Below are 57,671 nucleotides of genomic sequence, written 5' to 3'. Positions count from 1 at the left end.
TATTGTATAAAAAATGCGGTCGAATCTGAAATTGCAGCGCTGCGAGTTCGGCTGACCGCTTCTTTTCCTGTTCATCCTCAACCTGGACGAGCAGCTGTTTAATCCGCTGCAGCATATCCCGCATACCGCGGTTCAGCACACCAATCTCATTGTTCGGGTATTCTTTGAATTCGATATCGAGATGACCCTCTTCAATTGTATTGATTTTGCGGGTCAGTTGAATGATCGGCTTCGTAATAAAGTTGGCCATGACGTTGGAAAAGAGGATCACGATCACGAATAAAACCGACATGACTGCCAGACTGAGGTACTTGATATAGCTGACCTTGTTCAGCAATTCTTCCTTAGGTATGACCGCGGCGATTTTCCATCTGTTGATTCGAAGGGTATCGTAGACGACCAGCATTTCTTTACCGTATTCGTTCGTAATCGTCATTTGTCCGGACGTTTGCTTCGATTGCAGGATTTGGGCCTGAAGCTCGGCGTCCTTGATATCGTATTTATCCGCGATTTTCTTGTAAGAGATCAAACCGTCCTCGCTCACGAGACAGAGGTAGCCATTATTGCTGATGGTCGGCGTAGTCAGGATCGTCTTGAAAAAGGAGTCTTTGATATTAAAAAGAATAATGCCTTTGCTGTTGTCCACGTCTTTGCCAAGAAGCTTATATAAGCTGACGACTTTTCCGTTATAGTTATTATTCAGTGATTTGGCAACCGGATCGGTATGCAGGGTCAGCCAATGGATGACGGAGGTTGGGTCAGTTGCCTGCCGAAGCTTGTAAGGCTCAAGGGAAATTCGCACTTGTACAGTCAGATCATCTTTTCTATAAAACGCGGGACGGTCATAATTGTAGTAAAGCAGTGTGGAGTCGATTAAGGCACCACGGTCGGGGAACGCGCGGTTTAGCGCTTTGTTCAACAATAAATAATCATCCGTATGCAGCTGGTACTCAGGGTTTTGTGTACGTGTCGTAATATCAGACAAATCGGAATCGCTGTCAAGAATAGTCAGACTGGTGACCACATCGGTTAATTTATCATTAAAAAAGCTTTGGGTTTGCGATACCGTATCGGAAATACTCGTAAATGCATTTTGCTGCAGCTGATCGGAAGCAAGCAGGTAGGAAAACAATCCGGTAATAAAGACGAACAGCGTCATAATCGGAATAAATAATCGCAAAATGGATGATTTCAGTGAACGGTTGCGAATAAACGACAAGGTCAATCCCCCCATGGTTTCATGATAGCATAAGGCCTGACTAAAGAGAGGGTTTAAATGGAAAAAAGAACCAAGCTTTGCAACCGCGTTGACATCTACCCGTTCAAGGGGAGTTGCAGCGCGGTCCCAAAAGATGGCTTGGCAGCATTCAGATTATTATAGTGTTATGCATCACATTGACTGCGAAGGATTAACGGGAGAGAAGCAGGCTATTTTTTTATACTCTTATCATATTCCACCTTGGCCTTCTCCATCGCGCTAGCCCATCCATCGAGGAACGCCTCAGCTGTCATAGCCCCAGACATGACCTTTTGGAAGTTAGGCTCCAGTGTCTGAGCCAGGATGCTGCTGTAATCCGGTAAGTAGATTGGCACGTCTAGTACGACAGTATCTTTATCGGACATAACCTTGGCTCCGTCTTGAATGTGCTGCGATTTCTTTACATAGTCGCTTTGCAGCGCGTCAGCGTTGATAGGCATTTGACCGATTTTCTCATTCCAATAGGCTTGGGATTCACTGGAAAGGATAAATTTGAAGAACTCCCATGTTTCCTGTGGATGCTTGCTGTTTTTGAAAATTCCGTAGCCGTTGGCGCTTGGGGCTACAATTGTTTTGCCGGTACTCGATTTCGGCAGGATCGTTGCTGCGAATTTACCCTCACCGATGGACTGCACATGATTGTTGTAAGAACCAAAATTGTGCTGAACGATAGCGGCTGTTCCGGTATCAAACGTAGCGACCATTTCCTTGTAGGCGTTAGTGATATCGCTGGTAGGTGTATACTTTTTATACATGCCGACATATTTTTTGAGGAATTCCAAGTTCTTTGGATCGTTGACCGTTGCTTTACCTTTATCGTTAAAGTAACGCTCTACACCGGAATAGGCGTACATCGCAGTTGTCAGCTGGTTAATACTGCCCACACCGCCGCGAATCGTATAGCCGAATCGGTTTTTGCTAGGATCGGTCAGCTTTTCGACATCCTTGAAGTAGTCATCCCAGGTCGTAGGCGGATTCAATCCGGCTTCTTTGATCCAATCGGTACGGTACCAGAACACATCCATATACATCGTGCCGGGAATTTGATACAGCTTCTTGTCCGGTACCAGCGTACGGTTATAGTCGATCAGGCTCTTGGTGATCTTGTCCTTGTCACTCCATTTATCGAAGTAAGGGTCAAGAGCAAGCAGCACACCTTTGGCAGCAAAATCGGAAATCCAGATGTTATTGATTCCGGCGATATCCGGCGTATCGTTGGAGGCGATGGCTACATCATACTTCTGCTTGGCCGAGGTGCTTGGAATTCCGACATATTCGACAGTAATGTTTGGGTTTTTAGCTTGAAAGCGCTTAATAATTTCCTGCAAATAAGGTGTACGGTCCGGACCGGCGTTCTCATCCCAGAAAGTGATTTTCACATTTTCAGCGGGCTTAGCTGGATCGGCTGGTTTAGCTGTGTCCGCAGGCTTGGTGCTGGCTGGAGTAGTGGCAGTTGCGCCACCCGCCGCAGTGTCACCGCTCCCACAACCTGTCAATACGGAGAAACCAAGCGCTCCTAAAGTAAGCAACGAAGTCATTTTTTTTAACATGCTTTCCACATCTCCCTTTCAATCTCCTACATGTATGCTAATCCCCGAGGGAAATTAGTTCAAGCTTAACCTTTGACGGCACCAGAACCCATGCCCTGAACCAGATATTTTTGTACAAAAGCGAATAAGATGACGGCAGGCAGTAAAGAAATCAAGCTTCCGGCAGCAAGCGCACCGTAATGAATATCGAATTCTCCCTGCATATACCGTAAGCCAACAGGCAACGTGAACAATGCGGGCTTACTGATAAACATAAGCGCAAACAGAAATTCGTTCCAGGCACTGATGAAGGTGAATACCGTCGTTGCCACGATACCTGGCAGTAGGATCGGGAAGATCACGAGGAAAATCGCCTTTAATCGGCTGCAGCCATCGACCATGGCCGCTTCCTCCAGTGCCTCAGGAATATTACTGATAAACCCGCTCATAAGCAGCGAATTGAACGGAAGCTGGAACGTACTGTACGTAATAATGAGGGCAAGCAGGTTGCTCGTCAGACCAAGCTGCTTGAAGATCATGAATAATGGAATCAGGAGCATCGCGCCCGGTACAAACTGTGTACAGAGCAGCATGATCATAAACGCGGCTTTGCCCTTGAACGTAAAGCGGCTGATTGCGTAGCCTACCAGTACCGAGCAGATCAATACGATGATGACGGTCATGGCTGAGACGAACACACTGTTTTTGAAAAAGGTCGAGAAGCCGACATTGTTCCAAGCGACGAAATAATTTTCAAAGGTGATAAGCTCTGGCCAATATCGGATAGGTAAGCGGGTGATTTCACCTTCCTGCTTCAGTGAGGTAACTACGGCCCAATAGAGAGGAAACAAGGTGAATGCCATCGCCAGCAGCAGCGGCAGCCTTAATACGAATAAACGGTCCAAGCTTTTTAACATCTGTCTAGCCCTCCTTGCCGAAACGACTCAATTTCAGATAACCCATGGCAAACACAAGCAAAATGAGAAAGCTAATGACGGTCAGCGCAGAGCCGTATCCAAAGTTTTGCGCAACAATCGCCTGATTAGCCACATACATCGTCAGTGTTGTTGTTGCATTGGCGGGACCTCCGCCGGTCATGGTGAAGATCAAATCAACATTGTTAAATTCCCAGACCGCTCGAAGTAGTGTAGAAAGGATAATTGAATTTTTGAGAAAAGGAATCGTAATGTGGATGAACGACTTCCATCTCCCCGCACCATCGACGGTTGCAGACTCGTACAAATCCTGCGGAATCGTCTGCAGCGCGGCAAGCATCGTAATCGTGAAAAAGGGAATTCCCCGCCACAGCTCGGTAATAATAATCGCTGGGAACACGGTATTCATATCAGCCAGCCAGGCAAAGTTCTTTTCAATGAAGCCAAGCTTAATGAACAGACTGTTGATCAACCCCATATGCTCGTTGAACAGCAGCGACCACATGGTAGAGGTTATGACCCCGGAGACTGCCCATGGCATGATCGCAATGGAACGAAACAGTCCGCGCATGGCGAATGTTTGCGTGAGCAGCAGGGCGATCAATAGTCCGAACAGGAGCTGGAATACGACTTCGATGGTCACCCATTTGAAAGAGATGAGCAGACTCGAAGCAAACAGCTCATCGGTACTGAAGATGGCCTTGAAATTGTCCAAGCCGATGAATCCGTTATAATAAGGCTTGGCAGGATTAAAGTTCTGAAAGCTGTAATAGAATACATTAGCCATCGGGTAAAATAGGAAGCCCATAATGAGCAGTACAGCAGGGGCTATCAGCAAATAGGGCATCCAATAGGAGCGAGGCCGCTTTTTTCGTTGCCGCAAGCGCTGGTTTGCCTTAGTGGTCGGCAGCTTGTCGGTATAGGTGGAATCGGTACTCATCGGTTTCCTCTCTTTCAGGTAAGCTTCAAAGTGCCGTAAATCGGGATAGCTTGCGCAGACGTCACGTTCTTCCGGATAGTTGTTGCTTAAGCTAATAAGGCTAATGCTAACGCTTCTACAGAACATAACGGCTGCACGGCTTGCTAGTTCACCGCACTTTGTTTGGGTATATATGTACTATAAAGGTCATTCCCTTTATCTGGAATCCAAAATCTTTTTCGCTTTGTTAAATATCTTTTCATCTTTATAATAAATGTTAAGCAGAAGGACTTATATTAAAGCCTCACGAAAGGAGGACAATTTCATATGAACACGACCATATACTGGGTACGGCACGCGAAGTCGCCCTTTTCAAAGGAGAATGAGCGGCTGCGTGGGTTGTCGCCCGATGGCATCGCGGATGCGGAGCGTGTGACTGAAATCTTGGCGCAGGAGCAGCTGGAGGCTGTGGTGTCCAGTCCGTATACCCGTGCCATACAGACCGTGCAGGGTGCAGCGGCAGAGCTTGGCTTGGAGATGGAGCTTGAAGAGAACTTACGGGAGCGGCTGCTGGCAGGACTGGATCATGTGATCGAGGGAGAGGGTTTTATGGCTGCGATAGAGCGGGTCTTCACCGATCAAGATTATGCGCTGCCTGGCGGGGAGTCGAATCATGCAGCGCAGCAGCGGGGGATGGAAGCATTGCAGCGTGTACTGAATCGACATCAGGGAAAACGGTTTGCCATCGGTACCCACGGTAATATCATGACGATCCTAATGAGTAATTGGGACAGCGAAGCTTACGGACTGGCATTTTGGAAGCAGATCTCGAGTCCTGATATTTACAAAATGACGCTTGATGCCGAGCAGAAACTTGTGTCAGTAAGCCGCATATGGCCTGCAAATCAACAGATTTCCCCAATAAATTCATAGTTTCATAGATTCAGCCATTATATTTCGTGGCATTATTGTGTATGATAGGGTATAAAACTAAACTACTGCATGAGAAAGGTTGATTGTATTGGAGAATCCGTCTGTTTCATCCCATTTTATTAAAAACATTGTCATTGACGACTTACAATCCGGTAAAGTCAACCATGTCGTGACACGTTTTCCACCGGAGCCGAACGGTTATTTGCACATCGGACATGCCAAATCGATTTGTCTTAATTTTGAGTTGGCCGACGATTTCAAAGGTCGCACGAACCTTCGTTTTGACGATACGAATCCTCTTAAGGAGGATACTGAATATGTGGAAGCGATCAAGGAGGATGTCCGCTGGCTTGGCTTCGAGTGGGACGGGTTGTTTTTTGCTTCCGATTATTTTGAACAAATGTATGAGCGGGCGGTTCTGCTGATCCGTAAAGGCAAGGCGTATATTGACGACCAATCGGCCGAGGAAATCCGCTTAACCCGCGGAAGCTTGACTCAACCGGGTCAAAACAGTCCGCATCGTGACCGTAGTGTGGAAGAGAACCTGGATCTATTTGCGCGTATGCGGAGTGGCGAATTCAAGGATGGCGATAAAATCTTGCGGGCCAAAATCGATATGAGCTCGCCCAACATCAATTTGCGAGACCCGGCACTGTACCGGATTTCACATACAACCCATCACAATACTGGGGATGCCTGGTGTATTTACCCGATGTATGCCTTTGCCCATCCGATTGAGGATGCGATTGAGGGTATAACCCATTCGATCTGTACGCTGGAATTTGAGGATCAACGTCCGTTCTACGATTGGGTCATTGAGGAATGCGAGATGGAGCATCAACCGAAGCAGTATGAATTCGCGCGGCTCAACATTACGAATACCGTCATGAGCAAAAGATTCCTGAAGCAACTGGTCGATGAGTCGATTGTAGATGGCTGGGATGATCCGCGTATGCCTACGATCAGCGGACTGCGGCGCAAAGGTTATACATCGGAGGCGATTCGCAACTTTGTGCGCGAAGCGGGTGTAGCCAAAAGCAACAGCACGGTTGATGAGCGGATGCTGGAGCATTTTATCCGCGAGGATCTTAAGCTTAAATCGCCAAGAACGATGGCTGTGCTGCGGCCGCTTAAGGTGATTATCACGAACTATCCGGAAGGACAGGTCGAGATGCTTGAAGCGGAAAACAATTCGGAGAATCCGGAGATGGGCAATCGTGAGATTCCGTTTTCACGTGAGATTTATATCGAGCAGGACGATTTTATGGAGACGCCGCCGAACAAATATTTCCGGCTGTTTCCCGGTAATGAAGTGCGCTTGAAAAATGCTTATTTTATCAAGTGCCACGATTTTGTTAAGGATGAGCAAGGCAATGTGACGGAAATTCATTGCACCTATGATGTTGAGACGAAAAGCGGCAGCGGGTTTACTGGACGTAAGGTAAAGGGGACGATCCATTGGGTTGAAGCCAGCCAGGCGATTCCTACCGAGTTCCGTCTATATGAGCCGCTCATTCTGGATGAGGAAAAAGGCGACAGTGATTCGTTCATGGATTATATCAATCCGAACTCCCTGGAAGTGCTCCAAGGTTTTGTAGAGCCGAATATGAGCTCGGCGCAGCCGCAGGACAAATTCCAATTTTTCCGTCATGGTTACTTTAATGTCGATACCAAACGCTCGGAGCCAGGCAAGCCTGTGTTTAACCGGATTGTATCGCTTAAAAGCTCGTTCGTTGTTTAGGATGGGTGAAACCAGAGCCGGAACAAGCTTAAGAATGATCTGAGACTAGTACCGGCGGTCCCGTTTGGTAGGGGAGCAAACACAACTTTGTGTTTGCTCCCCTATTGTTGTCTGAAGGCTGTTAGGGATTACATGGATGAGGAGGAGAGAAATTGATCGAAAAATGGGGAAATGCATTAGAAGATCGGCTATTAATCATTAATGCGGACGACTTTGGACTTACAAAAGGGACCAACGACGCCATCATTCATTTGTTTGAGCAAGGTGCGATAACATCTGCCTCTATTATGATGCCGTGTTCGGCTGCTAGAGAAGCCGCGATGTATAGTGTTCGGAAAGGCTATAGCCATATAAGGATTCATCTTACTTTGACAAGCCAAAACACGAATCCGCTTAAGCCTGTATTTCAAGAGAGCGCCATGAAAAGTTTAACCACTCAGGAAGGATGCTTTCACCACGAAGCCTCATACCTAGAACAAAATGCTGATCCTGAGGAGGTTAGCATCGAATTGGATGCTCAAATTCAAAAGGCAATTTCATTAGGGATCGATCCCACTCATCTGGATAGCCACGCAGGAAGCATTATGGGAATCTCCGGCGGTCGTGATTTCCTGGAATTAACTTTGATTTGTGCGAAAAATATCGGCTCCCGTTTAACTTGCCATTAAGAATCTTAGAGCAACCGTATTTCAATAGCGAGCAGAAAGACATGTTTAAGAAAAGAATAGATTCTGCGAAAAGTCGTGGCATTTTGTTGATTGATGATCTGATAAGTCTTCCGTATTGCCTTAACCCATTAGAGGAATATGCAGATATGAAAAGGCAGCTTATCGCAATGATTACAAAGGTCAAACGGGGAATAACCCAGTTAACCACACATCCCTCCATGACCACAGATGAACTCCAGGCTATAACGCCGCATTATCGTGAAAGAGAAATGGAATATCGTTTATTTAACGATCCTGAAATTAAACAGCTGCTGCAAAGAGAGGGCATAAAGCTAGTATCTTGGTCAAACATTCGAGACTTGCAGAGAAGCATTTCATAAGTATTGTTTATAAACAGGAACCTAACAGTGAAGGAAAGCATGATACAACTTTGCGGTGCTTCACGAATATGTCCGCTATGGTTAATAAAAGACCTTGGTGTGAAGAAGATCGAGTGCCTGCTCGATTTCTCCCAGCTCTTCTTCGGAAATATCTCGAAGGCGCTCGACGAATCGAGATTCAATTTGCTCAAAAACTTCATTCATCATGGCGTCCCCTCTTGCCGATAGTCGAATGAATTGCTTGCGCCGATCGTCGGCATCGGTAATTTTTTCGCATAATCCTTTTTCGCTTAACTTTCGTAGCTCACGGCTCGTATTCGGCATGGACATATGCATGCATTCACTGATGTCACTTAGTGTAGAAGGCTGACTTACTGCAATGTATTCTAGAATCTTATATTGAACAGTCGTGATCGTTTCGGATTTCACATCTTTGGTCATTTCATTCGATATTTGATGAACGGCGGCTGTAAAGGCCACAAATTTTTGGAATACTGCATTCTTGTCCACACAATCACCTCTATTGACAACATAGCAAATTAATTATCAAATAACAATTATCATTTGACAACTAAATTTTATGTGTGTTACCCTTTTGTTATCAAATGATAAGTAAAGGGGCAGTAAAATGAAATTACTCATTATTTATACACATCCAAATCATCAAAGCTTAAGTTATGCATTTTTACAGGAGGTCATCAGGGGCAGCCAAGAGAATGTTAAAATTGAAGAAATACAGATATCGGATTTATATAAGGATAGCTTTAACCCGGTTTTGGTTTTTAATGAGAACAAGCGAAGGAGAGACATGCATAACGACCCAGAGCTTGCTCTATACAGGGATCAGCTTCAATGGGCCGACACCATTGTTTTCGTATATCCGATTTGGTGGGGGCGTCCGCCGGCTATGCTTTTGGGATATATAGATCAGATGTTTGCTTCGGGATTTGCGTATAAGGATACGGGCGGACTTTTGCCGGAGGGACTTTTAAAGGGGAAGTCGGTTGTTTGTATCTCCACTATGAAAGGACCTGCCCATTACCCGTTCATATGGCTGAATAACGCCCATAAAATCTTAATGCGAAAAGCGTTGTTTCACTACGTAGGTATTAAAAAAGTAAAGTTCTTTGAATTCGGCAGCATGGAGAGTCCGCGGGGACGGCATAAGGAGAAGCTAAACAAGATATATCGATATTTCAAAACGGCAGAACGTTGACGGACGAATCGTGTCAACAGCAAGCAGCATCAAATAGACAGTCGGTTCTCAGAAATAATCAACAAGGTTATTCCTTGATTTGCATCGGATCGTAGATCCATATAGCCATTTGCAGTGCTGTGGCGTCCTGAAAGCTCTGAGGATCGTATCCGGTCAGCTCCTTGATCCGCTTAAGCCGGTAGATCAAGGTATTTCTGTGCACGAATAATGCCTGGGCGGCTTCTTGGATATTCAGATTGCAGTCAAAAAAAACTTGCAGCGTTCGAACCGATTGCTCGGATATGTCCGGGAAAATCCGGTTCACAAACCGCTGTTTCGTGGCATCATCTGAGGCATGAACAATGGTTTGCGGCTCCAGACCCGCATAGCTATTCCATGGAGCGGCAGGACTGCCATACCGCAGAGCCGCTTCGGCTTCTTGATAAGCAATGTGAACCGAAGCGAGCTCTGTTACCTGCAAAGAGCAGCCAATTTGATAAGGGAGTCCGGACTGCTGCAATTCGGCAGCGATACGCTCCAGTTTGGCAATCCTGCGCGATTCTTCACACTTGGAGAGCAGAATAAACAGCCGATGCGTGTCGAATACGCCGACCAGTGCTTGTGTGCCACCAAGCCGATCCTCGATGGCTGCGGCTAACGGATCATTATAGGACAAAGTAAGCTCCGTTCGAATGATCATTACATAAAAGGGTGGCTCCAACTGCAGGCGCAGGAGCTGTAAACGCTCGTCCACTTTACGGGAATCGAAATCTGCTTGAATTAACGCCTCAATGACGATTTCTTTCGTGCGATTGCGCCATTCCTTCTCCGATAGCAAGAAAGCTTGATTCAGCATTAATTCTGTCGTCATTGTGACCAGTGCACCAAGCTCGGACACCTCCTCAGGTTGTCCTGTAATGCCAATAACCCCAACGATTTGCTGGTGAAACAGCACAGGTATATTGATTCCGCACTGGCTGCCTTTCCACAGATCCTTATTTGCCTCATTAATCAATAACGGTTTCCCGGAACGGATGGCCTCGATGGCTCCAGCATGTCGCTCCCCAAGTCGTGAACGGTCGCCGGAAGCGATAATTCGCCCATCTGTATCCATCATATTAATGTTCCGATGCAGCCTCTCCATCGTCTCGCGGACTATATGCTCAGCCATTTCCCGAGTTAGCAATGTCCCAACCTCCCTTTGCACAAAAAACAGCCTGGAATTGAAGCTATTTTTATCCTTTATAACTGAATAATTCTAGTTTCTGATCCCTTATAATGAGATAAAGAGCAAGCAGTTGAAACTCAAGTCTTAGTATCTGATACATGTATTATAAACGAATACACATATAGGAAGGTGGATTATTCATTGAAAATTATTATTGCCCCTGATTCGTTCAAAGGCAGCATTAGCGCGAGTAACGCTGCCCAAGCGATAGAACGCGGCATAAAACGATTTATGCCGCAAGCACAAACTGTCCTCGTACCGGTAGCTGATGGAGGGGAGGGGACGCTTGATTGCCTTATAGCCGCTGTAGGTGGTGTAAAGTTGTCGGCTTCTGTAACCGGTCCGCTCGGAGCTCCTGTGACTGCCGAGTATGGATTATTGGAGCCTGATCAAACGGCTGTAATCGAAATGGCTACAGCCTCGGGACTTTATTTGATCCCTTCAGCGGAGAGGAATCCGCTGCTGGCGACAACCTATGGTACCGGTGAGCTGATTCGTCATGCACTTGATGCCGGATGCCGCAGCTTTCTGCTGGCACTTGGCGGCAGCGCTACGAATGATGGCGGTGCCGGTATGCTGCAAGCTTTGGGCATGCGGCTGCTGGACTCTGCAGGCAATTCTGTAGGCTTTGGCGGTGGTGCTCTGGATCGGATCGCTATGATCGATGATAGTGGCTGGGACCCGAGAATTGCGGAATCCCGTTTTTTGATTGCGTCCGATGTGCAGAATCCGTTTATCGGTCCTAACGGTGCTTCCCGCGTATTTGGTCCACAAAAAGGCGCCACACCCGAAATGGTTGAACAGTTGGAGCTTAATCTGAGCGCATGGGCCGACTTGATTGCAGTTAAAACCGGCAAGCGTGTACATGAGCTGCCAGGGGCTGGAGCTGCTGGCGGTATTAGCGGCGCGTTCCTTGCATTTTTTCCTGCCTCGATCAAAAGGGGTATCGACATCGTTATCGAGTATTCGCATCTGAACGATCATTTACAAGCAGCCGATTTGGTCATTACCGGTGAGGGCCAAATTGATTTCCAAACCGCTTCCGGCAAAACGCCGATGGGCATCGCGCAGGAAGCGCAAAAATTCGGCGTTCCGACCATTTGTTTGGCAGGCTCGGTAGGCAAAGGGATTGAGGCCTTATATGAGGTCGGTATAACGAGCGTACACAGCATCGTCACTGGACCCATGAGCCTGCAGGAAGCGATGAGTCGTGCATCTGAATTATTGGAGCTAACCGCAGAGCAAGTCATTCGTTCCTTCCATGCGTCTGCATCACGGCAATAGCAGCAACTTCCCTAAGGATCAACTAGCAGCGATAGGCTGCATGCTTTCATTCAAACAAAGGGAGCTTAAGGACGCAAGTCCTTAAGCTCCCTTTTTGTTAACCGTTGATCTGCAGGAAGACCCTATCATTCCCAAAATCGGCCGCCTTTCGTTTTCCAACAACAGGTATGGTATCTTTAGAAGAGTATAGTCGCTTAAGACTTATGATGGGGGTGCGCTGGTTGCCATTTATAGAAGATTGGGTCGTTCCTGTATGGAAATTTATAAATAACTGGATCCCTGTTATTAACCTATTATTTGCTGCAGTCATTATTTTTCTGGAAAGACGCAATGTGGGCGTTACCTGGGCGTGGCTCATGCTGCTGCTGCTGTTGCCGTTGGTTGGCTGTATTATTTATATTTTTATTGGTCAAAACCTCGCGCGCCAAAAGGTATACAGAATGAAACCGAGAATGGAGCGCAGGGTTCGAGAGGAACTGGAGGACCAGAAAGTAGCCATTGAGAATGGAACGTACCTGTACCATGATCCTGTGGTGCCGAACTTCCGTCATTTAATCTATATGAATCTGCTCAGCAGCGTTTCCCCCTTGACCCAAAACAATGAGGTCACCCTGCTGACCGATGGTAAACGCAAGTTTGAGATGCTGCTGGACAAAATTGATCAGGCCCAGCAGCATATCCACCTGCTTTATTATAAAGTCGGGAATGACGATACCGGACGGCGGCTAATTGAAGCGTTGACGCGCAAAGCAAAAGAAGGTGTCGAGGTGCGGCTGTTGTATGACGATATCGGATCGCTCGACATCAGTCGCAAGCTGCTGTTTCCTCTACGTGAAGCGGGGGGGATGGTGTATTCTTTTTTTCCTTCCAAAATTCCTTACCTGAACTTTCGGTTCAACTACCGGAATCATCGTAAAATCGTGATCGTGGATGGAAAGATCGGTTTTATCGGCGGTTTTAACATTGGAGATGAGTATTTGGGTTTGAATAAAAAGATTGGTTACTGGCGGGACACCCATTTGATGATTTACGGAGATGCGGTGCATCGGCTGCAAATTCAATTTATGCGTGACTGGGAAGTTGCTTCTAACGAGTCTCTAACCTTCGAGCCTGTGCTTTTCCCGGAGATGAAAGACGTGGCACGCACTGCGGTTCAGGTTGTATCCAGTGGTCCCAATTCAGATAAGCAGCAGATCAAGAATGGCTATATCAAGATGATCTTTCAGGCGCAAAAACGTATTTATGTGCAAACGCCTTATTTTGTTCCTGATGAGGGTATGCTGAATGCGCTGCGGATCGCGGCACTATCAGGTATCGATGTACGCATTATGATCCCGAAAAAAGGAGACCATCGATTGGTCCAATGGGCATCCTATGCGCATATCGGAGATTTACTGCGTGCGGGCGCCAAATGCTATATGTATGAAAAGGGATTTTTACATGCCAAAACGATTGTTGTGGATGGGGAAGCAGCGGCAGTGGGGACCGCCAACATGGACAATCGCAGCTTTGAGCTCAATTTTGAAATTACCGCCTTCTTATACGGAACGGATGTAGCCTCAAGGCTGGAAGCTACGTTTGAGCAGGATATGCAGGACTGCAAGTTGATGACCTGCGAAAGCTATGATTGTCGGAATAAACTTATCCGCGCTGTAGAATCCGTCGCCAGATTGTTGTCGCCGATTTTGTGAAATTTGGATATGGATATGGTTATGAAAAGGAATAATAAGGGAATAGCTGAACAATGAAACCATTGAGTATGGATTCGTAGAAGGGAGGAATTGTCGCCCATGATAAAGGAATTGGTTGAGCACATAGAGCGGGGGTTATTACCACATCTGCAGATTGAAAGTGTGAACCCGTTAAATCCTGTTGTTGTACGTCGGGTTCCGCCTTCATGGGTTTTGCTTGGCGCCGGTAATTATGCGGCTGTCGTGACACATCCCGATTTTGAGGAATGGGTAGTCAAGGTGTATGCACCCGGGCGCCAGGGCATTGAGGAAGAGGCCGAGGTATACCGTAGGCTGGGCTCGCATCCTGCCTTCTCTGAATGTCTTCACGTGGGAGAGCGGTATTTGGTATTGAAGCGCTTGAGGGGCTTCACCTTTTATACCTGCCTGCTGCGCGGTATCCATATTCCAAAGCAGGCAGTCACCGATATCGATGCGGCGCTGAGTTATGCCCGTGAACGCGGCTTGCATCCGCATGATGTTCATGGCAAAAACGTAATGCTTGAGCAGGGTCGGGGTAAAGTTGTGGATGTGTCGGATTTCCTGAAGGAGGATCCCTGCATGATGTGGGATGATGTCAAGACCGCCTATCACCGGTTTTATTTTCCCGTCTTTCATAAGCTTCCCATCCCGGAGCGGCTTCTCAACATGATTAGAAAAAGCTATCGATGGCTGGGTAAGAGCAGTCGATATCGAACAGGCTTGGGAAAGGCACATAGCGCGCGGGAAAACAGGGAACACTAGCAATGTGCGTTTCAAATGGGGTTTTTAAGGTTATATAAGAAGAGGGAGTTCATCAGTCCAGTAATTACATAAACTATTAGAGGAGAGTGGCAATTATGGCTAATGCAGTAAAAGCTCCAGCGAATCAATTGGAAAAAGTGTTGAATCATCAGGTGGCGAACTTTGGTGTGCTGTATATCAAATTGCACAACTTCCATTGGTACGTTAAAGGACCGAATTTTTTCACTCTGCATATTAAACTGGAAGAGCTATATAATGAAACTACGCTGCATTTTGATGCGATCGCAGAGCGGTTGCTCACCTTACACGGTCAGCCGCTAGCGACAATGGCCGGATTCTTGAAGGAGTCTGACATTAAAGAAGCACAAGGCACTGAGAAGGCAGAAGATATGGTCCGTGCCGTCGTTGCTGACTTCAAGCTGATCAACGAACAGTTGAAGGAAGGGATGGAGATCGCGGAGAAATCCGGTGATGAAACAACCGGAGATTTGCTGCTATCGATTCATGCCAGCTTGGAGAAGCACACCTGGATGCTGGAAGCCTTCCTGGGTAATTCATAATAAGCATAGCGAGATGATGATTGGAGGGCACTGCTGCTGGCAGTGCTCTTTTGCATGCTCCGTGTACGTCCAGATGGACGTAGGATGCATGTTTGCGATTGCACAGAGCAGCGTTTACAATGAAACTAAATCATAGACAAATTAGGGAGGTGGCAGGAGGATGACAGGAACTGAGCATCAGCAGCCGGAATGGGTACAGGAAGCATGGAGCCAGACTGTACATAAAGTGAAGAGAACGAGCAAACGGATTGGGGACGGATTTCCGCATGCAAGTGTGGATGGTATATACAAGCTAGAGCCTGCTTCCTGGTGGACAGCTGGATTTTGGCCGGGATTGCTGTGGCTGGTTTACCGTGATACGAAGGATGAGGCTCTGAAGTCGCTTGCTGAATCCTGCGAGCAGCAGCTGGATCAGGTGATTGCTGATTATTACAAGCTTGACCACGATATCGGATTCATGTGGACATTGACAAGTCTGGCCCGCTACAAGCTGCTTGGGGCTGAGGATTCTAAACGTCGTGCCCTGCTAGCTGCCAATTTGCTAGCTGCCCGTTTTAATGTGCAGGGTGATTATATTCGCGCTTGGAATCCATGGCGTGAAGGTGAGCAAAATGCGGGTTGGGCTATTATCGACTGCATGATGAACCTTCCTTTACTGCATTGGGCGTCATCCGTGACGGGTGACCCTCGGTTCAAGCATGTTGCGGTACGTCACGCCAATATGACGCTCGAGCACTTTATACGTCCAGACGGCTCGGTTAATCATATTGTTATCTTTGATCCCGAGACAGGCGAGAAGCTCGAAGTAAAGGGTGGACAAGGTTATGCGCCCGATTCCGGGTGGTCACGCGGAACGGCTTGGGCGATTTATGGGATGAGCCTGAGCTATCGGTATACAGCTGATGAGAATTACTTGAATGCTGCCAAACGTGCCGCACATTTTTTTCTGGCTAATTTACCGGAAGACCATGTTCCTCATTGGGATTTCCGTCTGCCCGAAGGCGTGCCAGCCTATCGTGATACTTCTGCTGGTGCTTGCGCTGCCTGCGGCCTGCTGCTGCTGGCTGATCAGGTGGGTGGGCAGGAGTCAGCGCTTTACCGTAAAGCAGGAGAGCGAATCCTCCACTCGCTGTATGTGAATTACGGAGCATGGGATTCGGAAATGGAAGAAGGACTTATTGTACAAGGGACCTCACATTTCCCTGAGGGAAAAAACATCGACGTGCCGCTTATATACGGCGACTATTATTTTGCGGAGAGTATAGCTAGATTGGCAGGGCAGCGCGAGCTGTTCTGGTAAGCCTAACTATTCCGTACTGTTAAGCTGGGTAAGCTGCTCTGATGTCTTATTCCTAACATATACGGGGGATGATGAATGATGAACGGAATCATTAGATTGAATGTATGGATGATCACGACTGCGATGTCTATGATGCTTACAGCAGCTACGGGCTGCAGTGACGACTCCGTTCATACGGAGCCTAGTTCGTCAGCCGTGACGGCCCCGTCTGTACCTGCTGCTGGAACGGGGAGCGGTGCGGGTTCCACAACATCGCAGCACAAACCGGAATCGCAATCTGAAGCCATTGCGAATAAAAGCATTCCCTATACACAGGAGGTATTGGCTTCCAAGCTAAATGTGCCTTGGGATATGGATATCGCACCGGATGGCCGGATCTTCTTTACGGAACGTGGAGGGCTCGTCCGAGTTATCGATAAAGGTAAGCTGGTGGAGCAACCTGTTTATCGATTCGAAACACCTTTTCTCCAGGAAGGGGAGTCGGGGCTGCTCGGGCTAGCGATTGATCCAGATTTTACGAATAATCATGCGATGTATGTCTACCACACCTACGAGGAAAGTGGGGAAACCCGTAATCAGGTGCTGCGTATGATCGAAAGCGATAATCAGCTGAAGCTGGACAAAGTCATTATAGACAAGCTGCCTGGTGCTAGAACGCATGATGGAGGACGAGTCAAGATAGGCCCAGACGGTCTGCTGTATATTACAAGCGGGGATGCAGGTAAATCTTCGATTGCTCAGGATGTTAGCCAGTTCGGTGGCAAAATATTACGCATCCACACAGACGGCTCTATTCCTCAGGATAATCCGTTTCCAGATTCCCCCGTGTACTCGCTGGGTCATCGCAATCCCCAAGGACTGGCTTGGCATCCGGTTACAGGTAAGCTATTCAGCACGGAGCATGGACAGTCGGCCCATGACGAGTTTAATTTGATCGTGCCAGGAGCCAACTATGGCTGGCCGCTTATGGAGGGCGATGATTCCGAGGTTGCAGTCAAGGACATGAGCAAGCTGGGTCCGGGCACACTCAAGCTGCCTCTTGTGCATAGTGGGAATGAAACCTGGGCGCCATCCGGTATTACTTTTGTGACCAAAGGGCCTTGGAAGGGCAATCTGCTCGCAGCCAACCTGCGTGGAGCCCAACTCCTGCGGGTTGTATTGCACAGTGACCAGCAGTCGATAGGACAGCTGGAGCCTTTGCTCAAGAATGAGCTGGGACGCGTACGCAATGTGATGGAGGGGTCTGACGGCTCGATCTACATCATGACGAATAATCGGGACGGACGCGGTACTCCCGGTGCTGAGGATGACCTGATTATTCGGTTGAAGCCTACCTTCTAGCAATTCAACAGCTGCTAAGTCTGAATAGACAAGCAGCGTCATAGATCTAATGAAACAATGAACTTGATTGAACCAGAATGAAAAGAATGAACGGAGAATTGATACATCATGTTATCTATGGAAACACTCGTTGACGAGGTCATAACTAAACAATCGCTTATTCAAGGTACCTTTAGTCAGCCTCGCTCGAATACCCCCTCTGATTGCAGCAAGGTAACGGTGAAGCCGCTCGTATTAAAAGGAGAGCTGCATTACCAGTTCAGCTCGTATTGTGGAACTAAAGTGCTGCATGACAATATGCTGCCCCCCGCTGCCGCCGCTCACATTCAACGATTGCTGTCAGAAGCATTCCGGCAGGGTCTTATTCAGACTGTGGAAGCCGATTACCAGGTGCTGATCAGCAAAAAAGGCAAGCTAGGTATTCTCACCAAACCGCCTACGAAGAAGCAGGCATCTGAGCTCTCCCATAACCGGAAGAAAAACTATGTGCTGGAGGAAGGTACGCCTGTGCCGTTTCTCGTAGAGCTTGGGATTATGAATGCGGCAGGTAAGGTGCTTGCGCCCAAATACGATAAATTTCGGCAAATTAACCGATTTGTCGAGCTGATCGCAGATATCGTTCCGCATTTGCCAACGGACCGAACGTTGAATATTATTGATTTTGGTTGCGGTAAGTCCTACTTAACCTTTGCGCTGTATCACTACTTGAAGGAGATACAGGGCCTCGATATCCGTGTTATAGGGCTTGATCTCAAAGAGGATGTAATTCGTCATTGCAGCGATTTAGCAAGTCGCTTCGGTTATGATGATCTTCAGTTTCTCGTTGGGGATATCGCTCAGTACGATGGGCTGGAGAGAGTCGATATGGTCGTCACGCTGCATGCCTGTGATACGGCTACAGATGCTGCGCTGGAGAAGGCAATCCGCTGGCAGGCAGGTGTTATTATGTCGGTGCCTTGCTGTCAGCATGAATTGTTTCGACAGGTGGAGGCTCCAGTATTAGCCCCGCTGCTACAGCATGGCATTTTGAAAGAGCGGTTTTCGGCGCTTGCGACCGATGCAATTCGTGCCAGCCTGCTGGATCTGTTAGGCTACAAAACACAGCTGCTTGAGTTTATCGATATGGAGCATACCCCCAAAAATATATTGATTCGTGCCGTCAAGGCAGCCTCACTGAAGGACGGAGAGCTGGCTGCTGCAGCCCGCAGTTATATGGAGTTTCGCAGCCTGCTGAGTGCAGAGCCTTATCTGGAAAAAGCGATGAGCAAGGAACTTCAGCCGTTGTTAGCTGCCTCAAGCAAGCTCGCTAAGTAGGCAAGCCTGGTATTTAGTTCATATAGAAGTAAGCCCAATCATTCGGCACTCGCCTGTTATATGTAATACAAGAGACTCTTGCAGTGTAAGAGTCTCTTTTTGCAATATGGGAATTGAACGCGTTATCATATAAACCCATCAATTGTCGAATCTCTATGAAAAATACATAAAAATTGCTTATTTTAGGCCTTTTTACTTATAAATCGTTGTATAATATGAAATTATAGCTTATTGCGGAGGTGCTTCTGTGCTCAAGTGGACTCATTCATTAACGGCTCGATTTATGTTATTTACAGGTGTGATTTTGCTGATATTGATCGGTATTATTTATGCTTACGAATGGAACAAAATTCGTATTGATGCCGAAATGCAGCTGTTTGAAAAAGGGAGCGCTATGGTCATTTCCCTTTCCAAAGCACTACAAAGTATTACTGAGGATGATATTAGAGATGGGACCATTTTGAAAGATGGAAAGATGCTGTCAGGTGAAGAGTTGAAGCGCAATTTGTTCAACGACAAGCTGCAGGTCGTTCCTGAAAGTCAAAAGGAAGCCGAGAAGCGCTCCAAAGATCCAGCTTATGGTGATTTGAAGCAAAAGCTTTTTGACGGGCGGATGGTTCCGTTAGCTCAATATGAGCTTAAATATACAAGTGCCTATGATGCATATACAGATGATCACTGGAAGCGGGTTATCGATGGTTTTTTGACCGATGAAAATGTAGTTTTTGTAGTGCCGATTGCGTATTCAGCAAATCCCGATTTCAATGGCTATATAGCGACACATAATACCAAGCAAAGTCTTACAGGTGAAGAATCGAAGGATGCATGGGGAGCTACAGGGCTATTAAGCCAAAAATATAGAGGTAATCGTATATTCAATGATATTGTCGGTTACACGGCGGCTTCCTATCAAGATACATCCAAACCGCTGCTGCAAAAATATTCACAGGTGGTTGAGCAGAAGGTTTATGAAAGATGGGACTTGGCTTACCCGCTAACCATCGATGGTAAGCATTGGGGAGCCGTTCGCGTTGATTTATCCAAGGAAGGCTCTGACGCATTTATTAACAAGCAGCGTCTAAAATCAGGGCTTGAGCTGGCAGGATTATACATAAGCGTGTTGATTATATTATTCATCTTATCGGGAGTTATTGTATCGCGTAAATTGAAGTTTATGCTTCAAGCGGCTATGAATCTGAACTCACAGGAAGCGGACTTGACTTACCGTATTCCAGTTCGAGGTAAAGATGAAATGGACAGACTGGCTGAGGAAATTAACCGATTTATTTTTCATTTACAGATGATGATGGGAACGATAGGCAAGATGTCTACCCAGGTCGGTACAATATCGAGTGATTTGACGAGCAGCGCCGAACGTTCGACCATGAACGCACAAAAAATGTCTCATACGGTACAGGAGCTCACGATGGGTGCAGGACACCAAGCGACGAGTGCGAAAGACAGCGCAAAAGCAATGGAAGAGATGGCTACCGGTATCCAGCGTATTGCCGAGGCTTCAGCTGATGTGATGGGAGCGACACAGGACTTGGTTCGTGAAGCAGAGCAAGGCAGCCGCGCATCCGAGCAGGCAGTAAGCCAGATGATCACCTTAAGCGAATCGGCGCAGGAGATCGGACTTTCAATTGGGAAGCTTGAGCAAGACATGCAGGCGGTGAGCGGAATGGCCCAAATCATTTCGGGTATCGCTTCACAGACCGGATTACTGGCGTTGAATGCGGCAATCGAAGCGGCGAGGGCAGGAGAGCAAGGCAAAGGATTTGCAGTTGTAGCCAGTGAGGTTAGAAAGCTGGCGGATCAATCCGAAGCATCAGCGCAGCAAATTAACGAACGGATCACGGATATTCAGTCCTCGATGACAGCAGCGGTACAAGCGATGCAGCGAGGTGGGGCTGAAGTGCAGGAAGGTGTCAGCGAGGTCCGGCAGCTGCAGCAGGTATTATCTCGTATGCTGAATTCAGTGCATCTGGTATCTACACAGATGGAGGAAGTATCAGCGGCTGCCGAGCAGATGTCGGCGGGTACGGAGGAGGTTACGGCAGGGATCGAAGAAATAGCGCGGATCGCGGGGAGCGCTTCTGACCAGGCCCAACTGCTTGCAAATGCCTCTTTACATCAACTGAAGGATTCTGAAGAAACGAGTGACAGGTCTGTGACCCTTATGAAGGCCGCTGGTGAGCTCAAAGGAACGGCGGATCGATTCAAGGTATAGGCTTGAGTGTTGTGAAACGTTCGCTAAGCATAGTAAAATCGAAGTTTGGTAAATAGGCAATCCCACCCAAAGAGGGCATAACGATGAACAGCATCGGTATGTTCTCTTTTACTATAATAGGGACCCCACAGAACACCCCCCCACCTTATTAGCTCCAGGCTGATGCTTCTAATCTTTCCTGACGCAACCTCCGTGCCGATCATGGAGCTGCTTGTTTAAGTGAATTCGGAAATGGTTAAGGAAAAGGTAAAAGCAATAGATACAAGCAGTAGATATAAGCTTAGACGTGGAGACGGGAGAGATGGTTAGATGCTACTGGAAAGCTTTTACCACATCGCCCAAAATAACTGGGCCTACGCTTACGATAAAGATACGATCCATGTTCGGGTTCGAACGAAACGAGATGACGTGGAGGAAGTGACTGCGGAGACTGGTGACAAGTATAACTGGGAACGGTTTTATCGGGAATATCCTCTTAAGAAAACAGGATCCGACAAAATGTTTGATTATTGGGAGGCCAGTATTAAACCTCATAACAAGCGCGTATCCTACTGTTTTCGCATCCGTGCGGGTTCGGAAACCGTGTGGTTAATGGAAAATGGTGTGTTGAGTTACAGACCGACGCCAACCGGAGGCTACTATGATATCCCCTATATCCACGAAATCGATCTGCATACTGTCCCGGAATGGGCGAAGCGAGCAGTATTTTATCAGATCTTTCCGGAGCGATTTGCGAATGGAGACCCCTCGATTAATCCGATCAACACAGAGCCTTGGGGCGGTAAACCAACCCATGATAACTCATTTGGCGGCGATCTTCAGGGAATCATTGACCATCTTGACTATTTGCAGGATCTCGGCATTACTGCGTTGTATTTGACACCTGTATTTGAAGCGCCCTCTAATCATAAATACGACATCGTTGATTATAAAAAGGTAGACCCTCATTTTGGAAATAATGCACGGCTCCATGAACTGGTCCAAGCCTGCCATCTTAAAGGAATAAAAGTCATGCTGGATGCCGTATTCAATCACTGCAGCGAACGGTTCCCTCCTTTTCAGGATGTCTTGAAAAAAGGACTAAAATCCGAATATGCAGGCTGGTTTCATATTAACAGCTTCCCGCTTGCCATACTGAATGGTATTCCGACCTATGATACGTTTGGGTTTTACGGGCATATGCCTAAGCTGAATACGTCCAATCCCGCTGTCAAAAGCTATTTGCTCGATGTAGCTGAATACTGGGTCAAGGAGGTCGGGATCGATGGATGGCGTCTGGATGTGGCGAATGAAATCGACCATTACTTTTGGCGGGAGTTCCGTGATGTTGTAAAGCCGCTAATCCGAACGCGTACATTGTGGGAGAAGTATGGAACGATTCTCTAAGGTGGCTGCTTGGGGACCAATTTGATTCGGTGATGAATTATCCGTTTTCCAACAAGCTGCTGGAGTTTTTCTCTGATTCGGGTATGGATGGCTTCGACTTTGCTACCAGTATCAGCGGGCTGTTGATTCGTTATCCGCAGCAGACGAACGAAGTGATTTTCAACTTACTGTGCAGTCACGATACCCCCCGAGTGATGAACCGTGTAGGACACAATAAGCGGAGATTGAAGCTATGTGTCGTATTTTTGCTTACATTTATGGGGACGCCGTGCATTTTTTATGGAGATGAGATAGGTCTGACCGGAGGAGAAGATCCAGATTGCCGCAAATGTATGGAATGGGATGAGGCCAAGCAGGATCGCGAGCTGTTTGATTTTTATAAGCTGCTGATTGCGCTGCGGCGTAAGCATGAGGTGCTTGTATCGGGAAGCTTCCGGTTTCTGAGAGCAGAGCATGGGGATCGCCGAATTATTTATGAGCGGTTAAACCATCGGGTGCATTTCACCGTGTGGATGAACAATACGGAAAACAAGACGATATTGAGTCACCCGATGGAAACGAATGATTGGGTAGATGCACTAACTGGCGAGCCTGTACGAACTAAAGATGGACGGATGCACATACAGCTTGAGGAATTCGGCTATCGGATTTTATATCGCTCCCTGCAGTAACGTTTGTATAATTTGCTCGTTTGCCATCTTTAAACAACTGCACGGGAGTGGTCATTATGCTGCAAAATAAATTTTTTCGGTTGTGTTTCGGCATTATTCTGGTTTTAATCATTATTAATTTGATGGATCGGGTTGGTTATTTGTTTAGCCCGCTGCTGGTTATGTTCCAAACTTTATTTGTTCCGATTTTGATCTCGGGATTTTTGTATTATATGATCCGGCCGCTCGTACATTTTTTGGAGAAAAAAGGGATTAAGCGTGCTGTAGGCACTCTATTGATTTATTTTGTCATTACGAGTCTAGCCGTGTTGTTTGTTGTAGCATTCGGTCCCATGCTGCAAACCCAGATCCAAAATTTTGTCGCAAATGTGCCTGATTTGGTCGAGAGCACCAAAGTGCAGATTGAAAAGCTGCAGCAGAACCGTCTGCTGGCCGCTTATTTCACCAAAGATCACGGGGATCTCTCCACCAAAATTTCTGAATATGTCAACAATGCCATTACGTATGCAACCAACTATTTAAGTGACATGATCAGCTTTATGACCAGTATTTTACTGTTGATTACGACGATTCCGATCATTTTATATTATCTGTTGATTGGTGGTCATAGAGCAATGGAGAATGTGATAGGTATGCTGCCCAAGGGATATACGCATGTAGCGAGAGAAACGCTTGAGGAAATAGACGGAGTGTTGAGCGGGTATATTATTGGTCGTATCCTTATCAGCGTCGGTCTCGGTGCTTTGATCTATGTTGGTTTTTTGGTCATAGGCTTGCCGTATCCACTGCTTCTTGCGATCATTATTGCTTTTACCAATCTCATTCCGTTTATTGGACCGATTATTGGTGCGGTACCGGCATTGATCGTGGCCTTTACGCAATCGTATCCGATGATGTTGTGGGTAGGCCTACTCATTGTTGTTGCTCAACAGCTCGATGACACGCTGCTGGCTCCGCATGTATTCGGCAAACGGATGGATGTGCATCCGCTGACGATCGTATTATTATTGCTGGTAGGTGAAAATTTGGCGGGTATTATGGGTATGCTACTAGCTATTCCCATATACATGGTGGTGAAAATTGTCTTGATGAGGATGAATCGTCTATTCGTATTTCGTTATGAATAGCCTGTGTTTTAAGTCTGTCGGCGGTTTCAATTAGGCGCAGGGGCGTTTAATAGAAGATACAACCTATGACAGGGAGGGATTATTGATGTCTAAAAAAGATTGCATTGCCATGCTTCTAGCAGGAGGTGAAGGCCGCAGACTTTCTCCTTTGACGAATAATTTGGCTAAGCCAGCCGTTCCATTCGGTGGTGAATATCGCATTATCGATTTCCCTTTAAGCAACTGTGCAAATTCCGGCATTCAAACCGTAGGCGTGCTTACGCAATATGCTTCTGAATCGCTGCATACACATATAGGCGGGGGTGAGCCGTGGGGCTTGTATGGCTCCAATGAAGATGGGGTTTCCTTGCTGACGGCTTCTCCGGAAGACCCGTGCGGTTATCTGGGAACAGCCGACGCCATTTACAAAAACATAGATTTTATCGACAAACATAACCCGGAGGATGTGTTGATCTTATCCGGTGACCATATTTATTCGATGGATTATCGTATCCTGAGACAAGCCCATACCTTTAGCGGGGCGGATGCCACGGTTTCAGTCATGGAGGTGCCGCTTGCTGAAGCGCATCGTTTTGGAATCGTCGAGGCCGATGAGAGTATGCGTATCATTAACTTTATTGAAAAGCCGACCAAGCCGCAGAGTAATCTCGCTTCGATGGGTATATATATATTCAAATGGTCATATTTGCGAAAGATGCTTATTGATGATTCGAAGAATCCAAGATCGAGCCATGATTTTGGCAAAGATATACTTCCGCGTATGCTGCGTCTTGATGGAAAGCTGTACGCTTATCCGTTTGAAGGCTATTGGCGTGATGTTGGTACGGTTACGAGTCTGTGGGAAGCCCACATGGATCTTCTGGAGCAGGATGTAGAGCCTCATCTCGAGCCTGATCCGAATGCATGGCAGACCTACAGTCGTGACCAATATCTTAGAAGCGGTCGTTCTCCGATTTCTCGGACAGACGAGCATGATTCCTCGCTTTCCCATTGGAATAACGCCGTAATTGGCGACGTGCAGCGTACGGTCGTGTTCTATGGTGTGCAGGTCGCAGCAGGAAGCGTGGTAGCCAATAGTGTGCTCATGCCTAATGTGAAAATAGGACGTAATGTACGAGTCGATTATGCTATTATTGGAGAAGGAGCCATAATTAAGGATGGTGCCCGAATCGAAGGTAGTATAGGGAAAATCGAAGTCATTGCACCACATGCTGTTGTCGAAGGGAGTGCATTTATCCCTTCATCGGTCCTAAACATTCAACAAACCTAATAGTGGAGGGATTTGTGCATGATGAATGCGAACGAAGCAGTCGAGCCAAGCATACAGCAGCGGCTGCAGGGCAAGGTAGCCGTAATAACGGGGGGCGGCTCTGGGATTGGCAAGGGTAGTGCCTTATTGATGGCGCGTCATGGTGCCAAAGTATGCTTGTTTGATCGCACATTGGATAACGCCAATGAAGTCCGTGATGAGATAATTGCGGCTGGCGGGGAAGCCACCGTCATACATACGGATGTGTCTCAGGCAACCAATGTGGAGGAATCCTATAAAGAGGCTTTGCGTACGTATGGTCGTTTGGATATCGTGTTCGCTAACGCTGGGATCAACGGCGTAATGACTTCGATCGAGTGCATGAAGGTTGAAGATTGGCAAAATACGGTCGATATTAACCTGAGAGGTACTTTCCTTACTGTAAAATATGCGATTCCGTATTTAAAAGAAAGCGGCGGCAGTATTTTGATCAATAGCTCGATCAATGGCAACCGCGTATTTTCAAATATTGGACTCAGCACCTATGCTTCAACGAAGGCGGGACAGGTGGCCTTTATGAAAATGGCGGCGTTGGAGCTGGCACGCTACAAAATTCGCGTCAATGCGATCTGCCCTGGAGCGATTGATACGGCCATTAACGATAAAACCATCAAGAAGCCCGAGCTGCAAACAGTCCAAATTCCAGTTCAATATCCCGAAGGCGACCAGCCGCTTGCCCATAAATCAGGTTCATCCGAGCAGGTAGCGCAGCTGGCGTTGTTTCTGGCTTCTAGCGATTCTTCACATATTACCGGTACTGAGATTTACATTGACGGAGCAGAATCTCTGATTCACGGATAAGCGCAGACACCAAACTACAGACACCGGAAAAAATAAGATAAACCCCCTGATGATCAGGCAAGCGCCACACCATGTGCGCTGTCAGCTCGTTAGGGGGTTTGTTTTCTATTACTTAGTATTCAATAACCGCAGTCTATTCTATCGGGTCAAGGAGTTTCTCAGTGACATCGACCATTGAATCCTCGATCTGCGGCTGCGGCTGATTTTTTCCAAAGAAGGAACGGACCCGCAGGCCTTTGAAGGTGGCACTCATTTCGAACAGCTTGGTAATGGCCTCGTCCTTACTCATCGGTCCGGCCAATATTTTTTTCTGATACACGATGTAATATTTATGCATATAATCCCCCCGTTGGACGCGTTGCTCATGCTGGCTTTGAATAGTAATCGTATAAAGTCGGGATTTGGATCACTTTTTATTTAATTTTTTTTGAAACAGTCAGAAGCGTTCGCCAGATGTCTCCAAATATACGCGTATACAAAGCCGACAAAGCCGTGTTATTCTCGAATACAGCTATACTACAATATATAAGCCTCCTTGGACGAGGCTGTATATAAATAATTAAGGATCGGATGACATCATGGGGTATTTTTTGCTTATATTGGCTACACTGTCATGGAGCTTTGTAGGGATTTTGGTAAAAACAGCGTCTGCAATGGTAGACAGTACGACGATTACTTTTGCACGCTTCGGGATTGGCATTGTCTTTTTGGGTATTTTGCTGCTGCTGAAGCATCGCAGACTAAGCTTGGATACCGGAATGAAATGGATTTGGATTGGCGTGATCGGCAAATGCTGCAATTATTATTTTGAGAATATAGCGCTATCGATTGGTTCTTCTTACGGAAATATATTGGTGGGGCCGCTGCAAACCGTTCTGCTGCTGCTCATATCGGCTTTTGTATTCAAGGAATATGTGTCAGGACGCGGATGGATAGCTGCGGGCTTGTGTGTAGCCGGGGTAGTGACGATAAGCTGGAATGGATTGCCGATAGGCGAGATGCTAACGAGTAATGGGCTGGTTACGGTATTGTATGTATTATCAGCCGTGGGAAGTGCGCTTCATGTGCTCAGTCAAAAAATGCTGATTCAGTCCATGGATGCAGGAAAAATGAATTTTTCGGTCTTTTTCTGGTGCTCTGTGCTCATGGCGATACCACTGCCTTTTCAAACGCATATGACAGGACCGATTAACATGTGGGGAATCATAGCCTTAATTGGATTAGGTCTAATAACAGGATTAAGCTTTAACTGGTTCGCTCAGGCGATGAAGCGGGTAAGCTTCACCATTGCCATACTGGTCAGCAACAGCAGTATTTTATTTACCATAATGTGGTCATATTTATTTTTTTATGATCGGATTACGTTGTATATCTTGTGCGGGGCCGGGATGTTTATCGGTGGGATCTTGCTGCTCAATTTGCCGATAAAGCGGGCGCGTTCCAAAGGGCTTGAAGCATAACTTAAGCGAATACGGAAGTATAAGCCTAAGCCGTGGACATGCAGGAAGCGAGCTTGGCTCTAACTCTGTAGTGGGTAAAAGCAGAAAGTATCTTGTTTGGGAGTCTGAGCCAATGAACTGGCAGCCATCACGTGGGGAGGTCCTGATATGGATACAACAGATCAAGAGGAGTCTCGGCTGCAGGGGCTACCGCCTGTTATAGATGCATCTTGCCGTATGCTGATTCTGGGCTCGATGCCTGGGGTGGTATCCTTGAGCAAGCAGGAGTATTATGGGCATCCGCGCAATCACTTTTGGCCGCTGCTGTATGCGATTTGGGCTGAGGGTAGGGCGCCCGCAGCTGCTTACAGGGATCGGTTGAATTTTGCGCTAAAGCAGGGCGTAGGGCTGTGGGATGTACTAGCAGGCTGTGAACGGGAAGGCAGTCTTGATGCGGACATACGGAAGCCGGAGGCCAATGATTTTATCCTGCTGCTGAACGAATATCCGTCTCTAGAGCGGGTGTTTTTTAATGGGAAGGCGGCTGAACAGCTGTATCGCAAGCAGGTGCTCCCACAGCTGCTGGAGCGGGAGATCGGTACGAACATCCGCTATCATACTTTGCCTTCATCCAGTCCCGCAAGAGCTATGTCCTTGCAGGCCAAGCTTGTGGATTGGCGTATCATGGGGGATGCTTAAGGTAGCGGTTTTTTTACAGCTGCTATAAACTACTAAGACGAATGTTTAGGAATTAAGCGATCCTAAAGTGAACACGATCAGGAGGAATCATGATGGTCAAACAGCCAAGTATTGTGCCATTCGGCTATGAGCCGGAGAAAGAGAGGCAAGGTCCGCGTGGTACGATGTGGGTTTATGATAGCTTTGCCGATTGCAGCGCTCAGCAGCTTGTGCGTACGATAAGCTTGGCTGCGCGTAAGGAAATGAAGAAGCTGGTGTTTTATCCACTGCATGAAGAAACGTTGCGTCGCATGGGCGAGCCGGGAGCCACAGCATTTTACCGCAGGGCGGATGAGCTGGAGGAGCTGCTGGAGAACATTGAGCTGCCTGTGGATACGGTGATTGATCGCTGGGAGGGACGCCGCAAAAAGTATACCCCGATGGATACGGCGTTTCGATTTTTGGAGGAGAAGTATGCGGGGCCTTACTTTGTTTATTTGACGGTAGATATGGCGAATACGGTGGCGGGCTTTGATAGCTTCGAGTTCTGGATTAAAAAGCTGCGGCTCTGCATCGATTTGAAGCACGCCTCGTCTGAGTCCCTGCATCCGAAGCTGCAAGCTTTTGCTCACCGCTGGGAAGCTGTAGATTAAGGATTAGCTGCTGAACAACCAAGGCTTTAGTATAGGTCATGACCCTAAAATTCCCATCTCGATGCGAATCTTATAGTACACCAAAACAGGGGATACAAGATGAAGCATGCGTCGTAAATGATGCGACACTCCTAGGAGGATAACGATGAGAAAAATAACATGGGTCATGGCTGCCTGCTTAGGCATGGCGCTGGTCATTTATGGATTCACGGCTTGGGGCGGACAAGAGGCGTCAGCAGAGGTTTCACAAGAAACCAAGGGCAATTTTGTTCGGCTGGAGACTGGGGGCAAAAAGCTGGTAGTCACAGTCGGGGGAAATGAAACCGTATATCCTTTATCTTCCACGGTCTGGGTATACCGGAATATGGAAAAGTCCGCAGTCGAACAGCTTCAAGCTGGAGACGGGTTAGAGATCATATTGAATGGCAAGGAGCAGGCGGCATATATCAAGGCAACCTCACAGCAATTTGCAGCCTCGCAATCATCGGCAGGAACAACAGGAACAGCTGGTGCTGTGACGGGAGTAGATGGGAGTGCGGGTGTGGTACCTCCACCTGCTGCTGAATCCACTGTGCCCCCGAACGTAGCTGTCAATCCGGATTCGAGTAGTGGGGCAATATCAACAGTGGCAGGTGCGACAAGCGGGAGCCTAACACCGTCAGTTGTGGATGCGATGAAAGGGCCGGCAAATACCGCGGGAACCTCGAAGGACAATGAAGCTTCCCTGGACAAACTGTCGATCGAATGGAAAAGTCGTGGTTTGAGTCTCCGAGTCAAACATCAGGGTGGAGAACCATCGGGAAAAGCTAACGATGTGATGATCCAGGGCAAGGATCTTTCAGGCATTCATTTAACCGGTACTTCGGCTGAGGCTTTCATACAACAGCTAGTTAAAGGCCTGCCTCAGCAGCAGCCAGCTTTTGAAGTGCTTTTAAAGAAAAAAATTGCTGAGCAGTTTCAGGTGAAGGATGATAAGGTCGATTGGAAGCTGGAAGTGAAGTGGAAGCAAATCTCATCAACTGCTTCCGGCAAGGCTAAACCACTCCTGTCAGACCAGGGTAAAGAGGACGACAGGGACAACGAAAAAGATAAAGAAAACGAAAAATTCAAGGACAAAGAGAAAGCAAAAGGCAAGGATTATAATAAAGGAAAAGATAATAACAAGAACGTTGAACGAGATTACGATAACAACAAGAGATAGAACAAAGCCTTCAATCCTGCGCAGTTTCTGCGATGTGCGATTGGAGGTTTTTTATGTGCGAAAACGCGATTTTATGAATGTAATGCAATTTCAGGAAACTCACAGTTTTCACTCAGGGTGAATTCAGGTAGGCGCGGTAAGATGATCTTGTAAACAACAAATACAAACTTATGGAGGAATATACGATGAAACTTAACAAAAAATGGGTCGCAACAACTCTTGGAGCAATGCTGGCATTGAGCGCAATGGGTTCAGCGTTTGCAGCTGATTTGACAACAACGAATACGAATCCAGGAGTAGCCAAGCCATATACAGTGAACAAAGAAGATGTCAATAAAGGTGGATTCCGAGGCGGTGCAAGCTTGGAGAAGCAAGCAGCAGAGAAGGGAATCACAGTTGATGCATTGAAGGCGCAAATGGAGCAGGAGCGTCAAGCGAAGCTGGAAAAGCTGGCGGCTGAGAAAGGCATCACTGTGGACGAGCTGAAGGCACAAATGGAGCAGGAGCGTGGAGCCAAGGGAGCTAACAAGAACGGAGGCAAAGGCGGATTCCCAGGTGGATTTGGAGGCGGTCAGGATTTGGAGAAGCTGGCTGCTGAGAAGGGGATTACAGTTGATGCATTGAAGGCGCAATTCGAGCAGGAGCGTCAAGCGAAGCTTGAGAAGCTGGCAGCAGAGAAGGGCATCACGGTTGATGAGTTGAAGGCACAAATGGAACAGGAGCGCGCTGCTAGAGGCGATAATAGGGACGGAGGCAAAGGCGGATTCCCAGGTGGATTTGGAGGCGGTCAAAGTTTAGAGAAGCTGGCTGCTGAGAAGGGGATTACAGTCGATGAGCTGAAGGCTCAATTCGAGCAGGAGCACCAAGCGAAGCTGGAGAAACAGGCAGCGGAGAAAGGCATCACTGTGGACGAGCTAAAAGCACAAACGGAGCAGGAGCATGGAGCCAAGGGAGCTAACAAGAACGGAGGCAAAGGCGGATTCCCAGGTGGATTTGGAGGCGGTCAAAGTTTGGAGAAGCTGGCTGCTGAGAAGGGGATCACAGTCGATGAGCTGAAGGCTCAGTTGGAGCAAGAACGTCAAGCGAAGCTGGAAAAGCAAGCCGATGAAAAAGGGATCACTGTGGATGAGCTGAAAGCTCAAATCGAGAAAGGACACGGAAACCGTACTCCCGTTGAAGCAAAAACTCAAGAGTAGCATGAAAAGGGCGAGGGCGGACTTCCGCCCTTTTTCTTGCATTTAAAAATACATAATTGCTGGACAACACGCGATACAACCGCTGTTCAAGAATGTATACAATGGGACAAGTATCGGCCTTTGGTCAGTTATTTTTTCTGCAAGCGGTTTGAGATGACCAGCGAAATATGGTACACTAATAGTAATCGGAATTGTAACAGTATATAGATGAGGGGGGATATGATGATCAATGTTTATAGAGCAGCACGATTATTGAGATATATCGTATTGGCTTTTGCTTTAATGATGTCCCCCCCAACAAGCCTGCATGAAGAATATACAACGTATGAGTCCATTCCCGAAACAGCAGCATCTAATCAGGGGAATAAACCCAAGCTGGCCACCCGAAAGCATTCTTCGCTTTTGCATAAGCTTATGGTTACATCGAAATCCCTCCCGATTTTATTTGTAGTTCTTCACCTTATTTTGAATCGAATTCCTATACCCCGTTTGAACTTTAAACCCTACATTTTTATATTGCTGAAACGTTTGTTTATGACCCCCATTAGATTCACCTCCACTTTTGTGTCCGTAAATACCTCATTTGCCGTCTAAAATTTTCGACCTTTGTTCATAGTGTATTTGTTGTGCTTAAATTAGAACGTACGTTCGATATTTCTGAGCTCTATTTGCTATTGCCAAAATGAATGAAGTTCAAATATTCCGAAAAAAAGAAAGGTTTTTCGGAGGTTATTTGGGTTGTTTATCAAAAGGTATGAAAAACAGGAGGTAATCCAAGCATGAACGTTAAAGAATCTAATTTACCAGGAATAGGTAGAAAGTTTGAAATTCATACACGTGGCGGGGAAAAGCTAGTCGTTATTATTCATGATGATGGAAGGCGGGAAATGTATCATTTTGAACACGATGATCCCGACGAAACGATCTCCACAATCACTCTAGATGATGACGAAGCCAGGCAAGTAGCGGCTATTGTAGGAGGTATGACTTATACCCCGAAAATGCTGGAGACGGTTGAAATGGCTTTTGACGAGCTGATTATTGAATGGTACAAAATCGAATCTCATTACAAAAGTATTGGCCAATCTATTGGAGGCTTGGATGTACGCCAAAAATCGGGTGCGATGATTATTGCAGTCATTGAGAAAAATCATACGAAACACGTAAGCCCCGGTCCAGAGCTCGTTATTCAGAACGAAGCTACGCTCGTCGTGGTCGGAGAAAGACAGCAGCAAAGACTTATCAAACAAATTTTATTGAATGGAAGTGGTTGATATATGGATCATATGATACTCGAAGTAGGTCTTGCGATTGCACTCATAGCGATGGCGGGTCTGTTATCAGCCCGTTTGCGCTTTTCGGTTATTCCCTTTTACATTCTGATCGGAATGGCGGTTGGTCCCCATGCGCTGGAGCTGTGGCATTTTGACTTCCGCTTTATTCAAAGCGCACCGTTAATTGAATTCATGGGCCGGATTGGCGTTCTGTTTCTGCTGTTTTATCTGGGCCTTGAATTTTCAGTGGGGCGTCTGATCAAATCAGGGAAATCGATTGTGAAGGGCGGATCGATTTATATCGGGATCAATTTTATACTTGGCCTGATGCTGGGTTGGATTGCCGGATACCCGTGGGCGGAGGTGCTTGTCATTGCCGGGATTACGACGATTTCGTCGAGTGCTATTGTGGCCAAGGTACTGGTTGATCTGAAGCGGACAGCTAACCCCGAGACGGAAATGGTACTGGGCATTACGATGTTCGAGGATGTATTCCTTGCCGTTTATATTTCCATCCTGTCAGGTCTGGTGCTGAGTAATTCCTCCAGCTTTGGAGGGGTACTGCTGACAGCTGCGATTGCACTGGGTTTCATGCTCCTTGTTTTGTTTGTCGGACGCAAAGCGGTTCCGCTTTTGAATCGTGTGCTGAATATTAGGTCCAATGAGTTGTTCGGCTTGGTGATCTTTTCCATGCTGTTTCTGGTCGCGGGCTTCTCTGAGACGATTCACGTCGCTGAAGCCATTGGAGCGCTATTAATCGGGCTTGTTATGGCAGAGACCGACCACGCCAAACGGATTGAACACCTGATCATGCCCTTCCGGGATTTCTTCGGTGCCATTTTCTTCTTCAGCTTCGGATTAACGATCGATCCAATGGCATTAGGTGGGGCCATCTGGCTGTCGCTTGCCGCGGTGCTGATCACCTTGATAGGTAATTTCACTGCGGGGATGCTGGCCGGGATGAATGCGGGGCTGTCCGTTAAAGCCTCGCTGAATATTGGATTCACGATTATGGGACGTGGAGAGTTCTCAATCATCATGGCTAATTTGGCCAAAGCAGGCGGATTAATGCCGGTTCTCCAATCCTTCGCGGCACTTTACGTACTCATTATGGCGATTTTAGGGCCGTTACTGTCCAAAGAGAGCAAGCATATTTATAAGTTCCTCGACAAAATATTTAAATTCAAGGAGAGGCCCAAAAAGAAAATTAGTACGGTAGTCCAGGATTAAGCTATGTAAATTTATGTTCTGAAACGCTAGCTCGGAACCGGCTGTCAAGGCTTGGATTTCAAAGTGAAAGAGGAGGAACTAAACATGTTACGTGCTGCGATCAACCATGTACAGTTTGCTGCTAGTGGTAAGGCCGCGAGATCTCGCCACAGAGGGACTCATATCCTGATTGTGATCCTGGGAGGTATTCTGGCCGCTATTGGATTGGAGCTTTTCCTGATACCGAATCAAATCGTCGTTGGAGGCATGACAGGGATTTCGGCGCTTTTGTCCCATATGACGGAAATGCGGATTGGGTTACTATTGTTCCTATTTAATTTGCCATTCATTGTTATTGCTTACCGTCATATCCGTTTGGAGTTTACGATAATGACTCTTCTTGGGATCGTTGTACTTTCGCTAAGCTCGATCTTTCTCCATCCTGTACCGGCATTGTTGGATAACAGCCTGTCGGCTGCGGTATGCGGTGGTGTGTGTTTAGGGTTAGGCATCGGTATGGTTGTCCGCTATGGGGGCACCTTGGATACTCTTGAAATGAACGAAAGATATTTAGCAAGACATCGCGGGTTGTTATCCCCAGAGAACGTGATCATGATGATGAACTGCAGCATCTTAACAGCAGCGGGATTCATATTCGGGTGGCAGCAGGCGATGTACTCCATTATTGCCTATATACTGGCGTTTGAAATGCTGCATGTCTCGATTCGTGGCATCCATGGGCTGCTTCCTTACCGAACGCTATGCATCATGAGCAGCTGCGGTGAAGATATTGAAAGGGCAATCCAGCTCCGTTTCCGTAAGATCGATGACCCTGTAGAGCTGAAAGTAAGCAGTGTAAGCCCAGCTCAAGGGACTGGCGCTAAACCGATGTGGGAGCCAACCACACGACCTCCCCAATTTCTGATGTATACCGTCCATTTCTTGGATGTGATGAGGTTGAAGGGGATTATCAAAAATATCGATCCAGCTGCCAGTATCGCGGTTGGTGCTGGCCGAGTAAGCCAAGCGGGTAACGTAATGAAGAAAGTGGACAATAAACAGTAAATAAAGTACAACTCATCAGAATAGCTTGAAAAGATAACCAGGTAAACCGAGCAGGAGCACTTTTTCTGACTGCAGACAATGACTGAAGCCAGAAAAGATGTTCCTGCAATGTATTGATTTGGGAGAAGGTAATCACGAAGACGAGCCTTATGGCAGCCGACCATACCTATTTGTTTACAGTTGCATAAATTTATCGACTCCGCTATAATCAGTTTCAACACGTTGAAGGAGAGAATACCTATGTCTATGTATACAACATGCTGGATCTCACAACTTCATCATTACAAGCAGCGTTAGCACTCCTGTTACGATAACAGGGAGGGCTAACGCTAATCGCGTTGGCCTCCCTGCGACATACAAGGCGCGCGGGACCAGAGGTCCTGCGCGTTTTTTTGTTTTCTTTTCCATACAAGAACTAAGGAGATGTGATCATGTATGCAAAACGTAAAAGGAACATTTGACTATGTGGGGGCTGAGCAGGCACTCCGCAAAAAAGTGCAGTCGGTGATTGAAGTTAACTTCGAGCTGTATGACTTCGATTCGATAGAAACCCCTATTTTAAACGAACAGGAGCTGCTGGCATCCAAATATGCGGGAGGAGAAGAGATCCTCAAAGAAATGTATCAATTGAGCGATCAGGGTAATCGGCAGCTGGGGCTCCGCTATGATCTCACCATTCCATTTGCCAAGGTCGTAGCCTTGAATCCAGGGCTTGAGCTCCCTTTTAAGAGGTACGAGATCGGCAAAGTATTCCGAGATGGTCCCGTCAAACGGGGGCGACTGCGAGAGTTTATCCAGTGTGATGCAGACGTAGTTGGTATTCAGGGTCCGGAGGCAGAAGCGGAGTTGATGCAGCTTGCGTCAACGGTGTTTCGGCAGTTAGGTATGGATGTCGTAATTTCTTGGAACAATCGGCAGTTTCTAAGAGAGCTGCTGGCTTGTCTGGGTGTGGCTGCTGCAGATGAATTGTCGGTGATGCTAACATTGGATAAAATCGCCAAGATAGGTCGGGACGGGGTGCAAGCAGAGCTAAACAGTAAAGGATTGGATGCCGGGGTCACGCGTAACATCATCGGGCTAATAAGTATGGACAACCCGACTTTGGAGCAGCTAACCGTAAAATTTGACCTTGGGGCCAGTCGTGGTGCTGAGGAAGCTGCTGTGCTTCAAGCACTTATTGATGAGACCGGATTGGGGCTTGTTTGCCGATTTGACCCTTTTTTATCGCGGGGTCTATCCTTTTATACAGGCACGGTGTATGAGATTTTTGATGAAACGGGTTTGTTTGGGTCCAGCCTCGGCGGAGGCGGGCGTTACGATGATATTATCGGACACCTTGTGGGCAGGGATGATCTTCGTTATCCGGCTGTCGGTCTCTCTTTCGGCATGGAATCGATTATGGAGCTGCTGCTGGAAAGGGAGATGCCAACAGCTCTTGGTTATGTACTCGTCCTGCCTATAGGAAAGGAACAAACATCTCTTGCATTGAAAGCAGCTGCTAAGCTGCGGTCCGCAGGGATTCGCACACGAGTGGATGCCAGTGGGCGTAAGCTGAAAAAGTCGCTCACATCCGCAGCATCCAAAGGAACCCGGTACGTCATTTTGATAGGTGATGATGAGGCAGCCCAAGGTCAAGTTCGTTTAAAGGATATGCGGGCAATGTCTGAGAGCCTGATATCGATAGAAGAGGCTGTCTACACGATTGAGAAGTCACTACCGTGATGCTTGTGCAGCAGGCTGATTGCGTGATGCGCTCGGAATCGGAAAAGGAGTAACAGGCACATCGCGCAGCACCCTGCTCATGATCCGATTGAACAGCGTGGCAGGCACAGCTCCTCCCGATGTGACCAGATAATGATCGCGGTCTGTTTGATCATAGCCAAGCCAGATCGCCGTTGTCAGCTCCGGCGTGAAGCCTACGAACCAAGCGTCCTTGGCGCCATTTGCGCCGATGCCGCTGAACTCCGGCGTGTCGGGCAGCTGCGTGGTGCCCGTCTTGCCCGCTGCGGGCCGCCCGATTGCGGCGGCCGTGCCGGTTCCTGACTTGACTGCCTCCTGCAGCAGTAAAGTCAGGTCATAGGCCACATTCGGCCGCGTCAATACGGTCGAATGCGGCACAGCCTCGACCAAGGTGCGCCCCTCCTTGGTCGTAATCTTCAAGATGGCGTGAGCCTTCTGCATCACGCCGAGATTGGCGATGCCGCCGTAGGCCTGCGCCATCTGCAGAGGTGATACGCCCTCGGACAAGCCACCGAGGGCCAAGCTTAAGCTGCGGTCGGCCGCTGTTAGCGGAATGCCGGCTCTTCTTACAAAGTCCAATCCGGCCTCGATGCCGATTTCGTTCAGCAGCCATACGGCTGGAATGTTCCACGAACGCAAAATGGCCTCCTTCAATGTAACCTGTCCGCGTGTTTGTCCGTCCCAGTCCTTGGGGCGGTAACCGCCAATATCCAGCTTCCCATCGTAGAGGGCGGAGCTCCATGAATAGCCGCGCTCGAGGGCGGGGCCATATACAGCCAGTGGCTTGAAGGACGAGCCCGGCTGGCGCCGCAGCTGGGTGGCATGATTAAAACCGCGGTATATCTGCGGCCCGCGGGTCCCGATCAGAGCGCGGATACCACCCGTCCGATGATCCATAATAACGGCGCCGCTCTGTATCATTTGGTCCGTCCTGCTTTCAGGGAACAAGGATTGCAGGCCGTACACCTCTTCTGTCGTTTGCTGGACCAAGGGATCGAGATCTGTATAAATACGCAAGCCTGACGTCAGGATTTGTTCTTCCGTAAATCCATACAGCTCAGCGGCCTCTTCGATGACGTAATCCACATAAGAGGGATATTTGCCCTTTAATGATTCTTCATTTTGTTGTTGAAGTACAATAGGCTTTGCGATGGCTTGCGTGTAAGCCGCAGTTGTAATAAATTGCTGTTCCTTCATGAGAGAAAGCACAAGATTGCGGCGCTCGAGAGCTTTGTCCTTGTTTTTTGCAGGTGAGTAGGTTGTAGGTGCTTTTGGCAGCGCAGCCAGCAAGGCCGATTCCACCAGATTTAGTTGGCTGACCGGCTTAGCAAAATACTCTTGAGCGGCACCCTGAACGCCCCAGCGCCCCTCACCGAAATAAATGCTATTCAAATACAGCTCCAAAATTTCATCTTTGCTGTAAGTCATATTGATTTTAAGCGCATAAGCGGCTTCCTTCAATTTACGGCTGACCGTTTTATCCGATTGCAGGAACAGGTTTTTGGCCAGCTGCTGGGTCAGCGTACTGCCGCCCTCCTTCATCTCCCCAGTTCGAAGATCGCGCCATAACGCTCGGGTGATTGACCATAAATCAACACCGGAATGCTCATAGAAGCGTCGATCCTCTACTGCAATTACCGCATTGCGCAGCTCTAACGGGATTTGCATAAGCGGTACAGGCTCAATGCGAGATGAGGATAGTTGAGAAGCGGGCTGGGCGTTTCGATCCATAATCAGTGTAGGCTCGGGAAGTGGGTGCTCAAGCTTGCTAATATCGAGGGTGCTCACCCACACCGCCCCAGCACCTACTGCGAGCAATCCTCCCAATAACATACAGCCCGTGATCCATAGGCCGATTCGCCGCCAGCGTGAAGGTAGAAGGACAGGCGTAGGCTTCTTCCGTTCCTGTGTCGATAATGGTTGCATAACGTTCCCCCGCATTCTGTTTAATACTAATCGTCGGTTTATATTTCGCTTCAGGGCTTCCAGTTTAGTTGCCGTTACTAAGTTATTCGCAGTAAGCATGCTTTTTCGGCACGTTACAGCGCATTCAAGACTGCCATGTTAAAGTGATCTGATCCAAAGTTCCTTAGCTATAGGTGTTTATTGCTCGGAGAGAGGGACATGGTATAATAGATGGAGTTTATTGACAAGTGGAGTGACATAGATGAGAATTAATAAATTTATTAGTGAAACGGGTTTCTGTTCGCGTCGTGCCGTGGACAAATTGGTTGAGGAGCAGCGTGTCACCATTAACGGCAAGCTGGCTGAGCTGGGGAGTCAGGTTCAAGAGGGTGATCAGGTATGTGTGGACGGGCGACCGGTGCTTGCCAAAAAACCGCCAGTCTATATCGCTTTGAACAAGCCGGTAGGGATTACGTGTACGACAGAGCTGCATATTAAGGGCAATATCGTCGATTTTGTCGGGCATTCGGAACGGATTTTTCCAATTGGCCGATTGGATAAGGATTCGGAGGGCCTGATTTTGCTTACGAATGATGGAGATATCGTCAACAAAATTTTGCGCGCAGAAAATGACAACGAAAAAGAGTATATCGTAACCGTTGACAAGCCGATCAGCTCGATGTTCCTTCAGGGGATGGCTAGTGGCGTGAGGATTTTGGGGACAATGACGAATCCCTGCTCTATCGTCCAGATTGAGCCAAGGACCTTCCGGATTATACTCAAGCAGGGATTGAATAGGCAAATTCGCCGGATGTGCTCGGCATTGGGCTATGAGGTCAGAAAATTGAAACGTGTACGGATTATGAACATTTTGCTTGAAGGAATTGAGGTTGGAAAATGGCGTGACCTGACGAAGCAGGAAATGGATGAACTGCAGCAGCGAATCGCCTACGACCGAAAATAGATCTCTATCTTGTAATAGCAGATCTATTCATGGAGTAAGCCCGTTTATATAGCCGTGTGATTTACAAATTGCTATTGAATTTATAACCAACGCCGCGCACGGTTTGTACGTAAGTAGGCTCAGCCGGGTTAGGTTCGATTTTCTTGCGAAGATTGCTGATATGTACAAGCAGTGTACGGGTATCTCCGTTGCTGTCCATGCCCCAAGTTTTTTGGTAAAGCTGCTCAGTCGGGATAACTTTGTTCGGCCTTTTGGCTAGCAGTGTCAACAGATCGAATTCTTTGGATGAGATCGAGGTGAGTGTCCCGCTTGCCCACACATTGCGAGTCAACAGGTCAATTTCAAGGCCAGGAAAGCTTAACTGTTGTGAATGCTCTTTTTGCTCATCTGACAGCTGCTTACGGCGCAGATGGGCTTTGACTCGGGCTACCAGCTGGCTGGGGCTGAAGGGTTTGGTCATATAGTCGTCGCCACCGGTGCCAAGACCGAGGATGATGTCGGCATCTTCTTTTTTGCAGGAGATGAATACAATAGGGACGTTGGTTGTCTGGCGCAGCTGCCGACAAATCTCAATACCATCTATGCCAGGAAGCAAAATATCCAATATGATCAGATCGGGAGCAAACTGCTCCATATATTCAAACACGCTTGGGCCATTGTGTGTGCTTTGCACCTTGTAGCCCTCTTTGACTAGATACATTTGAATCAAGTCAACGATTTCTGGCTCGTCATCGACGAGTAAGATTTTTTCTCCTGCCATAAGATCCTCCTTGTGAGTGTCGAAGCTGCTCTCCTGTGGTTTTCAAATTTACGGAAAGTAGGTGGTATGGATTTCCAAATATTATCTTCATTATATATGGATTCTTGTCCTGTATGCCATCCTTTTATTAAGTATAAGCGGTTGTGAGGCTGATCAGCCTGTATCGTCTCCGAGACCTCTCAGTGGATGGGAAGCGGTTCAAGGGGTACAAAATTTGCGTGACTGGAATTTTGGCAGCAACGGGATCGCTGCGTTAAATGGACAATGGGAATTTTATTGGGCGCAGCTTCTAATTCCAGCACAAATTGCCGACATGCAAGACCAGGAACGTCCAAGGCACTGGATAGGGCTTCCGCAAGCTTGGAATGGTCAAGAGATCGATGGAGAGCGAATATCGGGGATGGGATATGCAACCTTCCATCTGCAGGTACAACTGGCTCCGTCATCGCGTGTGCTTGCCGTAGAGCTGCCGATGATTCGCACAGCTTATCGAATGTGGATCAATGGGCAATTCGTGGCTAATGGCGGTAGGGTAGGCCAAGACCGCGATACGTCAGTTCCGGTTAATTACCCGCAGCTTGTGCTTTTTCCGCAGGCAGGCGCTGAGAAGCTGGATATCGTGATGCAGGTTTCAAACTTTGATCATCGTTATGGCGGAATCGAGAATGAACTTTTGTTAGGTGAAGCTAAGCAGATGGTATCCCATCATGATTGGCTTATGGGCGTGGACATGCTGTTGGTCGGCAGTTTACTCCTAATGGGATTTTACAATTTGGGTCTATTCTTGATTCGTATGAAGGAAAAAAGCCCCTTATATTTGGGATTGTTTTGTTTGTTGGTTGGTGTTCGCGCGATGCTGGTGGGAGAAGGAGCGATGTTTAAGCTGTTTCCCCGTCTGAATTGGGTGACTAGCATTCGTATGGAATATGTGTGCTTTTATTTGGGTACGGCTGCCGCACTCGTATTTTGTTATTCTTTATACCGCAAGGAGACCAGCCGGACTATTGTGCAAATCACCCTCTTTAGCTGCGCGGTCTTTACTGCAGCTACGCTGCTGGCGCCTCCATGGATTTTTACCTCTATGCTTATGATCTATCAATGGTTGAACGCTGCTGTGTGTGTGAGTCTGATCATTACTTTAATGAGAGCATTTGCGGCAAAAAGAGAGGGTGCACTGCTCATTTTGTCGGGAGTTATCATCTATATGATCTTGGCAGCGATTGACGCGGCTGAGTATGATCGATGGATCGGCTTCAGGGGTCTTTCACCATGGGGGCTGTTCTGTGTTATTTTTTTGGCCTCATTTGTGATAAGTATGAAGTCGGTTCAGGCGTTTGCTTCGGTGGAAACCTTATCCCGTGAGCTTCGCGATCTGAACATGCGGCTGGAGTACCGGATTAAAGAGCGTACAACGGAACTGGAGCAGTCTAATCTTACCTTGGCCAAAACGAATGAAGATCTGGCAAGGCTCGAAACATCGCGACGCCATCTATTGAGTAACATTTCACATGATCTGGGCACGCCAATGACGCTCATTCAAGGCTATGTGGAGGCGTTGATCGATCGTGTTGTGGTTGGAACGGAGCAGCAGGACAAGTACTTGAAGCTCATTTTGAGTCGGATTATGGGCTTGAATCGCCTGATAGCCGATTTGTTCCAGCTTTCCAAGCTAGAGGCGCGACAAATTGACTTTTATATGCAGGAGCTGACTATCAAGCAGTTTATCGCTTATTTTAGTGAACGATATGTGGTAGAGGTCCATAATGCGGGTCTGCAATTTGAGTTCCTGCCCAGCACCACAGCACCGCCTGAGGACTCAGATAAAGCGATGATGATCGATATGAATCGGATGGATCAAGTATTTACGAACCTGGTGCATAACGCTATTAAGCATACGTCGGCGGGAGGCTTGATTCAGGTGCTGCTTCAGGAGGATGAGCGTACCCTCATGATCAAGGTTCAGGATACGGGAAGTGGAATAGAACCGGACGATTTGCCATATGTGTTTGATCGATTTTACAAAAAAGACAAGTCACGCAATTCCGCAGCAGGTGGCAGCGGATTAGGGCTTGCGATTGCTAAGGAAATCGTCGAATTTCACGGGGGAAGCATATGGGCGGAGAGCTTGTCTGGACAAGGAGCGCTCATTTGTCTGGAACTGCCTCTGAAAGAGGCTGCGCCTAAGGACACCCAATCCCTCGGGAATCCATCATAAGCTGGATTGGAATTTGATCTTAGCTTCTCATCAGGCTATAGACGTTTCATAGCATCTCTGTAATCAGTTGGAGACATGCCGTACAGCCGCTTGAATTGCTTGGAGAAATAGAGCGGGTCATGGAAGCCGACAGAGGATGCAATCTGCTCGACGGTGAGTTCCTTGCGCTCGCGCAGCAGCAGACGCGCTTTGTCAATTCGCAACCTCAGCAAAAAAGTGACCGGTGTAAGTCCTGTATGCTTCTTGAACAATGTAGACAAATAGGCTCGGTTGTAGCCGAGTGTCTCGGCCATCAGCTCGATGGTAATCGGTTCCGCATATTGGCTGGATAAGTAGTGAAGCGCCTGCTGCGCAATCTGCTCACCGTTGTCGGTTAAGTGAAGGTCGTTTGGCTGCTTGGGCTGCAAAGCCTGTGCATATTCAGCCAGCAGCAGATGAAGATATCCAACGGCTTTAAGTCCGGCATGTGCCACCCGCGCTTGAAAAGCAGTTTGTACTTGATGATAGATGACGGCAATATGGCGTTTATTTCCTGTATGGACAACGGGCTGCTGTGAGGACAGTCCAATGCTCTCAAGTAAATGAGCGGCCTGTCTGCCTTCAAAGGCCAGCCAGCGGTAATACCAAGGATCTGCTTCATCAGCGACGTAGCTGATCAGCTTCCCAGGCTCAATCAGAAAGCTGTCGCCCTGTCCCAGCTGGTACGTATGGCCCTGACATGTATAAGTACCACGACCTGATTGGATATAATGCAGCAGGTAATAGTCAACGACCTTAGGTCCGGGCTTATGCCCGGACCTGGTTTGACTGCTGCCAGTGAACAGCACAGCCAAATCCGCCTGTTCGGAAGGCTGAGGATTGGAGACAACATAATAGCTCTCTGTTCGTTTGATTTCGCTGGTCATGCGCGTACCTCTCCCTTCCTGGACTTGGACGCTTACAAGTAGTCAATAGGGCTCGCAGCTTCGATCCTCATTCACAGCAATTCTAGATTTGCACCGGTCTCCTGCAGGAAGATGTCTGCTATGTTTTCATTTTACAATATAATATCCTCCAAAGCATTATCAAACACAAAAATCTAACATTTTTCCATGCCCTACTAACATCCCTCCATAGTGAAAAAGAAAGTACAGACGTATACTAAAAAGGTAGCAGGCAGCAGTGAACCAACCATTACCCATTATGAAACAGGCGGTGTAAAGATGGCAGACTTACAAGCTTTGAAACGTATATTTATTGAAAAATTCGGTGAAGACGATCAAGAGGCTATCCGAATTTTTCATGCTCCAGGCCGGGTCAATCTCATTGGCGAGCATACGGATTATAACGGCGGTTACGTTTTCCCCGCTGCGCTTACCTTCGGAACGATGATGTTGGCGCGTAAAAGGCAGGATGGACAGATCGGTTTTGCTTCAACCAATTTCCCTCTGCACAAACATATTTCCATTCAAGGTATTGCATTCGACAAGGCGGACGACTGGATCAACTATCCGAAGGGGATCATCGACCAATTGCAGCAGCAGGGCGTACAGATTGGCGGCTACGATATCTTATATAGCGGTGCAATTCCCAATGGCTCAGGACTTTCCTCATCGGCCTCGATTGAGGTAGTTACGGCTTATGCGCTGTTAACATTAGAGGATCAACCCACAGATAAAGTAAAGATCGCGCTTTTGTCCCAGAGATCGGAAAATCAATTTATGGGCGTAAACTGTGGCATTATGGATCAATTTGCCGTGGCCATGGGTAAACAGGATCATGCCATTCTGTTGATGTGCGATACGCTGGAGTATAAGCATGTGCCGTTTGACAGTGGAGCATATAAGCTGGTTATCGGCAATACGAACAAAAAACGAGGACTTGTCGATTCTGCGTATAACGAAAGACGCTCTCAATGCGAGCAGGCGGTTGCAGATCTGCAAGGTCAGTTTCCGGAGCTGACGCTGTTGGGTCAACTGACGCTAGAGCAGTTCAATGAATACCAGCACTTGATTACCGACGAAACCGTACGCAGACGTGCGCAGCATGTTGTTGAAGAAATTCATCGTGTTTTGGAATCTATGAAAGTGCTGGAAAAGGGTGATCTGGCAGCCTTTGGCCAACTGATGATCGGTTCCCACAATTCGCTTCGCGATCTGTATGAAGTCACCGGTCTGGAGCTGGATACGATGGTTGAGGAAGCATTGGAGGTGCCGGGTGTACTCGGTTCAAGAATGACTGGAGCAGGCTTTGGCGGATGTACAGTCTCACTTGTGCATGAGGATAGTGTAGACACCTTCATTGACCAAGTGGGTGCTAACTACAAGGAAAAAACAGGTCTGACCGCCGAATTCTATGTATGTACGATTGGCGACGGTGTGAAGGAAATAACAGAGTAAAGACTATATATGATGAACAAAAGAAACATAAAGTCCAAGCGGAGATAGCGGACTCTTCTGGAGTAGCGAAGCGATCATAGGAATACTTCGTGTGCGTAGTGTCACATATGCATCCGCCCTCATTCATCACACATTTGGTGTTAGCAAACAAATATTTTCACATAAATATAAAGGAGGAACTACAATGGCGATATTAGTAACAGGCGGAGCTGGCTACATCGGTTCCCATGCTGTAGCTGAGCTGCTGGCGAGGGGCGAAGAGGTAGTCGTGGTAGACAATTTGCAGCAGGGACACCGTGAAGCGGTGCTGGGCGGCAAGCTGTGTGAAGGAGACATCCGTGATGCGGCGTTTATGGATACCGTATTCAAGGAAAATCAGATCGAGGCCGTTATTCATTTCGCCGCACATTCTTTAGTGGGTGAAAGCATGCAGAACCCGGCTAAATATTACCAAAATAATGTGTTCGGCACTTTATGTCTGCTGGAGAAGATGAACGAATACGGCGTCAAAAAAATCGTGTTCTCCTCAACAGCAGCGACCTACGGAGAGCCGGAAAATGTACCTATTCTCGAAAGCGACCGTACACTGCCGACTAATGCATATGGCGAGACCAAGCTGGCTATGGAAAAAATGATGCGTTGGTTCGATACCGCCCATCAGATTAAATATGTGTCACTGCGCTATTTCAACGCGGCAGGTGCTCATGCGAGCGGCCGTATCGGTGAAGACCATGCGCCGGAGACGCATCTGATTCCTATTATTTTGCAGGTAGCTTTGGGGCAGCGTCCGCATATTTCGATTTTTGGTGAGGATTACACTACCTCCGATGGTACATGTGTCCGTGATTACATTCACGTAACTGATTTGGCTGACGCCCATATTTTGGCGGTAGAAAAGCTGCGCAAGGGCGGCGACAGCAGTGTATACAATTTAGGTAATGGCAAAGGCTTCTCGGTTAAGGAAGTGATCGATATTGCGCGTCAAGTGACCGGTCACCCGATTCCGGCTGTGGTAGAAGCGCGTCGTGCCGGTGATCCGGCTACTCTGGTAGCCTCATCAGAGCGTGCGCGGGCTGAGCTTGGATGGACGCCGAAGCACGATCAACTGGAGCAGATTATTGCAACAGCATGGACTTGGCATCAAAGCCATCCAGGCGGCTACGCGAAATAATGTCGTCCTGAAAGGGATAGGAGGAAATAAGCGGTGGGAGAACAGATACAACAAAAGAAAGCCACTGAACAAGACCGTCAAGCGGCAGCATATGCGGTGGAACAGCTGCTTCTCTTCGGCGTCCGGCAGCAGTTGCTGGAGCCGCTCGACTGTTATGCGGCAAGGAATTCACTATTAGAGCTGCTTCGTCTTGATGAGCCATACAGCGATGAGGTAGAGCCGCCAACGAGCGCCAATGTCGTGGAGCTGCTGGAGCCGCTGCTGGATTATGCGGCTGCTTCAGGAATTTTACAGGATAACAACACGACGCTGCGGGATCTGCTGGATGCTCGTATTATGGGTTTTCTAATGCCGCGCCAGTCGCAAGTGGCAGGTGCCTTCTGGAAAACGGCCAAGTTGGACAGCGTGCAGCAGGCGACGGACGTTTTTTATAAACAGTGTATCGATTCCAACTATATTCGAGTGGACCGCATAGCCCGCAATCAATATTGGTTGTCGCCTACTGAATATGGGGATCTGGAAATTACGATTAACTTATCGAAGCCGGAGAAGGACCCGAAGGAAATCGCGATGCTCAAAAATGTACCGCAAAGTGATTATCCGATGTGTCTGCTTTGTATTGATAATGTCGGCTATCCGGGAAGGCTGAATCATCCAGCCCGTCAAAATTTGCGCGTCATTCCACTCAAGCTCGATGGTGACCCTTGGTACCTGCAGTACTCGCCTTATGTATATTACAATGAGCACAGCATTATATTTGATCAAGAGCACCGGCCAATGAAAATGTCGAAGGCAACCTTCTACCGACTTTTCGATTTTATTGAGCAATTTCCGCATTATTTTATTGGTTCCAATGCCGATTTGCCCATTGTTGGAGGTTCGATTCTGAACCATGATCATTTTCAGGGGGGAAGACATCGATTCGCGATGGAAAAAGCGCCAGTCGAGCACAGCTTCACACATCCCGAATACCCGAATGTACGACTGGGCATCGTAAAATGGCCGATGTCGGTAATCCGCATATCCGGTCATAACAAGCTGCTGCTGCTGAAGCTGGCGGATACCATTCTGAACGGATGGAAGGCATACAGCGATCCGGATCATGACATTATCGCTTTTACAGCAGATGAACTATCGGATAACCCGACTCCACATAATACGGTGACGCCAATCGCACGGAATAATGAGCGCAACGAATATGAGCTTGACCTGGTGCTGCGCAATAACCGAACCAGTGAGGAGCATCCGGATGGAATTTTCCATCCTCACAGGGAGCTTCATCATGTCAAAAAAGAAAATATCGGGTTAATCGAGGTGATGGGGCTCGCTGTACTGCCGGGTCGTTTGCAGGATGAACTGGCATTGTTGGAACAGCTGCTGACAGGAGAGCTCGCCTTCGATGAACAGATTACTGGAAATCCAGAGCATTTGTTGCATAAACATTGTGCCTGGATTCGTGAATTGCTGGACGTTCATGGAGCCGTCCTCCAAATAAATGCGGCTAGGCAGGTGCTGCAAACTGCAGTCGGTGACAAATTTGCCTCAGTGCTGCGGGATGCAGGGGTTTATAAGCGTGATGAAGCAGGACTGCAGGGTTTCAAAGTCTTCCTTTCAACGTTAGGTTTTCAATGATGTCAGAAGTGCCCTTTCCTATGGAGAGGGTACTTTTTTTGTGTAATAAGTCGTATATTATACATTATTAGCATAATAGATCTCGTTCAGATTCTGATTGAGGAAGAATACCTAACAATACGCATGAGTTAATTATAAATATGGTCGAAAATAGGAAATAGGACTCACATCAATCCATTGATTGTGTTATAATATCTAACATATAAAGGGTGTAGATATCAAAGGGTGGGGGTGAGGCTTATGTTTGATTGGTTAGGGTTTAAGAACGGATTGCCGCTTTGGTGGTCATACCGGTTGAATCGCGAATTGAAAGCGGATGTGGAGGATATATTTGAAGGCATAGCTCACACTCGTAAAGAGCTGTTGACAAGCTGGACGGTTGAATATTGGTCTCATCTGGAACGGTTGTTGGAGCAAATGGAATTGATAGCTGAGAATCGAGCCAAATCTGTGGAGCAATGGAACTTATCTATGAATAAGCTGTTTGCGGCTGCTCGCAGCAGAGCGATGGATTTATCTGAAATTTTTCTGCTCGATGAGCAATCAACAGTTATTTTGTCGTCATATTCCTCACATATAGGTGTCCGATATGGTGCAGGAAGTGTGATTTCGGCAGGCCTCGAATATACGAATAAAGGAAATAAATGTTTATATGGACCGTTTGCCGACCCATTGACCTTGGAGATTGGCCCCAGCACCTCAGCTTTTCATGATAAAATGACGCTTTTGTATATCATTCCTATTATCAAAGATGGTATTTGGAAGGGTGCGCTCTGTGGGAGGGTCCCCAACGATGTAATCGGCGATCTTATACAGCGGGAATCGGGACATGTGTATCCTGATTCGGGCGATAATTACATATTCATGGCTCGTCCTGATTTGAACAAACGGGTTGCTCCGGGTACAGCGCTGTCTCGCAGCCGTTTTGAAGACCGTACGTTTACACATGGAGAGAACTTGAAGGACGGTGTGACGACTGATTGGGGTACCGTTTCGGTTAAGGAACATACGGAGCTGGAACTAATATTTACGGACCCGGCTACTGGCAAGCTGCATCCTGGAGTAGCCAACACGATCGCCAATGGAAGCCATGTATTCGTAGCTTTCCCTGGTTATTCCGATTATCGGCATATCGCTGTCATAGGAAAAGGGGTGACCTTTCAGCTCCCGCATTGTCCGGATGTGTGGGGGATGATGTGCGAAGGTGATTTGGAGGAAGTATACCGAATTCGCAGTGTTCGTTGGAAAATGATACGTCTGCAGGTGCCGCTGCTCCTTGCATATGCAGCTATATCGACAGTATTGATATCCCTGTTATTCGGGCAGATGTCGCCGCTGGCCGCAGCGGGTATTATGGGTATTTTTAATTTGTTGTACAGCTTTGTAGTCATGGCAACGCTGCATACAAAAGCGGCGAGTCCAGTCGTTGATAATTTGCAAAAAATTAGCCAATTTATTCGAATCAACGCAGAGGGTAAGGGGGATCTCACACAGCGGATCGACCATAGACAATTCGCCCACGATGAGACCAAGGAGCTGGCGATGTGGATTAATAACATGATCGACTCACTGGAGGGAATCATGCTGCAGGTGAAGCACGCGGCCACGGAGGTGCTGTCGAGCCAGCAGGTGCTGCATCAATCGACTGTAAGTACGGAAGGCTCTACCGAACGAATGAGCGGGATTATTCATGACATGATTCGCAGCATTCGACGCCAGCTGAAGGATATCGATATTGCCAAGGACGTTGTGGGGGATATGCGGGGAACGCTCCAGGCACTGGAGCTGAAGGCGTCAGCGCAAATTACCGTTGCCCATACAGAAGTAGAACGAATTGGCGAAAAAATGGGCCAAATTTCAAATAAAGTAGCAGAAACGAACCGAACGATTGTTACCTTCATGGAAACGACACAGCAAATTCGCAGCGTTCTTCAGGTGATAGAGGAAATATCCAGCCAAACCAATCTGCTGTCGCTAAATGCTTCTATTGAAGCAGCAAGAGTGGGAGAGCATGGCAAGGGTTTTGCGGTTGTAGCTGGGGAAATTCGCAAGCTGGCAGATCGAACGCGCCAATCTACAGAAGAGATTAATGAAACGGTTCAGCTCATTTACAAAAATGCGAAGGAAGCTTTTGCCTCCATGGAAGAAGGCACGCTGGTTGTGGAAGAAGGTGCGCAGCTTGTCGCGGCAGCTTCGCAAATATTGAGTGGGGCAAATGCAGAGGATGAGCAAAAAACACAGGTGGTTGAGGAAGTTGTAGGTCTGATGGAAAAGATTGCCCTTGTGAGTATGGAAAATCGCAAAATTTCGACCGAAGTTGAAGGTAAGGTGCAGGAGCTGTTGACGGATATTGTCAATGTTCGGCATACATCGAACTACGTGGAGGTTATTACTGATTTCCTGCAGCAGCTGGTTAATCAATTTCGTCTTACAGAAACTCGGCGCAAATAGCGAACAAATGGATTTGTATACAAGATACACGGATACGCCGCTTATTCCTATGTGAGCGGCTATCATTTTGTAGGCGAACTAAAGAAATCAGCAATAAAGAATTGCTGATTTGTCAATCTGCCTACAATTAACTAACTAACACATCAGGCAGTAGGAGGTGAATGGTGTTGCTGCAAATTAATTCTCAAATACTAAAAGAAAATGAGCTTAGGCCATTTTTTCAGCCCATTCTTTCCCTGCAAACCAAAAAAATCATCGGCTATGAAGCACTCGGACGTACAGTTCAAGCGGGAACCGTACACAGCTTGGGCGCTTTTTTCCAAGACCCTGCTATCAATGAAGAAGCCCATTTACGGATAGATCGGCTGCTTCGGGAAAAAGCGATATCTACATTAGCCCAATCGGAAGGGGAATCTTTGTTATTTATTAATTTAAAGCCATCCTGGATTTATCAAATATATAAGCAATCAGGCATTCTTCCTACCCTACAGCTAGTCGAGAAGTACGGCTTGGATCCATCACGTCTGGTGATCGAGGTGACAGAGGAAGAATTTCACGGAAAGCTCGATGAGTTGTCGGAAATTATCGATGTGTATCGTCAGCGTGGCTGTCGGATTGCGATTGATGATATTGGAAGTGGCTACAGCAACTATGACAGGATTGCCTCCTTTAAACCGAATATTTTGAAGATCGATTTAAAGCTGTTGAAAAAAAGCGGTCTGCATGACGGATACAAAGCGTTATTAAATTCATTTTCCATTTTGTCGTCACAAATGGGTTCTTCACTGCTCATTGAAGGCGTGGAAACGAAGCAGGATCTATATCATTCTTTAAAGGCTGGCGCCAGATACGTACAAGGCTTTTTGTTTTCTGAAGCACGTGCTTATTTTCAGTCCACTGACGCTTACGAGATGCTGTTAAAGGAAGAAATACGGATCTATACCGAGCACGAAATCACACGATATCGTGAGCTGTTTGCCGTACAGGAAAGTCTGAATGATCTGGTGAATTCTGATGTGAGGATTTCGTCAGCAAATGATGCGGATGCGATGATCGGCAGCCTGCTTACGAATGTAAATGAGAATGTGGTGCGAATCTATATTTGCCGTGAAGACGGATCGCAGGTGTCGTCCAATTATACTAGACATGCGGATGATGGGTGGCAGCGGGACGCGCAATTCCAGGGTTCGAACTGGATTTGGCGCCCGTACTTTATTCCCAATATGATGCGGATGAACAGCCAGCGTCAAGGCATGCTGTCTCAGGTGTATACTGATCTCGATACAGCAAGACTGATGCAAACCTTTTCTTGTCCTGTCGGGGATGCTCATTATATGTTTTTGGATCTCAACGTGTAAAGGCAGAAGTACTTAACCTTCGATCCATTCGCTGCGCAGAGAGAATAGCTCCTTCAGATCGGTAGTCGACATTTCCGTAATCCATTGCTCGCCGCTGCCTACGATCTGTTGGCTAAGCTCCTGTTTTTTCTCAATCATTTCATCTATACGTTCTTCCAGAGTTCCGAGCGTGACGAATTTATGCACCTGTACATGGCGGGTTTGGCCAATACGGAAAGCCCGATCTGTCGCTTGGTTCTCTACCGCAGGATTCCACCAACGATCAAAATGAAATACGTGATTCGCGGCGGTCAAATTCAGACCGGTACCTCCTGCTTTGAGGGATAGGAGGAAAATACTCGGCTGACCACTGGTTGGAAGTACATCGCCTTGAAATTCGGCAATCATCCGGTCTCTACCCGCTTTGGGCGTGCCGCCATGAAGGAAAATCGCAGGCTCCCCAAGCTCCTGCTCCAGAATACGCTGCAGCAGGTGTCCCGTTTCGACGAACTGTGTGAAGATGAGACATTTATCTCCCTCTTGACGCAGCTCCTGCACCATTTCCAACAGACGCTCGACCTTATTGGAACGCTGCTGCCAGGGCGAGCTTGCTGCTTCCTTAAGCATGAGTGAGGGATGGTTGCAGATTTGCTTCAGCTTCGTTAAAGCCGCCAAAATTAATCCTCTTCGTTCCATCGCTGTTAAGCGGTCCAGCCTCTCAAACATATCCTTAATATAATTCTCGTATAGTAAGCCTTGCTCGGCCGTAAGTGCCACGAAGGTTTTGTATTCGTTCTTATCCGGCAAATCGAGTTGAATAGCTGGATCTTTCTTGACTCTGCGCAATAGGAAAGGGCGAATCAGCCGCTGTACCTTGGCCACCAGCTCGGGTTCATTCGTTTTTTCGATCGTATTGACATAGCGCTGAGTGAAGTCGCGAAGTGAACCGAGATAACCAGGATTCAGGAAATCAAATATCGACCAAAGCTCGGTTAAGCGATTCTCTATTGGAGTCCCGGTCATGGCAATCCGATGACGGCCTTTTAAAGAACGGATGGAAGTCGCTTGCTTGGTATAAGCATTTTTAATATTTTGCGCTTCGTCCAGGCAGATCGAATTCCACTCGAACTGTGTCAGCTCAGACTCATCCAAATGAGATAAGGTGTAAGTGGTCAGCACGAGATGATGGCCTTCACAGGCTTCTTTAAATGCCAATCCCTTAGCCCGATTCGGACCGTAATGAAGATGAATTTTCAGCTTGGGAGCGAAACGCTGCAGCTCCTTTTGCCAATTGCCCAGCACAGATGTTGGACAGATGAGCAAAGAGGGCATACGCTGGATGGTTGTACCGTCCGGGTTTACCATTGTAGATGATCCGGAGCTTGGCTCGAGTTCTTCGATGTTAAGTAAATAGGTTATCATCTGAATCGTCTTTCCAAGTCCCATATCATCGGCCAGACAGCCGCCCAACCCGATTTGACGCAGGAAAAGCAGCCAGGACATGCCTTCGAGCTGGTAAGGACGAAGGGTCCCTTGAAAGGAGGCGGAGGGCTCAATCAGCGGAGGTCGCTTCGTATGGTTAAGCAGTTCAGCCATTTCCTCCAACTGCTCGTTCAGTTCCACTTCCATTTGCAGGGATCGCTGCAGCCCCATATCTTCTTCTCCTGCTGATGAACCAAGCAAATGCAGCTCCAACACATCACGCAAGGTAAGGCCTTGCTTCTTCTGGACCTGCTTCATCACCTGCTCGAGCTGAGCGAGATGCGCAGGGTCCAACTGGACCCATTGGCCGCGAATTTGCACTAGCTTGCGTTTCTCTGCCAGCAGCTCGCGGAATTCCTCTTCGGTCAGTTCAATATCGCCCAGTGCAATTTTCCAATCGAACTGCATCAACTGCTGCAGCCCGAACATCGCTTGCGGTGCCGTGCCGACGGAAGATTTAATTTTGGCTTTAAGGCGCGGCCGAAAGCGGCGAATACGTTCCCACCAAGCAGGCAGAAATACAGAATAACCGGCCTCCATCAGCCGTAGACTACCCTTAGTCATAAGCTCCCATGCTTCATCGGATGAAAGCTCTGTGCGTATGGCGCTGGCGGATTCATCTTGCTGCTGAAGAACGGGTACGATACGCTGCCACTTGGCGAGGTCTCTTGCGGCTCTTGCCAAATGAGGCTGCCACGTTTCGGGTAGAAGTTCAAGCGCCGCTGGGAGCGCGGGTTGAACCGAGTCAACGATGCGATCGGCTGCGGTATTGTCAGATGTGGAACTGTTGGGAGTATCAGTTTCTAAGCTTGTTTTTAAGCCTGTTGCTGCGCTTGTCGCCAAGCTGTCGGTACTGAGCCTGCTTCCAGCAGTTTTCTCGGTGTTATCCCGATTGCTTGAATGGCTGTCATCCATATGGGCTAAAGCTGTGGCATCCACTTCATGAAGCAAATCTTTGTTGGAGCGGTCCTGTAGAATCACATGAACAGGCCAACTGCTCTGACCAGAAATCGGTTCGCTTAACTGCAAACAAGTACGAAAAGGTGTGCCGTCCGTCTGCCAGCCAATTGAAAAGAGCCAGTCTTCCTCATCCATCCACAGGTCGGAGGGCAGCTTGCCGCGCAGCATCAATGGATAATTTTGCTCCAGCTGCTGTATGCTTTGGCCCAATGCGCCGTCCTCCATCCCCCATTCGGGGATAAGCTGATCTATCCACGCTGAAGCCAGCGGTGTTAAAGCGGCAGCGGCAATCGGGTCGGGAAGGGCCAGCTTCCAGCTTAGCTCCCCTGCCTTCCATTTGGTGAAATCGGGCATGCAGCGGCCCTGAACCAGCGCCTCCTTCACATGGGGCGCCAGTTGCATCAGCTCACGCAGATCTCGGCTCCAATCCAGCTTCGTATGGGAGACGGCGCTCGGGCTGCATAAATAGTCGAGGGCTGTTAGCGCAGGCAGCTGCAATCCTTCCATATTCATAAACTCAATGACCTCGATAAACGTTCCGTAAAAGGATGGCTGATGCCATGCAAAAAGCAGATGCTTCAAATCGTAAGCGTCACAAATACCGCCATTGGGACGCGCGCCATACAAGAAAAAACCGGCGGGCGTCATGGGGCGGATATGAATGGTGATGGCAGAAGGTTCAATCATGGAATCCACTTCCCTTTCCGAAGCTCTTCTTGCAGTGCGCGCAGACGGGAATATCGCGTAGAGAGCAAATATATATACTCATCCCAGATCTTGGGCTTTCCAAGCTTTGTGTAGTACAATTGAAGCTTTTTCAAAAATTTCATCGCAAGCTTGTAAGCATTCCGGTTTTTCTCAGCAATGCAGCGTTCTACCGCCTGATGGTACAAGGGAAGCAGCAGACTGGGGTCCTTGGCTTCCACCAGCTTCAAGTCGGCTGAATAGAGGTCGATAGGGGAGACTCGATTGGAAATTTGCAAATCGACCCACGATCTGAAGCGCTCTGATTTCATTAAATAGGAAGTGTAAAAATAATAGGTCCGCGGCAGCAGCGCAACCATAACCTCAACCCATTCATTGTCATCGGGCTGGTGACTGACGGCTTCCATCCAATACGTGCAAAATATACGCAATTCCTCCTGTTGTGCCCGCTGTATCGTAGGCAGCAGCCAGCGGAGCCAAGAAAGCATACGCTCCCATTGCATCTCCTCATAAAACCGGTGTAAATACAGAAAGAAATCACGTGCTTCCTTCTTGGCCAGCGGTGTCAGCAGATCTCTAGCTTCTTCATCGCGCTGCTCCATGACCTGGAAATGTGCCAAGGCCATCAGAATGGCATCGCGCTGGCTGGGTGAAGTCTTTTCAGTCGGGCTGGCTGCCGCTGCTTTGGCAGCTAGCTGCTCGAGTCTTTTGCGTTCCTTGGCCAGTCGTTTTGGCTGGCCCTCAAGCTTCCACCAGAGGCTGCGGTATACGACCAGCCAATGCATCGGCGAAGCACTGCCGTTTAGCGCAAGCTCTCCCAGCAGAGTGAGAGTTTCGTCCAGTGCCTCCGGATAAACATTCGCCAGCTGCTTGAAGTCCATTCGGGGCAGCAGCAAGTCTAATTGCTCCTGACAAAGCTTGGCGATAACCTTGCTTCCGGATTCGATATACGAGGTAAGATAAGACGATTTGGAATCGGCTATAAATTGTTCAGCCTTACGCATTACAAATAATAGTACATGGAGCTCGAATAATTGTCTTATCGAAGTCTCCCATTTGCCTGCAATAGGTCGCAGCGAGTCCTGGGCAGCGTGATAAAACAATTCGATTGAATTTTGCTGTGATAACGAGTATCCGTAAAATTGCTGGTCAAAGAAACGCTGCCACTGAACAGGCAGTTGGTCTGCTTGCGGGGTCTCGAGCCGCTCCGCTTTTTTCTCAGCCTTCGTAGTACCTGTGGCTGCCCGAGTCTGCTGTTGGCGGCTCTTAACCAGAATCGCCTGTTTTAACTGCTGAAGCAGGATCTCAGGTCTGGCATATGGCGCATAAAGGGCAAAAATAACCGCTGCCTTATGCTGGCAGTACTTGCCTTTGGGACAGGTGCAGGAGCTTTTGGCAAATTGCTCAAGATCCAGAATGACTTCATATAACTCGGCACCATGGGCTTGAGCGTGAATCTCCATACCGTGACGCAGCTCAATGTCTTTCACCCGTCCTTTGTGTACGTACTGCCAACCGCGCTCCAGAGCCGACAGCTCGAAGTCCTGCTGCATCCGTTCTATTAAATAATTCAGTCGGTTTTTTGGAATTTGCAGCTTCAACATGAGGGACGTTCCGCCTCCGAACTTTTTGTCTATCCTTACAGTGTAACAGATTTTGAAACGAAATGCTTAATTTGGATATTTGCATGAAGAGCTTTTTTCGGGTTAAAATGTTTAGTAAGTATTTCCATGTGGTTGTTAAACCGAAGGAGTGGTAGAGGTGGGCATTAAATTTGGCCGTGAATACCCGGATATCATTAGTGATTTTACAGAGGCACTGCTCAGCATCGACGAGTGCTATAGCTTTTTGGAGATGACGGCGGGGGAATGGGAAGAGCTTGAGCCTGAAGAGCAGCGGGAATGCATTCAGACCTTAGCTGACGATTTGTTTTATGGCTTGGGCACTGATCCAAAAATCCTTGTAGGCAGATGCACGCTGAGCCACGATAAGGAGAAGCATGTAATCGTTATCTATCACGAAGAAACGCTCATTAATGTCATTTACTTGGTGTGAGGGGATGGAGGCGAGTGAGCAAGCTATCGGAGGAAGCTGTAGCAGAGAAATTGGACCTGGTTGAGGGCTGGAGTCGTGAGGATGGCAAGTGGATCGCCAAAAGGTATCGGTTCTCCCAATTTCTCGAAGGTATCGCTTTTGTTGATAAAGTGGCGCATATCGCTGAGAAAGAATTGAATCACCACCCGATGATCGCTATTGATTATAAGTTGGTCACTTTACGATTAACCTCATGGAATGCAGGCGGATTAACGGATCTCGATTTCACGGCGGCGGCCCGGTTCGATGCTGCTTATGTCACTGAACTGTAGGCCAAACGACAGATCGAGAAGCTGAGATAAACATCACGCATCTATGCGCTTAAGTCTTTTTGGGCTTCCATACCATACAGTAAAACAATTCCTTGCCTGTGGGTGTCATCTTCGTATACGTATCGGTCTGTACATACCCGGCTTGCTGATAGACCCGGTAGGCGCGAACATTCCAAGCGAGCACTTCCAGATCAATCTCATGGGCAGGAGTTCTTCGTCTGGCTTCGGCGGTAATGGCTTGAACAAAAGCAACGCCATGGCCTTGTCCGCACAACTCGGGGCGCATGCCCAATCCGATTCGGGTTAC

At 47.7% G+C, this 57,671-nt stretch carries 47 protein-coding genes and 1 pseudogene (2 of these 48 cut by a window edge); 35 read left to right on the top strand and 13 right to left on the bottom strand.

The window, feature by feature from the left end:
• The 4 genes from BM210_RS23535 to BM210_RS23520 form a co-directional block, all read right to left on the bottom strand.
• Positions 1 to 1,219: the 5' portion of a cache domain-containing sensor histidine kinase gene (locus tag BM210_RS23535; protein ID WP_177237965.1), read on the bottom strand. 569 nt of this gene lie to the left of the window's left edge; the window shows 1,219 of its 1,788 coding nt (coding positions 1-1,219); it begins with the start codon at positions 1,217 to 1,219; the stop codon falls past the left edge of the window.
• A gap of 209 nt (positions 1,220 to 1,428) precedes the next feature.
• Entirely contained in the window at positions 1,429 to 2,808 is a 1,380-nt protein-coding gene (locus tag BM210_RS23530; protein ID WP_091174182.1) for an ABC transporter substrate-binding protein, read from the bottom strand.
• 65 nt (positions 2,809 to 2,873) lie between these two features.
• Entirely contained in the window at positions 2,874 to 3,704 is an 831-nt protein-coding gene (locus BM210_RS23525) for a carbohydrate ABC transporter permease (protein ID WP_091174181.1), read from the bottom strand.
• Between the two features lie 4 nt (positions 3,705 to 3,708).
• Positions 3,709 to 4,662 carry a carbohydrate ABC transporter permease gene (locus BM210_RS23520; protein WP_091174179.1) on the bottom strand — a complete coding sequence of 318 codons (954 nt, stop codon included), beginning with the start codon at positions 4,660 to 4,662 and terminating at the stop codon, positions 3,709 to 3,711.
• 306 nt (positions 4,663 to 4,968) lie between these two features.
• Here BM210_RS23520 and BM210_RS23515 point away from each other — a divergent pair, with 306 nt between their 5' ends.
• The 4 genes from BM210_RS23515 (at position 4,969) to BM210_RS23500 (ending at position 8,363) form a co-directional block, all read left to right on the top strand.
• Positions 4,969 to 5,574 carry a histidine phosphatase family protein gene (locus tag BM210_RS23515; RefSeq protein ID WP_091174177.1) on the top strand — a complete coding sequence of 202 codons (606 nt, stop codon included), beginning with the start codon at positions 4,969 to 4,971 and terminating at the stop codon, positions 5,572 to 5,574.
• Positions 5,575 to 5,662: 88 nt separating this feature from the next.
• The gene (locus tag BM210_RS23510) at positions 5,663 to 7,315 is read left to right on the top strand and encodes a glutamine--tRNA ligase/YqeY domain fusion protein (RefSeq protein WP_091174316.1); all 1,653 of its coding nucleotides are present in this window, start codon (positions 5,663 to 5,665) and stop codon (positions 7,313 to 7,315) included.
• A 152-nt stretch (positions 7,316 to 7,467) separates the two neighbouring features.
• Positions 7,468 to 7,983, top strand: a complete 516-nt coding sequence (locus BM210_RS23505; protein WP_091174175.1) for a ChbG/HpnK family deacetylase — start codon at positions 7,468 to 7,470, stop codon at positions 7,981 to 7,983.
• Positions 7,944 to 8,363, top strand: a complete 420-nt coding sequence (locus BM210_RS23500) for a ChbG/HpnK family deacetylase (RefSeq protein ID WP_371263526.1) — start codon at positions 7,944 to 7,946, stop codon at positions 8,361 to 8,363. Before BM210_RS23505 ends, BM210_RS23500 begins: the two co-directional genes overlap by 40 nt.
• An 81-nt stretch (positions 8,364 to 8,444) precedes the next feature.
• Here BM210_RS23500 and BM210_RS23495 read toward each other — a convergent pair whose 3' ends face one another.
• Positions 8,445 to 8,873 carry a MarR family winged helix-turn-helix transcriptional regulator gene (locus BM210_RS23495; RefSeq protein WP_091174171.1) on the bottom strand — a complete coding sequence of 143 codons (429 nt, stop codon included), beginning with the start codon at positions 8,871 to 8,873 and terminating at the stop codon, positions 8,445 to 8,447.
• 118 nt (positions 8,874 to 8,991) lie between these two features.
• Between BM210_RS23495 and BM210_RS23490 the strand changes: the two genes are divergently transcribed.
• A complete protein-coding gene (locus BM210_RS23490) occupies positions 8,992 to 9,579 on the top strand; it encodes an NAD(P)H-dependent oxidoreductase (protein ID WP_091174169.1) in 588 nt (195 codons plus the stop codon).
• Positions 9,580 to 9,646: 67 nt separating this feature from the next.
• Here BM210_RS23490 and BM210_RS23485 read toward each other — a convergent pair whose 3' ends face one another.
• On the bottom strand, positions 9,647 to 10,744 hold the full coding sequence (locus BM210_RS23485) for a CdaR family transcriptional regulator (protein WP_091174167.1): 1,098 nt from the start codon (positions 10,742 to 10,744) through the stop codon (positions 9,647 to 9,649).
• 183 nt (positions 10,745 to 10,927) lie between these two features.
• Here BM210_RS23485 and BM210_RS23480 point away from each other — a divergent pair, with 183 nt between their 5' ends.
• From BM210_RS23480 to BM210_RS23425, 12 genes and pseudogenes are all read left to right on the top strand, one after another.
• Positions 10,928 to 12,070 (top strand): glycerate kinase family protein, encoded by a 1,143-nt coding sequence (locus tag BM210_RS23480; protein ID WP_091174163.1) that lies wholly within the window; start codon positions 10,928 to 10,930, stop codon positions 12,068 to 12,070.
• Between the two features lie 203 nt (positions 12,071 to 12,273).
• Positions 12,274 to 13,761, top strand: coding sequence for a cardiolipin synthase (gene cls, locus BM210_RS23475; protein WP_091174160.1), 1,488 nt, complete (start codon positions 12,274 to 12,276; stop codon positions 13,759 to 13,761).
• 99 nt (positions 13,762 to 13,860) lie between these two features.
• A complete protein-coding gene (locus tag BM210_RS23470) occupies positions 13,861 to 14,544 on the top strand; it encodes a serine/threonine protein kinase (protein WP_091174158.1) in 684 nt (227 codons plus the stop codon).
• A 95-nt stretch (positions 14,545 to 14,639) separates the two neighbouring features.
• Complete coding sequence (locus BM210_RS23465) at positions 14,640 to 15,104, top strand: Dps family protein (RefSeq protein ID WP_091174154.1); 465 nt, start codon at positions 14,640 to 14,642, stop codon at positions 15,102 to 15,104.
• A gap of 160 nt (positions 15,105 to 15,264) precedes the next feature.
• Positions 15,265 to 16,404 (top strand): glycoside hydrolase family 88 protein, encoded by a 1,140-nt coding sequence (locus BM210_RS23460; protein WP_091174151.1) that lies wholly within the window; start codon positions 15,265 to 15,267, stop codon positions 16,402 to 16,404.
• 75 nt (positions 16,405 to 16,479) lie between these two features.
• Positions 16,480 to 17,745 (top strand): PQQ-dependent sugar dehydrogenase, encoded by a 1,266-nt coding sequence (locus BM210_RS23455; RefSeq protein WP_256223964.1) that lies wholly within the window; start codon positions 16,480 to 16,482, stop codon positions 17,743 to 17,745.
• Positions 17,746 to 17,853: 108 nt separating this feature from the next.
• Positions 17,854 to 19,059: a class I SAM-dependent methyltransferase gene (locus tag BM210_RS23450; RefSeq protein WP_091174149.1), complete on the top strand. Its 1,206-nt coding sequence runs from the start codon at positions 17,854 to 17,856 to the stop codon at positions 19,057 to 19,059.
• A gap of 247 nt (positions 19,060 to 19,306) precedes the next feature.
• Positions 19,307 to 21,289 (top strand): methyl-accepting chemotaxis protein, encoded by a 1,983-nt coding sequence (locus BM210_RS23445; protein WP_091174146.1) that lies wholly within the window; start codon positions 19,307 to 19,309, stop codon positions 21,287 to 21,289.
• Positions 21,290 to 21,598: 309 nt separating this feature from the next.
• Positions 21,599 to 23,346 (top strand): annotated as a pseudogene (locus BM210_RS23440) (alpha-glycosidase).
• A gap of 56 nt (positions 23,347 to 23,402) precedes the next feature.
• Positions 23,403 to 24,473, top strand: a complete 1,071-nt coding sequence (locus tag BM210_RS23435; RefSeq protein ID WP_091174145.1) for an AI-2E family transporter — start codon at positions 23,403 to 23,405, stop codon at positions 24,471 to 24,473.
• An 85-nt stretch (positions 24,474 to 24,558) separates the two neighbouring features.
• Positions 24,559 to 25,743 (top strand): glucose-1-phosphate adenylyltransferase, encoded by a 1,185-nt coding sequence (locus tag BM210_RS23430; RefSeq protein ID WP_091174142.1) that lies wholly within the window; start codon positions 24,559 to 24,561, stop codon positions 25,741 to 25,743.
• A 21-nt stretch (positions 25,744 to 25,764) separates the two neighbouring features.
• Positions 25,765 to 26,583: an SDR family oxidoreductase gene (locus BM210_RS23425; RefSeq protein WP_091174311.1), complete on the top strand. Its 819-nt coding sequence runs from the start codon at positions 25,765 to 25,767 to the stop codon at positions 26,581 to 26,583.
• A 133-nt stretch (positions 26,584 to 26,716) separates the two neighbouring features.
• Here the strand turns inward: BM210_RS23425 and BM210_RS23420 are convergent, their stop codons facing one another.
• Positions 26,717 to 26,920, bottom strand: a complete 204-nt coding sequence (locus tag BM210_RS23420; protein WP_091174140.1) for a hypothetical protein — start codon at positions 26,918 to 26,920, stop codon at positions 26,717 to 26,719.
• Positions 26,921 to 27,161: 241 nt separating this feature from the next.
• On the opposite strand from BM210_RS23420, the gene BM210_RS23415 reads away from it, so the two are divergent.
• The 9 genes from BM210_RS23415 (at position 27,162) to BM210_RS23370 (ending at position 37,020) form a co-directional block, all read left to right on the top strand.
• The gene (locus BM210_RS23415; RefSeq protein ID WP_091174139.1) at positions 27,162 to 28,043 is read left to right on the top strand and encodes a DMT family transporter; all 882 of its coding nucleotides are present in this window, start codon (positions 27,162 to 27,164) and stop codon (positions 28,041 to 28,043) included.
• Positions 28,044 to 28,190: 147 nt separating this feature from the next.
• Positions 28,191 to 28,721: a DNA-deoxyinosine glycosylase gene (locus tag BM210_RS23410; protein ID WP_091174138.1), complete on the top strand. Its 531-nt coding sequence runs from the start codon at positions 28,191 to 28,193 to the stop codon at positions 28,719 to 28,721.
• Positions 28,722 to 28,810: 89 nt separating this feature from the next.
• The gene (locus tag BM210_RS23405; RefSeq protein WP_256223962.1) at positions 28,811 to 29,353 is read left to right on the top strand and encodes a hypothetical protein; all 543 of its coding nucleotides are present in this window, start codon (positions 28,811 to 28,813) and stop codon (positions 29,351 to 29,353) included.
• Between the two features lie 145 nt (positions 29,354 to 29,498).
• Positions 29,499 to 30,554 carry a hypothetical protein gene (locus tag BM210_RS23400; protein WP_091174134.1) on the top strand — a complete coding sequence of 352 codons (1,056 nt, stop codon included), beginning with the start codon at positions 29,499 to 29,501 and terminating at the stop codon, positions 30,552 to 30,554.
• A gap of 185 nt (positions 30,555 to 30,739) precedes the next feature.
• Positions 30,740 to 31,750, top strand: coding sequence for a hypothetical protein (locus BM210_RS23395; RefSeq protein WP_091174132.1), 1,011 nt, complete (start codon positions 30,740 to 30,742; stop codon positions 31,748 to 31,750).
• Positions 31,751 to 32,529: 779 nt separating this feature from the next.
• Positions 32,530 to 33,024: a cation:proton antiporter regulatory subunit gene (locus tag BM210_RS23385; protein ID WP_091174127.1), complete on the top strand. Its 495-nt coding sequence runs from the start codon at positions 32,530 to 32,532 to the stop codon at positions 33,022 to 33,024.
• A gap of 3 nt (positions 33,025 to 33,027) precedes the next feature.
• Positions 33,028 to 34,254, top strand: coding sequence for a cation:proton antiporter (locus tag BM210_RS23380; protein ID WP_091174125.1), 1,227 nt, complete (start codon positions 33,028 to 33,030; stop codon positions 34,252 to 34,254).
• Between the two features lie 84 nt (positions 34,255 to 34,338).
• Entirely contained in the window at positions 34,339 to 35,298 is a 960-nt protein-coding gene (locus tag BM210_RS23375) for a YitT family protein (RefSeq protein ID WP_091174123.1), read from the top strand.
• Positions 35,299 to 35,733: 435 nt separating this feature from the next.
• Positions 35,734 to 37,020 carry a histidine--tRNA ligase gene (locus BM210_RS23370; protein ID WP_091174121.1) on the top strand — a complete coding sequence of 429 codons (1,287 nt, stop codon included), beginning with the start codon at positions 35,734 to 35,736 and terminating at the stop codon, positions 37,018 to 37,020.
• Here the strand turns inward: BM210_RS23370 and BM210_RS23365 are convergent.
• Positions 37,012 to 38,964, bottom strand: a complete 1,953-nt coding sequence (locus tag BM210_RS23365) for a transglycosylase domain-containing protein (RefSeq protein ID WP_256223959.1) — start codon at positions 38,962 to 38,964, stop codon at positions 37,012 to 37,014. The two genes, BM210_RS23370 and BM210_RS23365, sit on opposite strands and share 9 nt — an antisense overlap.
• A gap of 241 nt (positions 38,965 to 39,205) precedes the next feature.
• Here BM210_RS23365 and rluF point away from each other — a divergent pair, with 241 nt between their 5' ends.
• On the top strand, positions 39,206 to 39,907 hold the full coding sequence (rluF, locus tag BM210_RS23360; RefSeq protein ID WP_091174117.1) for a 23S rRNA pseudouridine(2604) synthase RluF: 702 nt from the start codon (positions 39,206 to 39,208) through the stop codon (positions 39,905 to 39,907).
• A 61-nt stretch (positions 39,908 to 39,968) separates the two neighbouring features.
• Here rluF and BM210_RS23355 read toward each other — a convergent pair whose 3' ends face one another.
• Positions 39,969 to 40,667, bottom strand: coding sequence for a response regulator transcription factor (locus tag BM210_RS23355; RefSeq protein WP_091174114.1), 699 nt, complete (start codon positions 40,665 to 40,667; stop codon positions 39,969 to 39,971).
• Positions 40,668 to 40,881: 214 nt separating this feature from the next.
• Between BM210_RS23355 and BM210_RS23350 the strand changes: the two genes are divergently transcribed.
• The gene (locus BM210_RS23350; RefSeq protein WP_256223958.1) at positions 40,882 to 42,882 is read left to right on the top strand and encodes a sensor histidine kinase; all 2,001 of its coding nucleotides are present in this window, start codon (positions 40,882 to 40,884) and stop codon (positions 42,880 to 42,882) included.
• 35 nt (positions 42,883 to 42,917) lie between these two features.
• Here the strand turns inward: BM210_RS23350 and BM210_RS23345 are convergent, their stop codons facing one another.
• Positions 42,918 to 43,787, bottom strand: coding sequence for an AraC family transcriptional regulator (locus tag BM210_RS23345; RefSeq protein WP_091174112.1), 870 nt, complete (start codon positions 43,785 to 43,787; stop codon positions 42,918 to 42,920).
• A 297-nt stretch (positions 43,788 to 44,084) separates the two neighbouring features.
• Here BM210_RS23345 and BM210_RS23340 point away from each other — a divergent pair, with 297 nt between their 5' ends.
• The 5 genes from BM210_RS23340 (at position 44,085) to BM210_RS23320 (ending at position 51,872) form a co-directional block, all read left to right on the top strand.
• On the top strand, positions 44,085 to 45,260 hold the full coding sequence (locus BM210_RS23340) for a galactokinase (protein WP_091174109.1): 1,176 nt from the start codon (positions 44,085 to 44,087) through the stop codon (positions 45,258 to 45,260).
• Between the two features lie 184 nt (positions 45,261 to 45,444).
• Positions 45,445 to 46,431 carry a UDP-glucose 4-epimerase GalE gene (galE, locus tag BM210_RS23335; protein WP_091174107.1) on the top strand — a complete coding sequence of 329 codons (987 nt, stop codon included), beginning with the start codon at positions 45,445 to 45,447 and terminating at the stop codon, positions 46,429 to 46,431.
• Positions 46,432 to 46,464: 33 nt separating this feature from the next.
• Positions 46,465 to 48,063, top strand: a complete 1,599-nt coding sequence (locus BM210_RS23330) for a UDP-glucose--hexose-1-phosphate uridylyltransferase (protein WP_091174105.1) — start codon at positions 46,465 to 46,467, stop codon at positions 48,061 to 48,063.
• 240 nt (positions 48,064 to 48,303) lie between these two features.
• On the top strand, positions 48,304 to 50,514 hold the full coding sequence (locus tag BM210_RS23325) for a methyl-accepting chemotaxis protein (RefSeq protein WP_091174102.1): 2,211 nt from the start codon (positions 48,304 to 48,306) through the stop codon (positions 50,512 to 50,514).
• A gap of 167 nt (positions 50,515 to 50,681) precedes the next feature.
• Entirely contained in the window at positions 50,682 to 51,872 is a 1,191-nt protein-coding gene (locus BM210_RS23320; protein WP_177237963.1) for an EAL domain-containing protein, read from the top strand.
• 12 nt (positions 51,873 to 51,884) lie between these two features.
• Here BM210_RS23320 and BM210_RS23315 read toward each other — a convergent pair whose 3' ends face one another.
• Complete coding sequence (locus BM210_RS23315) at positions 51,885 to 54,989, bottom strand: DEAD/DEAH box helicase (protein ID WP_256223955.1); 3,105 nt, start codon at positions 54,987 to 54,989, stop codon at positions 51,885 to 51,887.
• Positions 54,977 to 56,602, bottom strand: coding sequence for an SWIM zinc finger family protein (locus BM210_RS23310; protein ID WP_091174095.1), 1,626 nt, complete (start codon positions 56,600 to 56,602; stop codon positions 54,977 to 54,979). The genes BM210_RS23315 and BM210_RS23310 overlap by 13 nt, the downstream gene beginning before the upstream one ends.
• Positions 56,603 to 56,759: 157 nt before the next feature.
• Here BM210_RS23310 and BM210_RS23305 point away from each other — a divergent pair, with 157 nt between their 5' ends.
• Positions 56,760 to 57,053 (top strand): hypothetical protein, encoded by a 294-nt coding sequence (locus tag BM210_RS23305; RefSeq protein WP_091174093.1) that lies wholly within the window; start codon positions 56,760 to 56,762, stop codon positions 57,051 to 57,053.
• 14 nt (positions 57,054 to 57,067) lie between these two features.
• The gene (locus tag BM210_RS23300; protein WP_091174090.1) at positions 57,068 to 57,364 is read left to right on the top strand and encodes a 4a-hydroxytetrahydrobiopterin dehydratase; all 297 of its coding nucleotides are present in this window, start codon (positions 57,068 to 57,070) and stop codon (positions 57,362 to 57,364) included.
• A 49-nt stretch (positions 57,365 to 57,413) separates the two neighbouring features.
• On the opposite strand, the gene BM210_RS23295 is transcribed toward BM210_RS23300, so the two are convergent.
• A protein-coding gene (locus BM210_RS23295; RefSeq protein ID WP_256223954.1) for a GNAT family N-acetyltransferase crosses the window boundary here: on the bottom strand, positions 57,414 to 57,671 show its 3' portion. It continues 240 nt past the right edge of the window; only the last 258 of its 498 coding nucleotides appear in the window; the start codon falls outside the window, past its right edge — the gene reads right to left on this strand; its stop codon occupies positions 57,414 to 57,416.

Origin of the sequence: Paenibacillus sp. 1_12, from assembly GCF_900114475.1 — a bacterium.
Lineage (GTDB): Bacteria > Bacillota > Bacilli > Paenibacillales > NBRC-103111 > Paenibacillus_S.
Note: the sequence above shows the minus strand (reverse complement) of the source record. Positions and strands in the feature narration are given on the sequence as shown.

Bases quoted from the DNA above. Each gene is read 5' to 3' on its own strand.
- BM210_RS23530 (WP_091174182.1), bottom strand. From the start codon at position 2,808: ATGTTAAAAAAAATGACTTCGTTGCTTACTTTAGGAGCGCTTGGTTTC.
- BM210_RS23525 (WP_091174181.1), bottom strand. From the start codon at position 3,704: ATGTTAAAAAGCTTGGACCGTTTATTCGTATTAAGGCTGCCGCTGCTG.
- BM210_RS23520 (WP_091174179.1), bottom strand. From the start codon at position 4,662: ATGAGTACCGATTCCACCTATACCGACAAGCTGCCGACCACTAAGGCA.
- BM210_RS23515 (WP_091174177.1), top strand. From the start codon at position 4,969: ATGAACACGACCATATACTGGGTACGGCACGCGAAGTCGCCCTTTTCA.
- BM210_RS23490 (WP_091174169.1), top strand. From the start codon at position 8,992: ATGAAATTACTCATTATTTATACACATCCAAATCATCAAAGCTTAAGT.
- cls (WP_091174160.1), top strand. From the start codon at position 12,274: ATGATGGGGGTGCGCTGGTTGCCATTTATAGAAGATTGGGTCGTTCCT.
- BM210_RS23470 (WP_091174158.1), top strand. From the start codon at position 13,861: ATGATAAAGGAATTGGTTGAGCACATAGAGCGGGGGTTATTACCACAT.
- BM210_RS23465 (WP_091174154.1), top strand. From the start codon at position 14,640: ATGGCTAATGCAGTAAAAGCTCCAGCGAATCAATTGGAAAAAGTGTTG.
- BM210_RS23460 (WP_091174151.1), top strand. From the start codon at position 15,265: ATGACAGGAACTGAGCATCAGCAGCCGGAATGGGTACAGGAAGCATGG.
- BM210_RS23455 (WP_256223964.1), top strand. From the start codon at position 16,480: ATGATGAACGGAATCATTAGATTGAATGTATGGATGATCACGACTGCG.
- BM210_RS23450 (WP_091174149.1), top strand. From the start codon at position 17,854: ATGTTATCTATGGAAACACTCGTTGACGAGGTCATAACTAAACAATCG.
- BM210_RS23435 (WP_091174145.1), top strand. From the start codon at position 23,403: ATGCTGCAAAATAAATTTTTTCGGTTGTGTTTCGGCATTATTCTGGTT.
- BM210_RS23430 (WP_091174142.1), top strand. From the start codon at position 24,559: ATGTCTAAAAAAGATTGCATTGCCATGCTTCTAGCAGGAGGTGAAGGC.
- BM210_RS23425 (WP_091174311.1), top strand. From the start codon at position 25,765: ATGAATGCGAACGAAGCAGTCGAGCCAAGCATACAGCAGCGGCTGCAG.
- BM210_RS23420 (WP_091174140.1), bottom strand. From the start codon at position 26,920: ATGCATAAATATTACATCGTGTATCAGAAAAAAATATTGGCCGGACCG.
- BM210_RS23415 (WP_091174139.1), top strand. From the start codon at position 27,162: ATGGGGTATTTTTTGCTTATATTGGCTACACTGTCATGGAGCTTTGTA.
- BM210_RS23410 (WP_091174138.1), top strand. From the start codon at position 28,191: ATGGATACAACAGATCAAGAGGAGTCTCGGCTGCAGGGGCTACCGCCT.
- BM210_RS23405 (WP_256223962.1), top strand. From the start codon at position 28,811: ATGATGGTCAAACAGCCAAGTATTGTGCCATTCGGCTATGAGCCGGAG.
- BM210_RS23400 (WP_091174134.1), top strand. From the start codon at position 29,499: ATGAGAAAAATAACATGGGTCATGGCTGCCTGCTTAGGCATGGCGCTG.
- BM210_RS23395 (WP_091174132.1), top strand. From the start codon at position 30,740: ATGAAACTTAACAAAAAATGGGTCGCAACAACTCTTGGAGCAATGCTG.
- BM210_RS23385 (WP_091174127.1), top strand. From the start codon at position 32,530: ATGAACGTTAAAGAATCTAATTTACCAGGAATAGGTAGAAAGTTTGAA.
- BM210_RS23380 (WP_091174125.1), top strand. From the start codon at position 33,028: ATGGATCATATGATACTCGAAGTAGGTCTTGCGATTGCACTCATAGCG.
- BM210_RS23375 (WP_091174123.1), top strand. From the start codon at position 34,339: ATGTTACGTGCTGCGATCAACCATGTACAGTTTGCTGCTAGTGGTAAG.
- BM210_RS23370 (WP_091174121.1), top strand. From the start codon at position 35,734: ATGCAAAACGTAAAAGGAACATTTGACTATGTGGGGGCTGAGCAGGCA.
- BM210_RS23365 (WP_256223959.1), bottom strand. From the start codon at position 38,964: ATGCAACCATTATCGACACAGGAACGGAAGAAGCCTACGCCTGTCCTT.
- rluF (WP_091174117.1), top strand. From the start codon at position 39,206: ATGAGAATTAATAAATTTATTAGTGAAACGGGTTTCTGTTCGCGTCGT.
- BM210_RS23355 (WP_091174114.1), bottom strand. From the start codon at position 40,667: ATGGCAGGAGAAAAAATCTTACTCGTCGATGACGAGCCAGAAATCGTT.
- BM210_RS23345 (WP_091174112.1), bottom strand. From the start codon at position 43,787: ATGACCAGCGAAATCAAACGAACAGAGAGCTATTATGTTGTCTCCAAT.
- BM210_RS23340 (WP_091174109.1), top strand. From the start codon at position 44,085: ATGGCAGACTTACAAGCTTTGAAACGTATATTTATTGAAAAATTCGGT.
- galE (WP_091174107.1), top strand. From the start codon at position 45,445: ATGGCGATATTAGTAACAGGCGGAGCTGGCTACATCGGTTCCCATGCT.
- BM210_RS23325 (WP_091174102.1), top strand. From the start codon at position 48,304: ATGTTTGATTGGTTAGGGTTTAAGAACGGATTGCCGCTTTGGTGGTCA.
- BM210_RS23310 (WP_091174095.1), bottom strand. From the start codon at position 56,602: ATGTTGAAGCTGCAAATTCCAAAAAACCGACTGAATTATTTAATAGAA.